The following is a 57,671-nucleotide window of genomic DNA, read 5'->3' as shown; positions in this document are numbered from 1 at the left end:
TGGCCGGGGGCCGCGTCGGAATGAGGACGGGCTGCCGGGAGCCGAGGATGGGCAAGACCCCTATACGTCTGGTGTTTCGCCTGACGGCACTGGTCGTATCCCTGGCCGCTGGGGTACAGAACGCCGCTCCGACGGCGCGGCCCGTAAAGGACGGCCGGATTTCGGTGTTTGAACGGATCGGGCGGCGGCCGGAGCTAACTCACCTGTCGCGCCTGGGAGTTAACCCATTCGTAGGGACCATCCGTGGACGCCGGGGAGCCGCGGAATCACAACGTAAGTCCTGCCCATCGTTCGAAGCTGTGCTACATCGATATCCGGTCGTCGTTGCCACTCGCGCTGACAGCACTGTCGCCGCTCTTCTAGATTCCCTGTCGTGAAAAATCATTTTCAGAGTCCTGTCGGGCGTCGTGGTTTCATTGGCGCTGCCGCCGCGTTGACCGCTGGGGCCGCGGCCTCGGGGACCTTGCTGGGGACCGCACCGGACGCCCGGGCGGCTGACCGGGTGAGCGATGCCAGCCACGACCTCGCCCGCGAACTCCTGCTGGTGGGCGACGGGGGCGAGGACTTGAAACTCCGTTACCTGAACGTCCTCATCGACCACGGGCTCCCCAGGACAGCCACACCCCGCGACATCCTCGTGGTGGGTGCCGGAATCGCCGGTATGGTCACCGCACTCCTTCTGAAGGAAGCCGGACACCGCGTCACCATCCTGGAAGCCAACGCCAACCGGGCCGGAGGCCGCATCAAGACCTTCCGTGGAGTGTTCTCCGACAAAAGTCTCCACGCGGAGGCGGGGGCCATGCGGCTGCCGGACTTCCACCCACTGGTACTGGCGCTCGCCGACAAACTCGGCATCAAACGCCACCTGTTCTACAACGCGGACGTGGCCCCCGGCGCGCGCGGCACCGGGACCGTTCCACCCGTGGTCCACACGTCCTTCACCGGCCAGCAGTGGACCAACGGCGCGCCCACCAGGTTCACCGCGCCTGCAGCAACGCAGCGCAGCCTCATCCGGGTCAATGGAGTCCAAGTGACCCGCGGCGAGTACGCCAGGTCACCGCAGCAAGTCAACGGCTCCTTCGGAACGTCGGTGCCCACCACCATGTCGCAGACGCTGGACAAGGCATTCGCCCCGGTGACGGTCGCGCAACACGGCACGATCGATGAGCAGGTCGCCGCGTGGGCAAAGGTCATCCACGATTTCGACGACTATTCCGTCCACCGATATCTGGCGGAGTACGCGGGCTGGGACCTGGCCCGGATCGAGGCGGCAGGCACCCTGGAGAACCAGACGTCGCGCCTCCACTACTCCCTGATGAACGCGCTGTTCGACCGGGCCATCATCAACCCGTCGTCCCGCTACTGGGAATTGGAAGGCGGTACGGCCTCACTCACCGACTCTCTCGCCGCCCGCCTGAAAGGAACCATCCGGTACAACCGCCGGATGACCAAGCTGACGCAGACGACGCGGGGAGTGCGGATCGAAACGACGGCCGAGTCCGGTACCGAGGATTCGTGCGACGGCGCTCCCCAGTCGCCCCAGCAGGTGTTCGAAGGCGACTACGCCATCATCACCGCGCCGTTCTCGGCAGTCCGGTTCTGTGAGTTCGAGCCCGCCTTGTCGTACCCGAAGCGCCGGGCCGTCATCGAGCTCCACTACGACTCGGCGACGAAGGTGCTGCTGGAGTTCAAGAATCGGTTCTGGGAGCGAGGCCCGCAGGGCTTCACCGGCGGCGGATGCGTTTCCGACAGCCCGAACCGGTTCACCTACTTTCCTTCTCTGGTGGAGGGATCCAGGGGAGGAGTGGTCCTCGCCTCGTACACGTGGTCTGATGACGCCATGCGGTGGGACTCCCTCACCGAAGGTGAACGGTATGCCTTCGCGCTCGACAACATGGCGAAGATGTTCGGGCCGCAGGTCTACCGGGAATTCACCGGTGTGGGCGCCACGCAGTCATGGGCCAGGGCCCGTTATGCGCTGGGGGAGGCGGTCATCTTCACGCCCGGACAGCTTCACGAGCACCATGCGAGCACCCGCACCGTCGAAGGCCGGGTCCACTTTGCCGGCGAGCACACCAGCCTCAAACCGGCCTGGATCGAAGGAGCGTTGGAGAGCGCCCTACGCGCAAGCCTCGAAGTCCATGGCCGTCGGTGACTTGGCCTGTGGGGTTTTCCCCTGTCCCGCTTCCAGCCGGAAGATCATCACGATCGCCCGCCGTAGACAGCCTGCGGGGCTCGTAAAGTCATCGCTGCAGGTGGGAGTCCGCGCCGCGCGCAAGGCCCCTCCGTGGTGGCTGGGATGCTGCATCGGTGATCATTTCGATGCTGTACCGGGCCACTCGGGCGTTGCTGTCTGTGCCTGCGGTGCTGTTGCGCCGGGACATGACCAAGGGTGTCGAACACGCCGGGGACGCTCCTGGCCTGGCACCGCAGGCTGATGGCCAAGAAGTGGGACTACTCCGACCAACGCCGAGGCACCGGGCGCCCACCCACCGCCGCCGCGCTCAAGAAGCCGGTGCTGCGCCTGGCAGAGGAGAACCCGCAGTGGGGCCACCGGCGGATCCAGGGTGAACTCGCCCGGCTGGGGCACCTGATCGCGCCGTTCACCGTCTGGGAGATCCTGCACGCGGCCGGCATCGGCCCGGCCCCGCGCCGCACGGGCCCGAGCCGGCGCGAATTCCTCACCGCCCAGGCCGAGAGGATCATCGCGGCCGACTTCTTCCACATCGACACGGTCACCGGCAGACGGCTGTACGCGCTGGCGTTCCTCGAACATGGCACCCGCCGTCTCCACATCACCGAAGTCACTGCCCACCCCACCGCACAGTGGGCCACCCAGCAAGCCCGCAAACTCATCGGCGACCTCGGCACTCGCGTCGAGTCGCTCCGCTTCGCTCTCCGCGACCGCGACAGCAAGTACACCGACTGCTTCGACGCCGTCTTCGAAGCCGAGGACATCGAGACGCTGCTCAGTGCTCCCCACGCGCCGCGCATGAATGCCTACTGCGAGCGAGTGATCGGCACGATCCGGCGTGAGGTCCTCGACCACGTCCTGATCATGAATGGAGCCCACGCCCACCAGGTCCTCGCCGAGTATCAGAGCACTACAACCGCCACCGGCCACACCGGTCACGAGACCAACGACCACCCGAAGCCCAGGAACAGCCAGCGGTGTTGCACGACCGCGTGCGCCGCAGGCTCCTGCGTACCCGCGGCCTCGCTTCGAGCCCCACAGGGTGCGAGGCTGGAGCAGGCCGCGGTTGAGCCCGGTCAGCGTTTCTCATCGCTCGCCATCTCGGCCACGGCTGCATTGAGTGGTGGGTTGTATGTGCTCCACGGCTTCTGTAATGGCTCTATAGTGGTGCTATGGCAACGACGACGATTCAGGTTCCGCGGGAGACTCGTGACCATCTGGCCGAGCTGGCACGGGAGCGGGGTGTGAGTCTGGGGCAGCTGGTCGAAGCGCTGGCTGCTGAGCAGCCGACGGCTGCCCAGCGTGCGGAGCGTCTGGCCGCGGACCGCGAGACGGTCCGCGGGATGCTGGGCGTGGAGCTCAGCGATGAGGACTTCGACCAAGCTCCGAACGTGCTGGGCAACATCTACAGGCTGGCGGCCGAGAAGGCCCGCAACACGGGGAACGCCGGGAGCAGCGCGGCGTGATCATCCTCGACACCAGTGCTGTGAAGGCCCTGGCCGCCGGCCACAAGGCCCTGAGTCTGCTGGCCGGGAACATGGCCCGCACCCCCGGGGACCGGCTCAACGTCCCGGCTCTGTGCCTGATGCAGGCCGAAGCCGAAGAAGAGCAGCTCTCCCGCCGGATCCTGGCCCTGTCCTCCGTCGTCGTGGACACCCTCGACACCATCGCCTCGGGGAGCGTCGGAACCATGATCCGCGACGGCTACGGCGGCCCCGACACCTGCCACGCCCTGTACTGCGCACTGCCCAGGGCGGAGTTCACCGGCATGTCGATCCTGCTGACCGATAACGAGGACGCCTACCCGCCCGGCGTCGTCACCGTCGATATTGACTCACCCGGCATGCTCGGCTTCCACTGACACCGGCCCGTGGTGTGCCAGCTGATCACGACGTGATCGATCGGGCCCGCATCGGGCCTTCCCGTTCCAGGTAACACCCCCGCGTCGCGGGTCTCCACCGCGAGCGGCAGTCCGGCCAGCCGCAGCGCCTGGCAGATCCGGTCCACCAGGTACGCGGGCAGCAGCTGCTCCTCGGGGGGCCTGCGCTCCGGGTCGTACTCGTCCGCCTCGATCGGAGGCGTGCTCGTGTCGTCGGCCATGCCGCTCAGCGTGCCCTCAAATCGCCTCTGACAAAGAGGTGTTGCCGCAATCGGGGCAATCGCCCGCTCGTCGGGACGCGTAGACCTTCCTCGGTCTCCGCACCCCGACCTGCGGCGTCTTCACACGGGAGCGCCGGCCTTAGCCAGGGCAGCGAGCGGAGAGCGCCAGCCTTTCTCCACGGCGCGCTGCTCCCTGCGGCGGGTGCGTGCATCCCGAATCTGCCGGATCCCACCCGCGCGGGGCACGGCGCGTGCCGCGCGGCGGCCACAAGCACGCGGCTGTCGGCGCTGCCGTCCATTTCGCGACTGTCTTCGACGAGACGGCGACTGGGTGATCCGGGTGGCGGTCGTCCGCATGCCGGGCCCACTGCGCTCGGTACCGCTTCCAAGTGGCTGGCCTACAGAGTCCGGAACTCCCACTCCGGGACTGCCGGACTTCTGGCTTTCCCGAAAGGCTGGCGTGTGCCTGTGCCCGGCAGGTGCGGCCACCGTGAGCGGGGTTCGGTCCGCGACCGTCTCGCCCGGGGCCGCCGGGGGAGCGACTGTGGCGACTGTGGGGTGGGGGCCCTGGCCGGGCGGGAGGCCGTTGGGGTCGGGGTCTCCGGTGGTGGGGCAGGGTCTGGGGGTGGGTTGATCCTGTCTGCGTCGTCCGGCTCAACCTGCTGGTCGGACAGGGGGAGGCACGGCCTGGCTGCCTGTCCTGCCTGCATGGTGGAACCACGGCCTGGCCCGGATGTTCGGAGCGGCCTGGCGCGGGGCTGTGGCTGGCCGAGGATGGGCGGTATGAAGTGGAACTGTCCCGGGTGCCGGGCCCTGCGCGAGGAAGCGGCCCGGCCGCACGCCGACTTGGTGGATCTCCTTGAGCAGACCGCGCTGCACGAAGCGTCCCCGGAGTGCGGGGAGAAGAAGCCGGCTGCGAGATGGCCGGACCGGTAACTGGCCTGTCTGTACGCAGGTTTGTCGGTACCGCCGTACCAACGAACCTGCGTAGAGACAACCGGCTGGTTGCCGACGTGTCCGGGACGCGCGTTCCGTCGCTGACCATGCTGGTCAGCCACCCGCTCCGGACTCGGTCACTCTAACGGCTTGTATCCCTGTCCATCCCGACAGGTTCGGTGTGGTCCCGTATGGCCCTGTGCAACCGGGTCGGGGGCGTGGAGGGGGCCGGTGGCGTGGTAGGCAGGTGGTGCGCCCGCGGTGTGGGCTGCGGGCGCCCATTGCGCTGTGCCGCCCGATATGCCACCCGGGCGGCACAGTGAATTCCGTCCGGCCGATGCTCTAACGCGCAGGGGCCCGGGGCTGTGTCGTCAGACCCCGGGACCCTTCGTGCGTTTCTCCGCCAGGTCAACGACTCTCCGCAGCTCAGGTCACCCGGTTTCCTACGTCCGGTCCAGCCCGGGCCCGGCGCGCTGAGCGAGCGGGAACCACATCACCGGCTACACCCTCGCGGGCGCCTGACAGCACCCCGGGAGCCACACCATCACCCCGTGCACACCCCAACCACCCACCCAACACCACAAGTTGACAGCGCCCGCCAAGCTCCTGGCGGAAGCGGGCGATCTTGGTCGAGAATGCATCTACCAGGAGCTTCGTCGTTCACGCAGCAGTGTCCAACTGGCGGTCGGCGTCGCTAGGTTGGAAAGCGCTCACTTGCGGAGCAGCAGCAGGAAGAAGCGGATCTTCTCGCGAATCAGCGCACGAACGCGCGGCAGGGCCGCACCCATCTGCCCGGCGAACTCGGGCCCGAACCGTTCGCCCATCTCCTCGCTCCGGTCGTGGAAGACAAGCTCCATCACGTCCATGCTCAAGGCGAGGTTGGCTGTCAGGTCCTTGAGTTCAAGGGTGTGGAAGCCCGCGTCCTCGACCAGACCGAAGAACTCCGGCATGCGCAGAGGGAGATTGCTGGCGAGGACCTGATCGTAGAGGGCGGTATCGGCCTCTGTCGGCTCGGCGGTGAGCACGGCCTCCAAGACCAGGAACTCACCGCCGGGCCGGAGCACGCGCCATGCCTCTTTCAGGGCCTTGGCCCGGTCCATGTGCCCGATACTCTCCACGGCCCAGGCGCCATCGAACGACTCGTCGTCGTAGGGGAGCCGAGTGGCATCGGCGACCTCGAAGGCGAGCCGTTCGGAGCCGGCCGCCAGACGGTTGGCACGGTCGATCTGCTCCTTGCTCACGGAAATACCCGTGACGTATGTCCCGGTCAGCTCTGCCAGCCGGGCGGCCGGGCGGCCCGGACCGCAGCCGATGTCCAGGAAGCGCTGTCCGGGCCGGAGGTGGAGGACGCTGATCAGGTAGTCCGTGTACCGGTCCTGCGCCTCGGAGGACAGGGTGACCAGATCCAAGCTGGCAGGGGGCGGCGCGTCCGGGGGCACCCAGAGGCCGCAGTGCAGGCTGTCGCCGATGGTCTGGTGATAGACGTCACCGAACTGGTCGTACCAGGCGCCGACTTGTTCGGGGGCGATCGGACCGGCCTGCTGGGCAATGGGGCCGGGGCTCTCTTGCGACACATGTCCTCCTGACGGGGAAACGGCACGGCGGCACAGCAGTGAATGTTGTGCCTGGGGAGACCTGCGGGACGGCGTGCGGCGGTGCGGAAACCTCTCGGTCACGCCTGGTGGCCGGCCGGGGTGTGGCGCCCTGCCGGTCACCGCCGTCAGGCCGGGCGGTACGTGCCCGGGGCGAGGTAGACGGCGAAGCGCGGGGCCGAACCGCCGCGGTAGGAGAGGAAGTTCTGGGTCCCCGACTCCGTCAGCGGACCGTCCGTCAGGGCATGGAGAGCGGCCGTGTAGGACGCCGGGTCCACGTTCTCCTCGCGCATGAAGGCCGCCACGCGGTCGTGTGCGGTCGCGTCGTCGCTGTGACCGGGGATGAGCGGCACATAGAGCGTGGCGCTCGGCGCGTTCTGAGCAGAGCTGAAGCCCCAGCAGGTGACGGGGGGCTTCTGCCATCCGGGCTCGCGGTGTCCGGTGACGAGTTTGAGAGCACGGGCGAAGGAACCAGGTATGTGATCGCGGGCGACGGCCGACTGGGCGTCGATGTCGTCGGCTGTCACACCTGTGTGTGCGAGGTAGACCTTGCAGCGGGCCTCTTGGGTGTCGGACAGGTCCAGGGCCAGTGCGGCAGGCTCGTGCGCGATGCCGTGGACGCCGCCCAGGTGGTCGGCGAGGGCGCGCCATGGGCGTTCCATGCCCAGCCGGATCATGGCCTCCTCCGTGCGAGCGACAGCGTACTCGCGGCCGGCGACGGCGGGGTTGAGATAGAGCTTGTAGAGCGGGTGTCCGCCCCGCCGCCAGGCGACCCCGTGGGAGAGCGAGAAGTATCCGCGCGGGTCCCGGTCGATGAAGAGGTCCTCGACGGCGAGATACCGCTCGATCGAGACCCCCGGACGGCCGGCCAGGCTGCGGGTGAAAGCCCTGCCGTCTTCCTGACGGGCCAGAGAAGTACCCGGGTGACTCGGGCTTTCGAACGAAAGGCGCAGCTCGCTCTGGCCATCGGCCCAGGCCAACGAGACTTCGAAAGGCATGCCGTCGATGGCGACCCAGCATGCGCGCTCGGGCGGTTTCCCTGCGGGGAGTTCACCCCAGGCACCGAACAGCTCGCGGACCAGGGCAAGTCGCGACCGCCGTTCGCTCTCGCTCGCACCCAGCACCTCGCTCCCGCGCCGGATCTTGTCGCAAGCGATGTCGGCGTAGCTGTCTGTAGGTTGGTACCTCCGAGACTCGAAGCGCACGGGCCGTCCCACCATCTCGGCGGCAACTCCCGTGTCCGGTGTGAGAGCAGCAGCTTCCATTGACTCTCCCTGCACAACTGGGCACACGCAGCGGGCACAAACGAACGGATCTTCTCACCCGGTGGCCGCGGACATCCGGTACCCGGAGAGATTCATTCGGCTATTGGATATGAAGTACGCGCATTTCAGCCAATGTTCTGAGTGATCCGAAAGCTCCTGGTGCAGGACGAGCGGTGGGCAGCGAACGACCACACTCTGTCGCCAGTGGCGAACACACGGTCGCACCTGCGCTTACCTAGGGTCGTACCGGTCGGCGCGAGGTCGGGCCGAGAACGGCCTGAAGATCCACCTGAGAAGTTTGCGCGGCGGTGTTCCATGAGGAGCTGTTGGGGGGTGACTGCGCCGCAGCGCCCGCGCTGGCAAGCCCGGCACATGCAGACACCTTCGGGCGTTGTGCCGACCGGGAGTTCACTCCAGGGGCGGTCAACTCCCACAGGGGCGCGAGGGTCGAGGAGCGGGTCTCGCCGATGAGGCCGAGGCTCTCGTAGGCACGCCACGCCACACCGGGGCGCAGACAAGCTCCGCATAGCTGCCGGTAGGCGGATACCGCAGGGAGTCGAAGCACATCGGGCGTGAACAGATCTACTGGACGCGGCTGTTGAGGATGGAACCGAGGAACTCTCTTCACACACACCCATCCAGGGTCGCGACTGCAGCAGCGCCGGTGCGCAGAGGCCGGCACACGGCAGGGCGGACGAGCGGGGCGAGCGGCCAGGAAGCCGGACGACCGCAGGCGGGCAGCGGCAGGCCGGCGCGACCGCGAGTGAACAACCGCGGCTGGGCGGCCGCAAAGAGAACTGTCGGGCCAACGGCCGCCGCGGCGGCAAGACAGCTCTTCCGCGAGTGCGGCCACCCCCTCGCCAGTCACCCGCTATCGCGCCGGTCCCAAGGCGACGGCCAGCGCGTACCCGATGCCCCGTTTCGCGGCGAATTGCTCCACGATGGCCCTTGCGTGCCGGAGTGCCTCGCTCGCCGCGTCGGTCTCCGCGACCTCGGGGACCACGGCGTCGGAGAGCCCGGCGAGGACGCACTCGAGAGTCCTGCGGACGCTGTGTTCGGAGACGTCGAGGAGCTCGTGCAGTACGAGCCCGCTGTGGGTGACCAGGCCGGGATAATCGTCCAGCGGGGCGATCGAGGCGATGCCGGTCATCTGAAGGTACGCCGCGAGGCCGGCCTCCTCGGCCTTGGTGAGTCGGGCTCGCTGCACCAGGTTCGCGATGACGAGGCGGCCGCCGGGGCGCAGGATTGTGGCGAGTTGCTTCAGTACGTGCTGCGGATCGGGCATGTGCAACAGCGACTCGAACAGCCACACCGCGTCGAAGGACTCGGGGGCGAAGCGAAGGTCAGCCGCGTCGCCGTGTTCGAACATCACCTGCCTGTCCAGGCCTTCGGCCGCGGCCGCCAGGTTCGCCAGCCGGACCTGTTCACGGCCGATGGTGACGCCGACGACTTCCGCGCCCGTGGAACGGGCAAGTTGGAGGGCCGGGCGGCCGGTGCCGCAGCCGACGTCCAGCACCCGTCGGCCCCTGCGCACCGTGAGCCTGTCGATCATGAAGTCGGTCATTCGCCGGGATGCCTCGGCCATGGAACCGGTGTCGGCGGAGCCATCCCAGTATCCGTAGTGCAGGCTCCCTCCCATGAGGGCGCTCAATAACTCGGTTCCCTCATCGTAGAGTTCTCCGACCACTTCAGCTGTGACTCCGCGCCTGTCGGCAGTCATGGTCCCAGGCCTCCCCTGCAGTGGATCGCCGGTACGTATCTGCATGGTCATCGCGGGCACGGGAGGTGACGCAAGTGCTCATAGGGGCGCGCGAGGAGCACGGAGAGAGTACAGCCGTTGAGCCCCAAGCTCCCGCCCACGCGTACTGACGACGGTGCCCCGCCTGGGGCTTGCGGCCTCCCTGTGCCGCATTGCCGATAGCGAGCGCGATCTTCCCAGCACAGCGCGGAGCACGCCGGAGCTTCGTCAGACATTTCCTACCAACCGCCTCTCGGAGCTGCATTCCGGCCAATCTCCGGGCCTCATATCTGAAGGATGACCTCACGGCTGCGCCCTGCGGTCCGGTGGCGCGGCCGGGGCTCGCGCCCCGGCGGGACCGCCTCCAGAAGCGACCGCACCTGCGGATTGACCACAAGGCCCAACACGACCGATCAGTCAGCTACAAGAACGGCCGAATTGGCCACCGCACCGACCCGCGTCGCAACGTTCTGCGACATGATCGCTACGCATCGTTCGATTACGCATTCACCAGACGACTGAGTGTGCCCTTCCCCTGTGCGGCCGGCCGGCATGCCGGCACCGCCGTGCTCCGGGAAGCCCGCGCAGAGGAGTTGACGCGTGTCCGCACAGCACCACTCCCTCCCACCCCGGCCCTCGGCCGATGCTCCGCGCTCCGACGTCCCCCTCGGACGTCCCGGCCCGTCCGACGCCACCGCGTCGCCCGCGACGCTCCCGGAAGCCTTCGTGCGACAGGCTGAGCTGTCTCCCGATGCGACCGCACTGATCTGCGGCGCCGAGGAGGACACGGCCATGACGTACCGGGAACTCGACGCCCGTTCCGACCGCCTGGCCCGGCGCCTTGCGACGGAGGGGGTGGGTCCGGGTTCCACGGTGGCGGTCCTGATGGAACGCTCGGCCGAGCTCGTGGTGTCTCTGCTCGCCATCGTCAAGTCCGGCGGCTGCTATGTGCCGTTGGACTCACGGCAACCCGCATCGCGGCTGCAGTGGATGGTCGAGCAGACCGGATCCCGGTTGATCCTGACGGACAGCCCCCGTCCCCAGGCGGAGTTCGGCGCCGGGCCACGGGTCCTGCCGCTGCCTCTCGGCACATCGGACGGTGACGAGGGCCCGGCATCCCCTGGCATCCCTGCCGAACCGCGGCAGCTCGCCTACCTGATGTTCACCTCCGGCTCCACCGGTATGCCCAAGGGCGTGGCGGTGACCCATGAGAACGTCGTGGGTCTGGCCCGGGACCAGGCCTGGCGCGGCGGTGCCCACGAGCGGGTCCTGCTGCACTCGCCACACGCCTTCGACGCGTCCACCTACGAACTGTGGGTGCCGCTGCTGTGCGGCGGGACGGTCGTGATCGCGCCTCCGGGCGAACTGGACGCCCGGGGCATCGCCTCGGCGGTCTCGGACGCGGGGATCACCGGGTTGTGGGTGACCGCCGGGCTGTTCTCCGTACTGGCGGAGGAGGACCCGCAGTGCTTCCGCGGCGCGCGCGAGGTGTGGACCGGCGGCGACGCCGTCTCACCCGCAGCCGTCCGGCGGGTCCTGCGGGCCTGTCCGGGCACGGCGGTCGTCAACGGCTACGGGCCGACCGAGACGACGACGTTTGCCACCTGCCACCGGGTAGCCGACGCCGGTGCCCCGGGCACCGTGGTTCCCATCGGAGCCGCCATGTCGGGCATGCGCACCGAGGTCCTCGACCGGCAGTTGCGCCCGGTGCCGCCGAGTGAGGTCGGCGAACTGTACGTCGGCGGCTCGGGCCTGGCCCGTGGTTACTGGAATCGCCCGGCTCTGACCGCCGAGCGGTTCGTCGCCGACCCGCTGGGACAGCCCGGCGCCCGGCTCTTCCGCACCGGTGACCTGGTGCGCCGCGGGACGGACGGTCTGCTGGAGTTCGTGGGCCGCAGCGACGACCAGGTGAAGATCCGCGGTTTCCGTGTCGAGCCCGGCGAGGCGGAAGCCGTCCTCTCGGAGCACCCGGGGGTCGCCCAGGCCGCGGTCGTGACCAGGGAGGACCGGCCCGGACACAAACGGCTCGTCGGCTATGTCGTCCCCGCTGATGAGACCGGGCCCGAGCAGGGCACCGCGCACGCGGACGCGGTGAGCGAGTGGCGGGCTATCTACGACTCGCTCTACAGCGATGTCGCGCGGACGCCCTTCGGCGAGGACTTCTCCGGCTGGCACAGCAGCTATGACGGGCAGCCCATCCCGCCGGAGCAGATGCGGGAGTGGCGCGACGCGACCGTGGAGCGGATCCGCGAACTGAACCCACGTCGAGTCCTGGAGATCGGAGTGGGCACCGGCCTTCTGATGTCCCAGCTGGCTCAGCGGTGCGAGACCTACTGGGGAACGGACCTGTCAGGTCAAGCCATCGAGGCACTGACCCAACTGGTGCGCCGAGATGCCTCGCTCGCGGACCGGGTCGAACTGAGCACCCGAGCGGCCGACGACATCAGCGGCCTGCCCGTCGGCTTCTTCGACACTGTCGTCATCAACTCCGTCACCCAGTACTTCCCCGACGCCCACTACCTCATGGACGTCCTGGCCAAGGCCGTCGAGCTGCTCGTCCCCGGTGGGTCCGTCTTCGTCGGGGACGTACGCAACCTGCGCCTCCTTCGCACCTTTCACACCGATGTCCAGCTGCGCCGCCCGGACCTGCCGTCGAGCCCTGGCGCGCTCCGCGCGGCCGTCGATCACGGCATGGTCCGGGAGAAGGAGCTCCTGGTCGACCCGGCATTCTTCACCGAACTGGCGGCTGCTGTCCCCGGCATCGGCGGCAGCGAGGTTCGGGTGAAGCGGGGACGGTACGTCAACGAGCTGACCCGCTATCGCTACGATGCCGTCCTGCGTAAGGCCGCGGGCGGAGCCGATCCCGTTCTTCCCGTGGAAGAGCTGCGGTGGGGCCGGGACGTCTCGGACCTGGAATCGCTGGCCGACCGCCTCGATGCCGGACGGCCTGCCGACATCCGGGTGACAGGGATGCCCGACAGCCGGATCGCACCCGTCACCGCGGCGTTGCGGGCACTGGACGGTGAGGGCGGCACGGGCCGGATCCGCTCCCTGGGCGGTCAGGACGACGCCGAGACCCTCGTCCTTGAGCACGTGCACGAGCTTGCCGCCGGGTTGGGGCTTCGGGCCTCCGTCATCTGGTCCGCCACTGCTGATGACACCCTGGACGTCGTGGTGACCCGCCGCCCGCCCGGCGCACCCGGCGGCGGTGCCCCAACACCGGCCGGTACGGCGCCGGCCTCGCTGGTCAACGCCCCCGCGACCGTCCGCGACACCGGTGCCCTGGTCTCTTCGGTCCGCGCCTTCCTGCGTGAGCGGTTGCCCGAGTACCTGGTCCCGGCCGCCACGGTGGTCCTTGAGGCCCTGCCACTGACGCCGCACGGCAAGGTGGACCGGCGCCGCCTTCCTGAGCCCGACATCCGCTCCGCCGAGGACGGACGGCAGCCCCGCGACCCTCTCGAAGAGCTGCTGTGCGGGCTGTTCGCCGACATCCTGGGCGTGTCCAGGGTCACCATCGACGACAGCTTCTTCGCGCTAGGGGGGCACTCCCTGTCGGCCACCCGCCTCAGCTCCCGGCTGCGGTCGGCGCTCGGCCTGGAGCTGCCGGTGCGCAGCGTCTTCGAAGCTCCGACCGTCGCCGGTCTGGCCGAGGCCGTGCGTCAGGCATCGGCGGGGGACCGGCCCCCGCTCCTGCCCAGGGAGCGCCCCGATGAGATACCGCTGTCCTTCGCGCAGCGCCGCCTGTGGTTCCTCGACCGGCTCCAGGGGCGGGGCGCCACGTACAACGTCCCGCTCGTCCTTGAGTTGGAGGGCGAGGTGGACCGGGCAGCTCTCGAAGCCGCCCTTGCCGATGTGACGGAGCGCCACGAGAGCCTGCGGACGGTCTTTCCCGAAACAGCCGGCGTGCCCCGGCAGCTCGTCCTGGACGGCGCGGCCGCACGGCCGCCGCTGGACAGCAGCATGGTGGCGCCTGCGGAACTCGACGCGGCGGTGGCCGCGGCGGTGCGCCGCCCGTTCGACCTGGGGAACGAAATCCCCGTCCGGGCTCATCTGTTCACCACGGCCCCGGGCCGCCACGTCCTGGCGCTGACCGTCCACCACATCGCCTGTGACGGATGGTCGCTGGCACCATTGTGGCAGGACCTCGCCACCGCCTACGCCGCGCGCCGTTCCGGTGAAGTCCCCGACGCGGAGTCCCTGCCGGTCCAGTACACGGACTACACCCTGTGGCAGCGGCAGCTCCTGGGCAACGAGGACGACCCCGGCAGTCCGGCCGCCCGCCAGATCGCCTACTGGACCGGTGCCCTGACCGGGCTGCCCGAGCGCACTGAACTCCCCCTGGACCGGCCCCGGCCGCAGACCGCCTCCCACCGCGGCGACACCCTGCACTTCACCGTGGACGCCGATCTGCACCGGCGGATCGTGAACGTGGCAGGGCGGTGCGGGGCGAGCCCGTTCATGGTGGTGCACGCCACGCTCGCCACCTTGCTGACCAAACTGGGCGGGGGCCACGACATCGCGATCGGTACCCCGGTCGCGGGCCGCACGGACCATGCCCTGGACGGTCTTGTGGGGTTCTTCGTCAACACCCTGGTGCTGCGCACCGACACCTCGGGGAATCCCGCCTTCCGAGATCTCCTTGCCCGGGTACGGGAGACCGACCTGGCCGCGTACGCCCATCAGGACATCCCGTTCGAGCGACTGGTGGACGCCCTCGCCCCGGCGCGCGGGATGGCCCACCACCCCCTGTTCCAGGTGATGCTCGCCCTCCAGAACGCTCCACAGGGTGTGCCGGAGCTGCCGGGCCTGACCGTCGGGGAGCGCGCGGTGAGCACCGGTGCCTGCCGGTTCGACCTCTCGCTGAGCCTGCGGGAGCGCCAGGGCGCCGACCAGCGCCCGCAGGGCATGGACGGGGTGGCTGAGTACAGCACCGACCTGTTCGACCGGGACAGCGTCGAGCGGCTCATCCACCGGTTCCTGCGTTTCCTCGACGCGGTCACCACCGACCCCGGGCAGCGGATCGGCACGCTGGACGTGGTCCTCCCCGACGAGCGGGAAAGACTCCTTGCGCAGAGCCGCGACAGTCTGCGGGACATACCGCGACTGCCCCTGCCCGATCTGTTCGAGGCGCAGGTCAAGCGGACGCCCGAGGCAACGGCGCTGCTCTTCGACGACGGCGTGGGACCCGCGCGGAAGATGACCTACCGTCAGCTGAACACCCGGGCGAACCGGCTCGCCCGGTATCTCGTCGGCTGCGGCATCGGCCCCGAGCGGTACGTGGCCATAGCACTGCCCCGTACGGCCGACTCGGTCATCGCCACCCTCGCCGTACTGAAGGCGGGAGGCGCGTATCTGCCGCTGGACGCGAACTACCCCGCGGCACGGCTCCGGTTCATGCTCGGGGACGTCCGTCCGGCGCTGCTGCTTACCGACTCCGGCACCTCGCTACCCCTGACGGATGTTCCCAGCACCCCTGGCACGCGCCGCGTTGTCCTGGACCGGACCGAGACCCGGCACGCCATCGGCCTGTGCCGGGAGACGGACGTCACCGACGGCGAGCGGGTGCGCCCGCTGACGGACACGAGCCCCGCGTACGCCATCTACACCTCCGGGTCCACCGGCCACCCCAAGGGCGTCGTGGTGACCCACTCCGGCTTCTCCGGGGTCGTCGAGGCGCAGCTGCGGCGGTTCGGGGTAACGGCGTCGAGCCGGATCCTCCAGTTCGCCTCCCACAGCTTCGACGGGGCCGTGTGGGAACTGTGCGGCGGACTGCTGACCGGGGCCACGCTGGTGATGGCACCGGCGGAACTCACCGCGCCCGGGCCCAATCTGGCCGCCCTGGTCGAGCGGCACGCCGTCACCCACGCGACGCTGCCCCCGGCCGCGCTGACCGTGATGGAGCCCGCTCAGCTGGCCTCCCTGTCCTCACTGATCGTCTCGGGCGAGGCGTCGTCCGGTGACACGGTCCGGCGCTGGTCGGCCGGACGCCGTTTCATCAACGGCTACGGACCGACCGAGACAACCGTGTGTGCCACGCTCAGCTCCCCTCTCTCCGGCGGCGGTACGCCTCCGATCGGCACCCCCACCGTGGGCGCCAGCACCTACGTCCTCGACCGCGACCTGCGTCTGGTGCCGCCCGGGATCCCCGGCGAGTTGCACGTCTCCGGGGCCGGTCTTGCCCGCGGCTATCTGCACCGGCCGGGGCTGACGGCTGACCGGTTCGTGGCCGATCCCTTTGGCGCCCCCGGCTCCCGGATGTACCGCACCGGCGACATCGTTCGCTGGAACAACGACCGGGAACTGGAGTACATAGGCCGCGCCGACGGTCAGGTCAAGATACGGGGGTTCCGGATCGAGCCGGGCGAGGTCGAGGCCGTCCTGAGCGCCCACCCGGACGTGGCGCAGGCCGTGGTCGTCCCCCGCAAGGACAGCCGCGGCGCCGTCTGCCTCGCCGGATACGCCGTGCCCGCCGGACACTCGGCGGACCTGAACGGGCTTGAGCTGCGGTCCCATCTGGCCCGTCTGTTGCCCGACTACATGCTCCCTGCCTCGGTGACGGTCCTTGACGCGCTGCCGGTCGCCGCAACGGGCAAGGTGGACCGGGCCGCGCTCCCGGCGCCGGACCTCGGGACGCTGTCGACGGGCCGGGCGCCGCGCAATCCGCGCGAGCGCATCCTGTGCGAGCTGTACGCCGAGGTTCTGGACGTCCCGCAGGTCACCATCGACGACAGTTTCTTCGCCCTGGGCGGGCACTCCCTGCTCGTGACCCGGGTGATCAGCGGGATCCGCCGCCGCCTCGGGGTGGAACTACCCGTCCGTACCCTCTTCGAACGGCAGTCAGTGGCCACGCTGTTGGAGGCCGTCGACGGGGTGAACACGTCGGCGGACCCGGATGTGGCAGACACTTCCGCACACGGTCCGGTCCCGGCCGACCTCGTGGCTGAGGCTGTGCTCGACCCGCGGATCACCGTCGAGCCCCGACGGGACCGGCCGTCCGGCGACGTGACGGACCACGAGAACATCCTGCTGACGGGCGCGACGGGCTTCCTCGGTTCCTTCCTCCTGAACGAACTCCTCGACCGTACGAGTGCCGACATCCACTGTCTGGTCCGCGCGGACGACACCGAGCAGGCAGCCGCGCGCATCCGGCGGAGTTTGGTGGAGTACGGGCTGTGGAACGAGTTCACCCGTGGCCGGATCGTGCCCGTGCCCGGCGATCTTGAAAAGCCCTTGCTCGGCCTCTCCCCGGAGCGATTCGACGCCCTGGCCGCCCTGACCGACGTCGTCTATCACAATGGCGCGCGGGTCAACGCGGTTGAACCGTATGCCCGGTTGAGGGCGGCCAATGTGTCCGGCACCCAGGAGGTGCTGCGCCTCGCGGCCCGCTCGGTTCCGGCCCCGGTCCACTACATCTCGACGGCCGCGGTGTCCGTGAGCACCGACGAGGACTTCGAGAGCCTCGGCCCCGTGCCCGAGTCCCACCGGGTACGGCCGGAGTCCGTCATGCCCAACGGCTACACGGCCAGCAAGTGGGTGGCGGAGCAGCTCGTGTGGGAGGCGGCCGAGCGGGGGCTCCCAGTGAGTGTGTACCGGTTCGGCCGGGTGAGCGGACACACCGCCAGCGGGGCCGGTTCCAGCAGGGACGTGCTCTGGCAGCTCGTACGGGCCATGCTCGTCATCGGGGCCGCGCCGCGCCCGGCCGGTCAGGACGACCCGCCGCCCGTGGTCGACCTGATTCCCGTGGACCACGCCGCGGCCGCCCTCGTCCAGCTCTCCCGTCGCCCGGGCAGCCTCGGTCTGGCGCACCACCTCACGTGCCCCGAACCCGTCCCCTTCGACACGGTCCTCAGCCATCTGCGGGCGTACGGCTACCACTTGGACACCATGGACCTCGACGACTGGACCCGGGCCCTGCGCCGGCAGGCGGACGCCGAGGCAGACCGGGCGAGAGGCGCGGGACTCCTCGACGCGGCCGTGCTGCTTACCGACACCCTGCCCGCGCTCTCCCGCCTGGGGCAGATCCGTCTCGACCGGACCAACACCCTGACCGGCCTCGCGGACTCGGGACCCGCGTTCCCGGCCCTGGACGGCGCGCTCATCCGTACGTACGCCGATTACTTCGTCGCATCCGGCTTCTTCCCGCCGCCCGCTCGCTGAGCACACCGTCACGCGGCCGGGGCCTGGCCTGGGCACAGCCACGCCATCACCTCATCCACTCAACCAATCACCCACGGAAAGGCACACATCATGAGCAACCCCTGGGACGACACCGAGGGCATCTTCTCGGTGCTGGTCAACGACGAGGGACAGCACTCCTTATGGCCGTCCTTCACCACTGCGCCCGCGGGGTGGACCGCGGTCCACGGCCCCGCCTCCCACCAGGAGTGCCTCACGTACGTCGAGGAGAACTGGACCGACATGCGGCCCAAGAGCCTCGTCGAACACTACAACCGGTTCTCGGAGGTGCAGTCCGCATGAGCGAGCAGCAGTCACCCCGCAGTTACCCCTTCAGTGAAGCGGTCGCCCTGGACATCGATCCGCTGTACGGAAAACTGCGCCAGGAAGAACCCGTCCCCCGGGTCGGCTGCCCTTTCGGTGAAGACGCCTGGCTGGTCACCAAGCACGCAGACATGAAAACGATCCTCGGGGATCCCCGGTTCAGCCGTGCGATGGCAGCGGAGCACGACGAGTCCCGCCTCACCCCGCTGCCCATCCACACCAGCATCCTGGGCATGGACTCGCCCGACCACACCCGGCTGCGCCGGCTCCTGGCCAAGGTCTTCACCATGCGCCGTGTCGAGCTGCTGCGTCCCCGGATCGAAGGGGAGGCACACCGGCTGATCGACGGACTCGTGGCCCAGGGGCCACCAGGCGATCTCATGGAAGGGTTCGCGGTGCCCTTCGCCGGCACGGTCGTCTGCGACCTGCTCGGCGTCCCGTTCGAGGACCGCGAGCAGTTCCGCGGCTGGCTGGACGCCTTCTCCGCCACGACCGTGATGACGGAGGAGGAGATCGAGGCGGACACCGAGCGGCTGCACGGATACATCGCGCAGCTGATGGTCAGCCGCCGTGCGCAGCCGCAGGACGACCTGATCAGTGCCATGGTCAAGGCCAGCGACGAGGAGGACAAACTCTCCGAGAAGGAACTGGTGGAGCTGGCGAGCGTCCTGCTGATCGCTGGGCACGAGACAGTCTCGTCGCAGCTCATCGACTCGCTCTACGTCCTGTTCACCCACCCCGAGCAGCTGGATCTGCTCAAGCGTCGGCCCGAGCTGATGCCGAGGGCGATCGAGGAGCTGCTGCGTTATGTGCCCCTCATCTCCCATGTCACCTTCGCGCGCTACGCCACCGAGGACGTCGAACTGAGCGGAACGCTGGTCCGTGCGGGCGAGTCCGTGCTTCCTGCCATTCCCTCGGCCAACCGCGATGAATCGGTGTTCGAGAACGCGGACCTTTTCGACCCCACCCGGGAGCACAATCCCCATCTGGGATTCGGGTACGGAATCCACCGCTGCCTGGGTGCGCCGCTGGCCCGTCTTGAAATGCAGGTGGCGCTGGAGGCGCTGTTGACGCGGCTGCCCGACATGGGGTGCGCCGTTCCCTTGGATTCACTGGAATGGAAGGACGGCATGCAGGTACGGAGCCTGCTGAGGTTGCCGATCGCCTGGTGAATTCCCGGTAGATCCACAGGACTTGGTGAAGGGCCTCCCCGCGGACGTGTCGTACGTCCGCGGGGAGGCCCTTTGTCCGGACCGTCAGGCGAGCCGCCAGCCGGGGGACGGGGGACTCATCGCGACCGTGGCCACGGGGTCGCGATGGGCCACTGGGCCGAGCACGGTATCGATCCGGGCCATGACCTCGTCGTCCAGTCTGATTCCGGCCGCCTTGACGTTGTCGGTGATCTGCTCCGGCCGGGACGCGCCGAGCACGGCGGCACAGACATTGGGGTTTTGGAGCACCCAGGCGAGCGAGAGTTGAGCGACCGTCAGGCCGCCGTCGGCGGCGATCGGCCAGAGCTGCTGCACACGACTGAGGACATCGTCCTTCAACCAGGCGGCCAGTTCAGCCGAGCCGTCGTTCGAGTCCGTCGCCCGGGAGCCCTCCGGCCACTTCCCGCCCGGCAGGTACTTGCCGGTCAGCACGCCTTGGGCCAGTGGCGACCACACGATCTGTCCGACACCGAGCTCATCGCAGGCCGGGATCACCTCGGCCTCGGGCACCCGCCACAGGGCCGAATACTGCGGCTGGTTGGACACCAGGGGGACCTTGAGCTCCCGGGCGAGAGCGTGCCCGCGCCTGATCTGGTCCGCGGTCCACTCGGAGACACCGATGTAGTGCGCCTTGCCGGAGTGCACCACGTCGGCCAGCGCTTCCATGGTCTCCTCGAGCGGGGTCGAGAGGTCGAACCGGTGGGCCTGGTAGACATCCACGTGGTCCGTGCCGAGGCGGCGCAGGGAATGGCCGATCGAATCCTGAATGTGCTTGCGCGAGAGCCCCATGTCGTTGCGGCTGGGCCCTACAGGCGCGAAGACCTTGGTGAGAATCTCCAGGCTCTCCCGGCGCTCACCCTTCAGTGCCCGGCCGAGGGATTCCTCCGCGTGACCGTCCGCATAGACGTCCGCGGTGTCAAAGGTGGTGACTCCGGCGTCAAGTGCGGCCCGCACACAGGCGAGCTCCGTCTCTTCACTTCTCGATGAACTCCGGGTCAGCCAGTTGCCGTACGCAATCTGACTGACAATTAAACCACTGCGTCCCAGATGACGAAAGTCCATGACCCCAAATTATCAACGGACTCGGGATCTATCTGGCGAATGCGCAATTGGCTACGGGTGAGATCGTCGGGACGCCGGAACCGGTGCATATTCCGCAGCCCGACGGGGAGCCCCTCAGCGCCGAGGCGAACCGGCTGGAAACACTCACATCACTCTGTCCCGCATCGCCTCACCCCCGTAAGGCGCCAGCTGGCCCGTGGTCACCGACCACCACCCCGGAGACGTTGCCAACTTGGCAGGGTCGGAGTGTAGTTGGGCTGGTTAAGGCCGTGATCGGTCCTGGGGCGTGCCCTGTTCAGACGGTCTGGGGCAAGACGGTGATACCGGGGGCGCGGTGAGCAGGTGGCGGCGGGGTCTGAAGGAGGGGAGATGCTGCTGAAGGCGGCCAGGATCTCTGCGCTGAGCCGACGGACCGGAAGCCTTTGGGTGTAGCTCTCCTTGAGTGAGATCACCTTGGTGGGTTGTTGCTGCCGGGGATTGTTTGCCGGATCGTCGTGTCCAGGGTTCGGGGCTCGGAGGCGGCGATGGTGTCGTGGTTGGAGGAACTGGAGCGGCGGGAGGCTGCCTCGCGGGATCGGATCGCTGAACTGCTTGGACAGAGCGAGGAGTTGACGGTGCGGGGCTCGTAAAGTCATCGCTGCAGGGGGGAGCCCGCGCCGCGGAGTCGCCGTCGACCATGGCTTCGGCATCCGTCTCGTCGATACCGGCCTGGCGTAGGAACTCGGTAAAGCGGTCGGAGTGCGCGAGGCCGATGTCGTGGCCGTGGACGGTGCCGTGCCGGCCGCCGGTTTTACGGGGCTGGTGCACGGTGATCGTCGCTTCGGTCATGTTCCCAGCGTGATCCGGGTGCCGGTGGTCCGCATGCCGGGCCCACTGTGCTCGGTATCGCTCCCGGGTGGCTGGCCTGCAGAGTCCGGAACTCCCGGACTCCGGTACTTGCAGACTCCGGGACTGCCGGGCTTTCGGCTTTCCCGGAAAGCCAGGGTGTGCCGGTGCCTGGCAGGTGCGGCCACCGTGAGCGGGGTTCGGTCCGCGACTGCTGCGGGCGCGTGTGGGGCGAGGTGGTCGGGGAGCGACTGTGGGGTGGGGTCCCTGGCCGGGCGGGAGGCCGTTGGGGTCGGGGTCCCCGGTGGCGGGGCAGGGTCTGGGGGTGGGCAGGTCCTGCCTGCGTCGTCGGGATCAACCCGGTGGTCGGACACGGGGACACGGCCGGGCTGCCTGTCCTACCTGCATGGTGGAACCGTGGCCTGGCCCGGATGGTCGTAGCGGCCCGGCCCGGCGCGGGGGTGCGGCTGGCCGAGGACGGGCGGTATGAAGAAGAACTGTCCGGGGTGTCAGGCTCTGCGCGAGGAAGCGGCCCGGCCGCACGCCGACTTGGTGGATCTCCTTGAGCAGACCGCGCTGCCTGAGGTGTCCCCGGAGTGTGGGGAGAGGAAGCCGGCTGCGAGACGGCCGGAGCGGTGACTGGCCTGTCTGTACGCAGGTTTGTTGGTATCGCCGTGCCAACGGACCTGCGTAGAGACGACCGGCCGGTTGCCGAGGTGTCCGGGACGCGCGTTCCGTCGCTGACCATGCTGGTCAGCCATCCGCTCCGGACTCGGTCACTTTAACGGCTTAGATCCCTGTCGATCCCGACAGGTTCGGTGTGGTCCCGTATGGCGCTGTACGGACGGGTTCGGGCGGTGGGTGGGGGTGGTGGCGTGGTAGGCAGGGTGGGTGTGCTCGTGGCTTGCTGATACGCAGGGCTGGGTGCGCTACCCGCCCGCCCTGCAGTGCCGCACCGTGAGCGGGGCGGGCGCCCGCCCCGCCCGGTGTGCCGACTGGGCGGGCCGCGCGGCGCATTCCGTCCGGCCGGTGCCCGGATGTGCACGGGTCCCGGGGCTGTGTCGTCAGGCCCCGGGGCCCTTCGTGCGTTTCTCCGCCAGGTCAACGACAGTCCGCAGCCCAGGTCACCCGGCTTCCTACGTCCGGTCCAGCCCGGGCTCGGCGCGCTGCGCGCGCAGCGCGCGCTGCTCACCGCTCAACCGGTCGCGGCGGCTCTTCTGGTTGGTGACCCGCACCCCGGGCCGTACGTCGTGGTCGTGTCCGTCGGTGGTGGTCTGTTTGGTGCGGATGCGGGACGGCGGTTGGGACGTGGATGGGCCCGGAGGGTTCTCGCGACCGCCGTGACAGCGACTGCGATCGAGTCGGGTCGCTGTTCCCTCCGGGCCCGCCCTCATGCTGCCCGGGGTCTCCCGAGCCGCGCGGGCTGGTAGGGGAGTTCACCCCGCCGGGTGAGGCTTGATGCCGCGCGGGCCGGGCAGCGGTTTCCGTCCGGCTGGTCCTCGGACTTGCAAGGGTCCCGGGGCGTCGGCCTGCTCCGGGACCCTGTCACTTCACCTGATCGTCTGGTCAACGACCGCCCGTCATTCTGGTCGCCATGCCCAGTTATGTCCAGTACATCCCGAGTTCGGCGAGTTGCGCGAGCTGCTCCCCGCTCAGCTTGTCGCGGCGGGTTTCTGGTGGGAGACCCGTACCCCCAGGCGTACGTCGTGGTCCTGGCCGTCGATGACGGTCTGTTGGGTGTGCCGGCGCGGGACGACGGTGTGTTGCTCGCGCCGGACGCTACGTGCTGTACAGGGGGGCGGTCGATGGGATGTCAGAGGAGCTTCTGCGGGGCCTGGTACTGGTTGACGGGTGCGACGTTGCAGGCGGTCTTGGGGCTGCCGAGGGCGTGTCCGCCGATGCCTTCGCCTTCGGGCAGCGGTACCGCGCAGCGGAGGTCGACGTTCACGAGTGAGGCGCCGTAGGTGTTGAGGATGCCGCCCGCCTCGCCGCCGATGACGGTGTTGCCGTTGCTGGTGGCGAAGTCTGTGGCCCCGCTGCCGCTGCTGGCACCGCCAGCGCCGGTGCTGGTGCCCGTGCCGGTGAGGTCGCCGACGGTGGTGCCAGTGAGGTTGCCGACGGTGCCAACGGTGCTGGTGGCGTTGCCGGTGAGGCTGCTCACGGCGTTGGTGGGGTTGCCGCTGCTGCCAGTGAGGCTGCCGACGGTGCTGTTGGCGGTGCCGCAGCTGCAGCCGGTGCCGGTGCCGCTGGTGGTGGGGCCCTTGGCCTGTGTGGTGGTGAGGATGTTCTGGAGTGTGTTGGCGGGGGTTTTGGCGGCGGCGGGGGGTGCGGTGTTGGCCGAGGCGGGTGCGGCGATGGCCATGGTTGCGGCGGTGGCGAAGGCCGCTCCGGCGAGGATCTGCTTGATCACGGTTGTGCTCCCGTTCGGTGGATTGGTAAGGGGTGGCAGGCCTGCTCTGGGGAAGCCTGCTGCCTCTTTGGAACGAGGAACGTGCACATTACGTCACCTATCGCCCTCATTTGGGCCAGTATTCACCTCGCTGGCCTGCTGATGGCCGGCCACCCGCCACAGCCGCCCGCCCAGGACTTTTCCCGAGGGCTCGGAGCCTGGTGTGGAAGGCGTCTGCACGCAGCCGTTGACAGCCATCGGTGGTTGTTGCTCTGGCCATGGGCAACCGTCCGGTGATCCAGTTTCCGGTTGACGGGAGGAGGCGCGGCCAGCCGCTGGCGGGTCCGGGCTGCGCCTCCTTGCGGCACCTGGGTCTGTCTGGCAGATACGGAGCCGGGGGGCCGGGCAGCAGCCGGAAGCCGGCGTGCCCTGCAGCGTCTCTGCGTGCCGGGGCCGGGCGGGAGGCCGGGCTGTGGGTGGTGGGGGCTGGTGTGCCCGCTGTCCGCCGTGGGCCTCCGGGCCGCCGGTGGACCTGCAGAAGCGGACGTTGTGACCGTCGAGGCCGGCGGCATGGATGCGCATGTCCGGTGCCCGGGCCCGGCTGGCGGGGTGTTGAGTGTGCCAGGTCCCGCGGCTGGTTAGGCCTCGGGACCCTCGGGCACTCTCCATCGTGATCAAGCCCCGGGTTCAACGACGCTCCGCAGCCCCGGTCACCTCGCTTCCCCCGCCCAGCCCATTCCGATTGGGGTGCAGCTCGTTCTGGGGGAGGGCCGGGATCGGTACTCCCCGTTTCATGCGCTCAGGCCAGGGGTTCAGCGACGAGCTGGATGACCTCTGCGGGCCCCGCTCGGAACGCCGGGCTGGCTGCGTCGGCTTCGATCATGTGCGGGGAGGCGTCGTGTGCGGCAAGCGCCTCCTTCGACGCCCAGCGCTCGATGAGAACGAAGCGGTCCGAAGTGCCGCTTACCTGGTGCATGTCGTACTGCAGGCATCCCGGTTCGGCTCGCACGATCGGTGCGAGACGCTCGAATGCGGTGATCTGCTCCTGGCCGCGGGCCGGAAGAGTGGTGATCAGGAAGACGAGTTGTATCGGATGCGACATGCGCCAGAGCCTACTTACTGCCGTGGCCAGGCACGTCCGCTGGGTAGGCGGTCACTCAGAACGAGCCACACCCAAACTCGATCCTGCCGGACAGGCCTGTCAGCGAAACGCGCAGGTCACCGTACATGCCGAATTAATGGAACCCCACAGGTCCAAACACGCGCCCACCCTCGTCATCCCGCATTGCTCCACGAGCAATCCCGACCGCAAACCCGCAGGCAGTACGGCCGTCGGGCACGGTCTGCACTGGCGAGGGGTGATCCGTACCCGGCGGGCCGTCATCACCACGTCGCTCGCCGTCGGCGGCCTCGTCGTCTCGCTCAACTTCGGCGGACTGCTGGGCAACCCGGACAGTCACCAGTCCATGACCTCCCGGGTGATCGCCGGTATCAGCGCCGGGGTCTTCCTGGTGGGCGCGCTCATCGCGGTGCGCGGGGCCACGGACGATCTGGTGAAGCTGCTGACCGGCCGGATCAGCGACAACCGGTCTGCCGCACTGCGGGTGATATGCCTGCGGTCCGGCTACGCACTGGTGATCCTGGGCGCGCTCAGCCTGGTCCGGGTCCCGTGGGAAGAGCTGCTGGTCGGTGGGGCGCTGACCGGGGCGGTCCTGGGGATCGCCGCCCAGCCGGTCCTCGGAAACATCTTCGCTGGCCTGGTGCTGCTGGTCTCGCACCCCTTCACGATCGGCGAGAAGGTCAGCGTCCAGTCGGGACCGCTCGGCGGCCGCATCGAGGGCGAGGTCACCGACATGACTCTGCTGTTCGTCGAACTCCACACGAAGGACGGCAAGATGCTCCTCCCCAACAACGCGGTCCTCGGCGCAGCGATCGGTCCACCCGCCCGCGAGACGCCCCTGACTTGAGCGGGCAATGCGGTTTTCGTCTTGCGCAAATCAGCAACTATCATGCGGAGCGAAGGTGTTCCTCCTTGCGGGTGGTGCTTGGGCCGCTGGTGCCGCGCGACCCGGGAACGCGACCGATCCAAGAGGGGTTCCATGCGTTACCTGGTCCGCGACCGCATGCTCGCATTCCACGAGGAAGCCTGGATCGAGACCGAACATCGGCAGAAGCTGTACAGGGTCAACAGGAAACTGCTGCGCCTGCGCACCACGTTCGACTTCGTGGACACTCAGGGCAATCAGGTGGCCAGCATCGTCAAGAAGGCCCTCACCCTGCACCACACCATCCTCGTCCGACAGGACGGTGAGGTGGTGGGCAAGATCAGCAAGCGGACGTTCCGGATCTTCGGGGACCGGTTCAAGGTCAGCCTGCGAGACAGTCGGCGACTGCGGATAGCGGGCAACTTCTGGGACCGAGAGTTCGACATCCAGCACGCGGGCACCACCCTGGCGCACATCTCCCGACGCTGGTTCAGCATCCGTGACGCGTACGCGATTGACGTGCTGAGCGAGCAGGACGCCACACTGCTCATCGTCCTGGCCGTGTGCGTTGACCACATCCTGGAAGACCGCAAGGGAGAAAAGCTCACCAATCTCTAGGACCGGCCGCCTCGGCCCTGTCACGTCGTCGGCCCACCAGGTGATGTGCGGCAGCCGAGAGCGACCGGAGCGGAACCGGTACACCCGGGCGGCGCGCAGCGAAAGCGCCCGCCTGACTTCAACAGCGCGTCACTCCAGTGGCGTTGATCCGGGGGAGAACGAACACTGCGCCTGCCGGAAATTCATCCGTGCAGGCCGTAGCCCTCCTGCTCTCGCGTTGCGTCGCCGGGGGCGCTGGCCCGTCCGCGACGAACGCACCGATCTGCGGCATGGTGATCGCCCGTGCTGCTGTGCCTGGCCTGCCTCACCGTCATCCACGCCTTCGCCGCGCTGTGACTGCTCCCGATGAGCCTCCGCGACAAGGACGTGGAGATCCTGGCGCTGCGGCACCGGATCACTGTTCTTGAGTTACAACTCGGGCCGGACAAAACGAGGTTCGGGCTGGTGGACCGGGCGTTCCTCGCCGCGCTCCTGGTGCCGCTGCCCCGCGAGGTGCTGCGCCGTCTTTGGCTGCTGGGGCGCCCGGACACCGTGCTGCGCTGGCACCGCGACCTGATCAAGCAGCGCCACGCGAACACCTGCCGCCCGAAACGACCCGGACGACCGCGCACCGTGCTCTCCATCCGCGTCCTGATCCTGCGTTCCGTGCGCGAGCACCCCGCGTGGGCTACCGCCGCATCCACGGCGAACCCGCCGCCCTCGGCGTCAAGGTCGCAGCCTCCACCGTCTGGCAGATCCTCAAGGACGAAGGCATCGACCCCGCCCCCGAACATTCGACCACGAGCTGGGCCGACTTCCTGCGCTCCCGGGCCGACGCCCTCTTGGCCTGCGACTTCATCGAGACCGTCACCCTGACCGGCCGGCGCCAGTACATCCTCGCCGCCATCGAGCACGCACGTCGCCGCATCCGCATCCCGGGCACCACCGCTCACCTCACCGCGGACTGGGTCACCCAAACCGAGAGGAACCTCGTCATGGACCTCGAGGACGCCGGCGAAAAGGTCAACTGCCTCATCCGCGACCGCGACACGAAGTTCCCCGCGCTCTTCGACGCCGTCCTCGCCGACGCAGGTATCGAAGTGGTGCTCTCCGGCGTACAGACCGAGAATGAACTCAATCATGGAGCGCTCGGTGCAGACCTGCCGCCACGAACCTCGACCGCACCCTGCTCTGGAACCAGCGCCACCTGCTCCACGCCCTCCGCCAGTTCGAACAACACCACAACTCGCACCGGCCCCACCAGGCCATACAGCAGGACACCCCGCTACACCCAGCCCCCCGAACCGATCACCGACCCCGACCAGATCGCCCACCTCGACATCCGCCGACATGACCGACTCGGCGGCGTCATCCACGAATACCGACACACCGCTTGAGCTGCCCAGATGGGGATTTCGGCAGGCGCAGGGTCAGCCAGAGGACCACGGCGGCGGGCGCCGTGGACTGCGAGGCGGTCTCGATCACCCACCGCCTAATGGCGCTGACGGCCGTGGGTCCCCGGCCGGATGGTCAGGTGGTAGCGCAGACGGCCTCGACGAAGTGGCCCACCTGTTCTTCCGGGAGGCGACGTGCGAGGTCCGCCTCGCTGATCATGCCGACCAGGCGGTGGTTGTCGGTGACCGGCAGCCGCCGGATCCTGTGCTCTTCCATGGCCAGCAGGACTTGGTCCATGTCGGCCTTGGCGTCAATCGTGATCGGCTTGCCCTGCGCGAGCTGGCCCGCAGTCATGGTCTTGGGGTCTTCGCCCTTGGCGAGACACTTCACCACGATGTCACGGTCGGTAATGATCCCGTGGAGCCGGTCGTCGGGCCCGCAGATCGGCAGAGCGCCGACATCCAGCTCACTCATCCGGCGCGCCGCGTCCTCCAGTGTCTCGCTCTCCTGGATGCAGGTGGTACCGACGTGCATGATCTCCCGTGCAGTGGTCATGGCCGTCTCCTTCGAGCCTCGCGATCTGGGCCAGGTGAGCTCGTAGAGTCCGACCCGCCCCGACTGGTACCCCCTCAAAGCCAGTGTGGAGTCTTCGCATCCCATACGCATGCCAGGGAAGAGGCCAGGCAGTGCTCTGCCCCATTCCTCCTGACCGGGTCTGGTCCGGACGGTAGAAGGGCCCGTCGGGTGACCCTCACTGTGCCGGCGCCGTCGGCGGGAAGACCGGCGGCCAGGTCACCGCTGCGGCGCTCGCTCGCCCATGACCTGGAGCGAGGGTTCCCGGGCTTTCGATGGGCCCGTGAGCGGAAGTGGCTCCGTGCCCAGCAGGGCTCGCAAGGGAGGCAGATAGACAGCGGCTGCCTGGAGGCTCAGTGTCGCGCCCACGGCGACCAACAGGAACGGGTTGGCCGGACTTCCCGGGCGAGCCAGGGAACCGGGCGCCACGCCGAGCTGCGCCATGCCGCCAGGAACATCATGGACTGCCCTGGGCGACCGGTCTGGGGGCCGGAGCGGCGGCGCTACGCGCAGTGAGGCAAGGAATGGGAGCTGCTGTAGCCTCGGTGCGCTGCCGGCTGAGCCGAGAGCGACACTTGTGGTGGATGGCCGGGGCTTGCCGGTCGGCGGGAGAGAGCGATGAACGGCTCGGTCGGAATCGGACGCGTCTTCGGCATTCCGCTGCGGATGCACTGGAGCGTGCCGGGGCCCCACCGGCTGGCCGGCACTCCCTTCCCTCCGGCATTTCGTACGCTGCCCAACTCAATTTCTGATCCAGCTGTTTGACGGAAGATCAGCCAGGGCGGCGGCTCAGCCGGCTGCGGTAGCCTCCCGGGGCTGCTGCGGTGTACGCCTTCCGGGGGAACACGTCTGCGCAGAGGGGGGTGTGCGGGTGGCTGTTGCCGGGATGCGGCGGGGTGTTCCGCGTGGTCCATTGGGCCCATGGACGCGGACCACGACTCTGGGCGGCACCATCATCGGGCCCGGGACCTGCGCGCGACGGTTGATGCGTTGATGGGCGGGCTGCGGGCGGACCTGGAGAGGCTGGCCCGCATCCCCTCGGTCGCGTTCCCCGGCATCCCTCCCGAGCCGGTGCGTGAGGCGCACGATCTGGCGGTGGAGCTGTTGCGGGATGCAGGTGTCGAGCGGATTGAGCGGCTCGATCTGCCCGGCACGGCCCCTGTCATCTATGCCGAGATTCCCCCGCCCGTCCAGGATGCCCCGACGGTGCTGCTCCACGGCCACTACGACGTTCAGCCGCCCGGCGACGCGTCGCTGTGGCGCTCGCCGCCGTTCGAGCCGGCCCCGGTCGAGGGCGGGCTGCGGGCGCGCGGCATCGCGGACGACAAGTCCAACATCATCGTCCACCTGGGCGTGCTGCGGGCGTACGGCGGCCGTCCGCCGACCGGGATCAAGATCGTGATCGAGGGGCAGGAGGAGTACGGCAGCGCCTTCGACGACTACCCGCCCACCGACCTCGGGCGGTTCGCCTGCGACGCGATGGTCATCGCCGACATGGGCAACATCCGCCCCGGCTCACCCACCCTCACCATCGGCCTGCGCGGCGCGAGTGAGGTGATTGTCGAGGTGCGCACGCTGGCCGAGGCGCGGCACAGCGGAGGGTTCGGCGGCGCCGCGCCCGACGCCCTGCTCGTCCTGCTGCACGCGCTGGCCACGCTCCACGACGCGCGCGGAAATGTGGCGGTCACCGGGCTGCGTCGCGAGGCGTGGTCCGGCACTTCGTACACCGACGAGGAGTTCCGCGATCTCGCGGCCGTGCGGGAGGGGGTGCCGCTCATCGGCAGCGGCAGCCTGGGGGAGCGCCTGTGGGGCGGGCCCGCCGTCACCGTCATCGGCATCGACGCCCCGAGCGTCGACCACGCCGCGTCCGCGGTCGTCCCGTACGCCCGCGCCAAGCCGAACCTCCGCTTCCACCCGCAGCAGGACCCGAAGGAGGCGCAGGGCGCCCTGGTCGCCCATGTGGAGGCACTGCGGCCCTTCGGCATCCCGCTCACCGTCACCCCGGGCGACACCGGCCCCGGCTTCGAGCCCGCGACGGGCGGCCCCGCCTACCGCGCCGCACTCACCGCGCTGCGCGAGGGCTGGGGCGCGGAGCCCGCCTTCGCGGCGAGCGGCGGCTCGATCCCGCTGGCCAACGGCCTCGCCAAGGCGGCGCCCGGCGCGGAGGTGCTGCACTTCGGCGCGCAGGACAGCATGTGCGCGCTGCATGCCCCGAACGAACGCGTCCTGTTCTGCGAACTGCGCGGCGCGGTGATCGCGGAGGCGGGGGAGTACGCGGCGGCGTTCGGGGGTGAGTCATGACGGCGCCGCCTCCCGCGGGGCCCGCGGGGACGGGTGCGGGACAGCCGCCCCAAGATCCGCCCCCGGAGCCGCCGTTCGAGGAACCTTCGCCGCACAAGAGCGGGGGATTCCGTTTCCCGAGCGCGCTGACGGTCCTGGCGGTCGTCACGGTCGCCGTGTGGATCCTGGCGTTCGTCATCCCGTCGGGCGCGTACGACCGCAACGCCGCCGGAGCGCCCGTGGAGGGCACGTACCACCGGGTCGCCAGCGGGCAGAGCTTCACCGACCGCCTGAACGACCTGTTCCTCTCGCCGGTCAACGGCCTGTACGGCATCCGGGACGCCAAGACCGGCCGGGTCGGCCCCACGCTGGCCGGTGAACTGTACGGCAGCGCCGGGGTGTTCCTCTTCGTGCTGGCCATCGGCGCGTTCATCACGGTGGTCTTCGCGACCGGCGCCCTCGACCGCGGAATCGGCCTCCTGGCACACCGTCTGCGCGAGCGCGGCGCCCTGCTCATCGCGGGCGTGATGACGGTCTTCTCCGTCCTTGGCACGGTCGAGGGCTTCGCCGAGGAGACCCTCGGCTTCTACGGCCTGATCGTGCCGCTGATGCTGGCGCTGGGCTACGACCGCCTGGTCGCGACCGGCACCATCATCGTGGGCGCGGGCATCGGCGTCCTGTGCTCGACGGTCAACCCCTTCGCGACGGGCGTCGCCTCGTCGGCCGCCGGGATCTCCCTGGGCGACGGCATCGTGCTGCGCTTCGTGATGTGGGCGGTCCTGACGGCGGTGTCGATCCTGTACGTGGTCCGCTACGGCAGGCGCGTCCAGAGGGACCCGTCGACTTCCCTGACGGGCTTCCTGCCGGGCGACGTGGAGCGCCGCGCGGCGGGGGCGCCTGCAAAGGACGGGGCGGGTGCGGCGGACGGCGCGTCGAATCCGAGCAGCTCGATGGAGGACGGGGCATCCGAGCCGAGCGGGGCGACGCCGGACGAACCCCCGGAGCTGACCCGCACCCACAAACTCGTCCTGACCCTCCTCACCCTCGTCTTCGCCTTCATGATCTTCTCGGTGGTGCCGTGGTCGAGCGCCCTGACGGGCAAAGCCGACGCCACCCCGTACGGCTGGGAACTGGGCTGGTCCTTCCCGCAGTTGGCGGCCCTGTTCCTGGTGGCCGCGGTCCTGGTGGGCGTCGCGGCGAGGCTGGGCGAGGCCGAACTGAGCTCGACGATCATCCAGGGCGCCGCCGACTTCATCTCCCCGGCGCTGGTCATCGTCCTGGCCAGGGGCGTCACGGTCATCATGAACAACTCACAGATCACCGACACGGTGCTGCATTCGATCGAGGGCGTCGTCAAGGGCGCGCCGTCCACCCTGTTCGCCGTGATCGTCTTCGTGGTCAACCTCCCCCTGGCCTTCCTGATCCCCTCGAGCTCGGGCCACGCCACCCTCGCGATGCCGATCCTGGCCCCGCTGGCCGACTTCGCGGGCGTCCCACGAGCGGTGGTGGTCACGGCCTGGCAGGCAGCGAGCGGCTGGATGAACCTGTGGGTCCCCACCACCGCCGTCACCATCGGCGGCGTAGCCCTGGCCAAGATCGGCTACAACAAGTACCTGCGCTTCGTGGCCCCGCTGCTCGGCATCCTGTTCGTATTGATCTGCGCGTTCGTGGCGGCCGGGGCGGCGTTCACCTGAGGCGGGCGGATGCCGACCCACTACCGGAGTGTTCACACCACGGCCACGGGAGGCACCTCACCACTTTCCGGCCCCAGGGTGGCTCGTGTGATTCTGTCTCGGTTTCTTTCACCTGGTTGTCCCGCCCGACAGGCCGTTCAGAGACCCAGCGGACATTTCTGCGCGAGCCAGCAAGGCTCACCCAAGTCTCCTCGGCTGCCCCCTGAGGCCAGTGGGCCGTGGGGAACCGAGGTACGACCGGAGGTGCGACCCGCCAACGCATCGACCACCTATTTTCCGGGGGCAGCCGGCGGAGACAAGCCGGTACCGGATTGCTCTTCAGCGGGGTCCTTTGTGGTGGAACGCGCTTGGTGGGCGGGTATAGCCAACTAGCTTGCTCGTGACGTGCCGGACACGGTCGTCGGCCTCACAGCGGTAGCAGCGCTGCTCATTTGGACGTGCGTCCGATGTGGGTGACGAGGATGCGGATGATGCGGTCGTCGATGAGGTACAGCGCCCGGTAGGAGCCGGCTCTCAGGCGCCGGTACCCGCTGCCGTATGGCGTGGAGTTGGCAGGCCGGGGATCTGCAGCGAGGGCGTCGACGGCTTCGTACAGGGCGGCCAGACCCTGCGGATCGTCCTTGAGGAACCGCACTGCGGCGCTGGTGGCCTCGGGCTCCCAGATGATGCTGTAGGTCACGTGCGCAGCCCCAGCATGCGGCCGACCTCTTCGTGGCTGACACCCTCGCCGAGCATGCCCTGCGCCTGGCGCCGCTCGCGTTCAGCGATCGCCAGGGAGTCCTCAAGATCCTCTATCACCTGGGGGGACACGAGGAGTGCCGCGACGTGGCCGTGGTCGGTGAGTGCGATGGTCTCGCGGCCGTGTGCGGCGCGCCGCACGAGGTCGCCCAGTTCGGAGCGGGCCTTGCTGATCGCGATCTCAGTCATGGCTACATGATGCCACAAGGTTAATCTAGTGGCACTTTGAGTCGAGTCTTGGTCAGGCCGGGGATTGCGAACCCTCGGGAGGCCGGGGCCGCGGAGCCTGACGACGTCGCCTGTCACGCTCGGTGGTGCGCTGCTATGACCTCCACGTGCCGACTCCTGCGTGGACCGGTGTGTCCGCAGATCAAGGGGAAGCTCCATCCCGGTTCCGCTGGTGCCTGTCCGGCGCCGCCTGCTGCGGCCCGAGGCCGGTCTTGCAGCCTCCTTGCGCCGGCTTTCTCCCGCCTCGTCTTGACGCGCCCGCGCCGGCCTCGCATCCGCGGTTGCAAAACGACCTCAGGCTCCAACGGCCAAAGCAACTCGGTGGTTACCTCCTGTTCGTTTTCCGGTTTGTTACTCGACGGTTTCTCGGTGTGCTGGCGGATATCCCGGCTCTGCCCGGAGTGGCGGTTTCGGCTAGGTGGCGGATGTTTCCGCCCCTCCCCGAAAGCGATGGTTGTTGCAGATCGAGGGAGTCCTCCGCAGCACACCGGGTGCTCGGTTCCCTCAATCCCTACCGGAGGCTCTGCCCCGCAAACCGGGGCTGGTTTTCGGGCCCGCACTACGTAAGAGAAAAGGAAAACACCATGCAGCACACCATTTCCGACCGCGCCGTGATCCTGGGAATTGAGGAGCTGGAGTCGCTGGACGCGCCGGATGCGTCCCCCTCGGCCTCCAACCTCCCGACCTTCGGGGGTGCCCTCCAGGACGCCAAGACGTTCGGCGAGGGCGTCAAGCAGGCCGGGGAGGCCATCTCGAACGCCGCTGAGAGTGGCCAGAAGTTCAACCAGGTGTGGACCGACTTCAGCAACGGCGCCCACAACATCTACACCTACTTCCACCCCGCCCACTGACGATCGGCTGGCCGGGGCGGGCGGTACGGCCCTCGGGCGCTCCGTTCGCCCCGGCGTGGGGCTGAGGTCTGCCAGGTGCCGGGCAGCCGTCCGGCACCTGGGCCGCAGGCGCCAGGTGTTACTGCGGCTGCTGCGGCCCCTCTGACCTCTTCCGCATCACCGGATGAGGAACCCAGCCACGCAGCGTAGACGCCGTCACCGGCCGCGCCGTGTTCATGCGTGGAGGAGCTGGAGGCGCCCTCCGCGGCCCCCTTGCATTCATCCTCCGGCTCCCTTGCTGATGGCCTGTCCGGCCCGCCCTGCCCCGGACGCGTCGACGCCTTTCTGAGCGCCGGCTGCGGGCGGCGGGCACGGTGTCCCCGAGGGGCGCTCTGCCCGCCCGGTCGCGTCCCGCTCCACCCGCACCCTTCAAGGACTGCCATGCCCGTGACAACACCCGCCCCTGCCTGCCCCACCACCTCACGTGCGGCGCCGGACATCCACGAGGGGGTCGGCTATCTGCCCGAGATGCCCGCCCTCCGCGAGGGGGTGGAGATCTTCCAGGCCGAGGGGGAGGACTATGCGGTGGTCAGCGTTGCCCCCGAGGGCCGCCATCTGCGGATGGGGCGCGATGCTGCGGTACTGCTGGCCGGTCTGGACGGCTCCAGCGAGCGCGAGGACGTCCTGGCACAGTGGTCGGCTGCGGTAGGGCAGCAGGGCGCGTCCGAACTGCTGGTGCAGCTGTGGGGCCTCGGGCTGCTTCATAACCCCCAGGGGCCGCCGCCTGCGCGCGAGCGAGCGTTCACTTACCGCAAGCCCTTGTCCTTTCAGTTCACGCTGGTGCGGCCGCGGCGCCTGACGGCCGTGCTGCGGATGCTCGGAGGTGTACTGGCCCGGCGGCCCTTCCCTCAGCTGTATCTGGCGCTGCTCGTCGCCGGAGTGGTGGCGATGGCCGTGGGCCATCAGGGCTTGGTCCATACGATCAGCGCGCCGGTCTCACGGGGCACCGTGTTCCACGTCTGGGCGGTCACGCTCGCGGTCGGTGCCCTGCACGAGTTGGGCCATGCAACCGCGCTGGCCCACTTCGGCGGCCGGCCCCGGCGTATGGGGGTGATGCTGTTCTACTTCTTCCCTGCCTTCTTCTGCGACGTCTCGGCGGGCTGGAAGCTGGGCGATCGCGGGCACCGGGTCCGGGTGGCGTTGTCCGGGGCAACGGTCAACGCTGCGGTGGCGGCCGGCGCGGCGATCATCGCGGCGCTGAGCAAAGGGGAGGCAGCCGAGTTCTGGTGGCTGCTGACCGTGTACAACCTGATCTCCACGGTCTTCAACCTGCTGCCCTTCGTCAAGCTCGACGGGTACCTGGCCCTGATGGGCCGCGTAGATGTGCCCTTTCTGCGGAACAAGGCGATCAGCGATGCCCGGGCGTTTCTGGGGCGGGTGCTGTACGGACACTCCCGCGCCGAAAAAAGCCTGGACCGGCCGTGGTCGGTGTGCTTCGGCCTGGCCGCGATGACCTTCCCCGTGGTCTGGATGGGATTCATGCTGACCCGGTTCCTTCCCTCCATGCTGTCCTGGGGGAAGGCCGGTGCAGTGGTGTGGCTGGTGCTCATCACACTGGCAGGAGGCCGCCTGCTGTACGGGATGGTGCGCATCGCCTTCCCCAGGCGCCGCGAGGGCGTCCGCACCGCAGGGTGGGGCCGCAGACTCGCGGGACTTGGTGCGGTGGGCGCCGCCGCTGGCTCGCTCCTGTGCGCGGTGCCGGTCAGCGCCACGGCCCCGGCCGGATACGTGGTGCAAGACGGCTGGCCCGCCTTGGTGATGCCCACCAACGGTGGCGCAGTTGAAGCTGTCCATCCGGGGGAGGAGGTTCAACTGCGCTCGGCGGGGTTGGTGGTCAGGCCGGTGGTGGCCACTGCCATAGTCGACGGCCCGGCCAGCGGCCCCGTGAGCGTACCGTCGGCTACCTTCAGCCCTGTCCGCGGCAGTTCCGCGCCCACCGAGATGGTCCGCTACCCCCTGCACGTACTCCGCGGACACCCCCTGCCCACCGGCGGGGCGGCCACGGTACGCACCGGCACCACCACCCTCGCCGGCCGCCTGGCGGGCATCTACCTGCTGCCACCGCTACGTCTGCTGACCGGACTGGGATAACCGGCCCGCAATCACTGCCTGAGCCACCGACCGCGGCATCACCGGCCGGCAGGTCCACGGTCGGTGAGCTGCCTGGCGTGTGTCCGCTGCCTTGACACAGCCTGCCGCCAACCGCCCGCACCAGCCGATGGGGCGGCCCCGCTGGCCGGGGGTAGGGGGCCGGTGTCAGTGCGTGCTGTGCGCGGTGACGTGGGCGGCGATTTCGACGCGGGAGGTCATGTCGAGTTTGGCGAGGATGTGGGAGACGTGGGTTTGCACGGTGCGGCGGGAGATGAACAGGCGTTCGCCGATGTGCGGGTTGGACAGCCCCTCGGCGACCAGGTCGGCCACCTTCCGCTCGGTGGCGGTCAGGGCATCCCAGCCATGGCTGGGCCGACGGCGCGGGCCCCGCACGCCGCGGCGGAACCCGAGTCCGCGCAGCGCTGCGTCGATCCGGGACAGGTCCCAAGCCGCGTCCAGGCCCTGGTAGCCGGCAGCGGCCAGATCCAGTTCATGACGGGCCTCATCACGGTGGCCGCGCTGGGCCATCAACGCGGCCGTGTCCTCGTGGCAACGTGCTGCGTGCCAGGGACGGTGGAGCCGATCGCATGCGTCGGCTGCGGCCAGCAGCGCGTCCGCGCGGCTGTCAAGAAGGCCTTGGCAGTGCAGCAGGCCGGGGTCGAGGACACCGGGTTCCGCGGACTCGGCCTGGTCGAGCAGGAAGGCATGCATCTGGCGTGCCCTGTCCGGGTGGCCGGTCTGTAGAGCGAGGCGAACCGCTTCGGGCGGCAGGACCGTTAGCCACACGGCGTGCAGGTCCCAGCTGTCATGACGGCACAGGTGCTCGAACAGCTCCAGAGCCTGCGCGGGGCGGCCGCAGTACTGCTCGTAGCAGGCATGCGCCCACCGCGGAAAGGATCCCGTGAACGCGTCGCCGGGTGTGTAGGGCGAGTGGACGGGAGCACGGGCCAGGTACTCCTCGGCAGCAGGCAGGTCGCCGCGATGTACAGCGATCAACGCCCCCAGCCCGCACAGCCCTCTGCGTGCGTCGCCGTACTCGGGAAGCTCCTGACCGGCCTCGATCTCGGCCATGGCGTCATCCCACAACCCACCCACGAACTGGACGTACGCGCTGTACAGGTGCTGCCACAGCATGTCCGCCACGGACTCGGCGCCGGCCCCGTACCCCGACGGATGCCGCAGGACCGCCACCGCCTCCTGGAGCCGGCCCAGATCCAGCAGCGCACTGGCCCGGAAGGTATCGAGGACCCGACGGTGCCCCGGCAGCTGCTTGAGCAGCTCCCACGCTCTGCCTGGCCGCTTGGCGCACTCTTCCACCAGGGCAAGTACCTCGAGCGCCTGGGATACCGCTGATACCGCTGTGGCATCGGCCAGGTCCGCGCCCGAGGTACGCACCTCCTGTGCGATCTGCCTTGCCCGCCCATATTCGCCGTTGTCGGCCAGGCGAAGCGCGCAGTGCGCCATGAACTGCAGGCGTTCGGCCGGGCTGGTGTCGGGATGGTCTGCGGCTTCCTGCGCGAGGCGGATTCCGGCCTGGGCGGCGCTGAGGGGATCGGTGCGATCTGCGGCGCGGGCGTGGTGCACCAGGATCCACCGCAACTGCGTGCGCAGGTGCGGATCTGGTGTCTGGGCCAGGGCCTGGGTCGCAACCCGCGCACACTCCTGTGCCCGGCCCTGGTTCAGCAGGGCATGGGCCCAGACCACCCACAACCGTTGCACCCGGGGGTCGGCCGGGTCGGCGGCGGGCAGGGCACGTTGGAGCAGTTCGACGGCGGTGTCCCGGTCCCTAGCCACCAGACGGTCGGCCGCGCCGGCCAGCCACTGAAGCCCGTCGTTGCCGAGCGCGGCCCCGGAGCGCCGCAACTGGTCGGCGACACGCTCGACCGGCTGCCCCACGGCGGCCAGCGCCAAGCCCAGCCGCTGGTGCATCGCCTGCCGGGCCGATACCGTCAGCGTCTCGACCAACGCCAAGCGGACCAGATCATGCTGGAAAGCGAGGTGTTCCCCCACCTCGATCACGACCCCGGCACGCTCGGCCACCTCCAAGCGCGGGAACACCTCCTGCGGCGAGCGGCCGGTGGCGGCGGCGAGCTCACCCACCGAGAAACGGCCGCCCAGCAACGCCGCAGCCCGCAGCAACTCGACCACCTCAGTCGGCAAGAACCCCAGCCGCCGCATGATCACTGAATGCAACGAGCCCAGGTCGGCCCCCTGCGCAGCCTCCGCCGTATCCCCGCGCACACGGATACGCTGCCCGGCGTTAAGGGCGTCGACAAGAGCAGTGATGTAGAAGGGGTTTCCGGCAGCGTCCGCAGCCACCTGCCGCAGGACCGGACCGGCAGCCGCACCGGTCAGCAGCGCGAGCAACTGGTCCACCTCCTCCTCGGGCAGCGGCCGCAAGGTGATGGTTGTCGAGCCGCGGGCGGACAGACTCTCCAAGAGCTGATCCAGCTGCGGCGTACTCTGCCCGGAATGGATCGCCAGCAGCACCAGCAGCGGCAGTTGCTCGACCAGGCGGCTGAGCCGCTGCAGACACAGCAGGCTCTGCGTGTCCGCCCACTGCGCATCGTCGAGCACGAGCGCGACCGGTCCTTGTTCGCACAGGTCCTCGACCAGCGCGATGACCAGTTGGACCAGCGCGAACTCGTGGCCAACAGCCGGGGTGCCCGATCCATCACCCGCCTCCCCCCGGAACTGCGCAACGACCTTCGCCCGTCGGCTGTCGCCAGAGCGCCGGTTGAGGTCCAAGCAGTCCCCGATCGCGCTGAACGGCAAGTGGGTCTCCAGCACGTCCGCGGCGCCGATACAGACCTGCAGGCCCGAACGGGCCAGTTCAGGGACCAGGGCACGCACCAGCGCGGTCTTGCCGATGCCGGCCTCACCTGCGACCAGCGCAACACTGCCGTGCCCCGTCGCGGCCCGGCGCGCGGCCTCCAGCACCGAGTGAACCTCACCATCGCGGCCCACCAGCGGACCGCCCGCGGCGCACAGCGGTATCCCCATACCGCAAGTCTCGCACCTGCCCCACCCCAGGGGCCACGCCGGCACGGCTCCCTGCCTGGCTGGCTGCTGGTTGCCCCCCTTGATGCGCTCACGCTGCGAGGGGCATGCGCGGGCGCGGGTCATCGGGCAGTAGCACCGCAGCCAGGCCGCTCCGGTTGATGTCGAGCTTGCGGCAGACGCTGGACACCGGCTCGCTTGGCTTCACTCACGTCCGCGCCCGGTCGCCGTCGTCAACCCTTCCGGCGGTCGTCGAGGACGGAGAAGGCGCCCGCGATGCCACAGACGCTCGCCGCCGAGAAGGCGAGCGGAGAAGCCGTGGGCCATGCCCTTGAGGTGTTCCGTTGTGCGTGTGGGCGACACGCCTGCGGTCGTCGCGGTCGGCGTACGTGGCGAAGTGCGACAGCCGGCCCGTGCCCGGCCCGCAGGGCGAGCTGGATCAGGTTGGTGGTGACCGGACTCCCAGCGAGGTGAGGACCGCGTCGTTGTCCAGCGAACACACGGCCACCATCGGTGAGTTGTGGCTGATCAGGGCGGCATGCCTGGGCGGTCTGTACCAGAAGGTCCAGGGTGGGCGCCATCACCAGGGTCCGGCCGCCTGCGGAGTACTCGGGTGTGCGTGTGCTGGCCGCGGCGTCCCGCCGGTCACGTCGTGCTCGGGCTGTGCTGGGTGAGGTGGGCGGCGACTTCGATGCGGGAGGTGACGTCGAGTTTGGACAGGATGCTGGAGACGTGGGTCTGTACGGTGCTGCGGGAGATGAACAGCTGGCCGGCGATGTGGGGGTTGGACAGGCCTTCGGCGACGAGGCCGGCGACTTTCAGTTCGGTGGTGGTCAGGCTGTCCCAGCCGTGGCTGGGGCGCCGGCGGGGGCCGCGTACGCCGCGCCGGTAGCCGAGGGCGCGCAAGGCAGCGTCGACACGGGCGAGGCCCCAGGCGGCGTCCAGACTCTGATAGCCGGCGGCGGCCAGGTCCAGTTCGTGGCGGGCGTCGGCCCGGTGGTCGCGCCGGGCCAGGAGTGCGGCGGTGTCTTCGTGGCAGCGTGCTTCGTGCCAGGGCCGGTGGAGGGCACGGCACTGGTCGGCGGCCGCGAGGAGTGCGTCCGTGCGGTCTTCGAGGAGTCCTTGGCAGTGCAGCAGGGCGGGTTGGAAGACGCCGGGTTCGGCGTGTTCGGCCTGGTCTGTCACGAAGGCGTACAGGTCGCGTGCCCGGTCGCTTTGGCCCATCTCCAGGGCGAGGCTGACGACCTCGGGTGCCAGGACGGCCAGCCATACGGCCTGCAGGTCCCGGCTGTCGTGGTAGCACAGGTGCTCGAACAGCTGGAGGGCTTGGGCGGGGCGGCCGCGGTACTGCTCGTAGCGGGCGTGGGCCCAGCGCGGGAAGGATCCGGTGAACGCGTCGCCGGGTGTGTAGGGCGACTGGATCGGCGCTTGGAGCAGGTAGGTCTCGGCGGCCGGCAGGTCACCGCGGTGCAGAGCGATCAGTGCTCCCAGTCCGTTCAGTCCTCTGCTGGTGTCGCCGTACTCGGCGAGTTCCTGACCGGCCTCGACCTCGGCCCGGGCGTCGTCCCAGGCCCCGCCGACGAACTGGACGTAGGCGCTGTACAGGTGCTGCCAGAGCATGTGTCCCGCAGCCTCGGGGGCGGTGCTTTCCCCGAACGGCTGCCGCAGGACTGCGACGGCCTCGGGGAAACGGCCCAGGTCCAGGAGCGCGCTGGCCCGGTAGTGGTTCGCGCGAAACCCGTGCCCAGGCGCGTGTTCGAGCAGCTCCCATGCCTTGCCTGGGTGGTGGGCGCACAGTTCCACCAAGGAGAGCACCGCAAGGGCTTGTGAGGCGGCGCCATCGGCCTGCTCGGTGTCTGCGGCAAGTACGCCCTCTGCGACGTGCCGTGCCTGGTCGTAGTCGCCGAGTTCAGTGAGGAGGAAGGCGTAGTAGGCGGTGAACTTCCGGCGCTCGGCCTCGCTGGTGTCCGGGTGGGCCCGGGCTTCCTGCGTGAGGCGGATCCCGGTATGAAGAGTGCGAAGGGCATCGGCGCAGACCTCGGCGCGTGCGTTGCACACCAGGATCCACCGCAGCTTGGTGCGCAGATCCGGATTGCGTACGGTGGCCAGGGCATCCGTGGCGACCTGACGGCACTCCTGCGCGCGGCTCTGGTGCAACAGGGCGCCGGCCCAGACCACCCGCAGGCGTTCGGCTCGGGGGTCGGCCGGGTCCGCCACGGACAGCGCACGCTGGAGCAGTTCGACGGCAGTGTCCGGGTCCCGGGCCGCCAGGCGGTCGGCAGCGGTGTCGAGCCAGGCCAGCCCCTCCTCGCCGAGGGTGGACCCGGAGCGCCGTAGCTGGTCGGCGACGCGCTCGACCCGGTGCCCGGCGGCCGCCAGCGCCAGCCCCAGCTGTTGGTGCATGGCCTGCCGGGCCGAGAGGGGCAGCCTCTCCTCCAGGGCCCGGCGGACCAGGTCGTGCTGGAAGCAGAGGTCTTCTCCCTCCTCGATGAGGACACCGGCGCGCTCGGCCACTTCCAGGCGCGGGAACAACTCCTGCGGCGGTACTGCGGTGGCGGCGGCCAGTTCACTCACGGAGAATCGGCTGCCCAGCAACGCGGCGGCCTGCAGCAGCGCCGCCACCTCGGGTGGCAGGAATCCCAGCCGCTGCATGATCACCTCGTGAAGCGAGCCCAGGTCCGCTCCCGCGAAGGCGCCCTTCGTATCCGCGGTGGCACTGTGGCGCCGCGTGGCATCGAGGGTGGCGACCAGAGCGGTGAGATAGAAGGGGTTGCCCGCCGCCTCACCAGACCTCCGGCTCAGCTCCGGGGCGGGAGCCCCACCGGTGAGCTGGTCCAGCAGCCGGGCCGTCTCGGACTCGGACAGCGGCCGCAGGGGGACGGTGACCGCACCCTGCGCGACCAGGCTGTCGGTGAGAGTGTCCAGTTCCGGTGTGCTCTGTCCCGAACGCGTTGCCAGCAGCACCAGCAGCGGGAGCTGCCCGGCCACCCGGCTGATCCGCTGCAGGCACAGCAGACTCTGGCTGTCCGCCCACTGAGCGTCATCGAGTACGAGCGCGAGCGGGCCCTGCTCGCACAGGTCCTCCACCAGTGCGACGACTTGCTGAGCCAGCCCCATCTCGTGGCCCATCGCCGGCGGCTGCCATTCACCGCCCGGATCCCCCTGGATCCGGGCCGCCACGGCCGCCCGTCCGCGGTGCTCCGAGCGCGGGGTGAGATCCAGACAGTCTCCGATGGCGCTGAACGGCAGCCGTGTCTCCAGCACTCCCGCCGCCCCGCGGCACACCTGCAGCCCTGCCCTGGCCAGTTCCGGGGCCAGGGCATCCATCAGGGTCGTCTTCCCGATGCCGGGCTCACCTGTGACCAGTACGACGATGCCGTGCCCCGCCGAGGCCCGGCGGGCGGCCTCGACCACCGTGTGCATCTCGTCCTCGCGTCCCACCGGTGCCGAGCCCGGAGCGCCTCCGCCGTCGGGCGGTTTTCCCATATCGACCTGCCTCGCACCGGGCCGCCCCACAGAGAACGGCACCATAAGTGACATAAATATACATACGGTAGCCGAATTTGTCGGGCGGCGCCCAGGTGTAGCGGCTGCCTCGCACCGCCCCGAGGGCAACCACGCCTTGTTGCCTGTGGGCTTCTCTGTGAGTGGCGGACATGCGGATGTCGGCGGGTCGGCCGGACCGGCTGCAGCCCAGGCCTGCTCAGGGAGTTCGGCGGCAGTGCCGCGGTTTCGGGCCATCAGGTGGCCGGCCGCGGTGGCCGGCCAGTCCCTCCGCCTCGCCGGGCGCGGCCCCGGAGCGGCGCAGCCGACCGGGGCTCCCGGTCGGCTGATGCGCTTCGGCAAGCGCCGGGCTCATCCGCTGGGCATCGCCCGCCTCGCCGGGGCGCTCGGCGCTTCCTCCGCCACCACGCCGCCCCGCCCAGCCGCGGCCCCGGCGCGCGGCCTCCAGCGCCGCGTGCACCTGGCCGTCGCCCACCGGCGCCGGCTCTGCCCGGGCCCGGCGGGCCGTCGGTGTGTGGGGGGTGCGGATGGCGGTGACGGCGCCGCCATGACAGTGCCCGGGGACTCCAACTCCGTGCGTTACCGGCGGGTTTCTGGGTGAGGTGACCGATGTTCTGCCCATGGGTGGCGGGTGATGGTGATGACGGATCAAAGCCGTGGCAGGCGAACCGCCACCTCTGTGCCGGGCCGCCCGGCAGTACCGCCCCCGCATCCGGGGTCACCAGCCGATCACCAGCCAAGGAATTGCCATGTCCCAGTGGACCGTCACCATGCCCACCTTCCGCTCGCTGACCCGGGGCCTCGCCGCCGGTGTGGGCGGCGCCGTGCTCGTCATTCCGGTGATCGGTGCGGCCACGGCCGCTGCCGCACCGGCAGCGGTCCACACCGGCACGGCCGTCAAGGTTGCAGCGCCCGCCCTCGCGGCCGCCAGGCCGACCGCCGCGGCAACCCCCGCCGACCAGGCGAGCACCTCCCAGGACGCCGCGTCCGGCCGGGCCGACCGCTCCGCACCGTCGGCCAGCCTCCCCACCCAGAACACCGCCGCCGTGACGAACGTGTCGCCGTACGCCAATAACCTCGACGGCTGGATCAAACAGTCCCTCGCCATCATGGCCCAGCACGGCATCCCGGGCACCTATGACGGCATCTACCGCAACGTCATGCGCGAGTCGTCGGGCAACCCGCTGGCCACCAACAACTCGGACTCCAACGCGGCGGCTGGAACGCCCTCCGAAGGACTCCTCCAGGTCATCCAGCCCACCTTCGCCGCCTTCCACGTGCCGGGTACGTCCACGGACCTCTACGACCCGGTCGCCAACATCACCGCCGCGTGCAACTACGCCGCCAAGACCTACGGGTCCATCGACAACGTTCACGGGGCCTACTGACCGACGTTCTCCGTCGCCACCAGACCCGGCGCGCCAGCAATCTGGCGCGCCGGGTCTCCGCCTTGTCGGCGTCGTGGGTCCGTCCCGGCAGGCCGAGCAGGTGCTTGCCGAGGACTTGCCGGTCATCGAGCTGTGGTACCAAAGCGGCACCGCGGGCTACTCCAGCGAAGGGTCCGACGTCGCGCTCGACGCGTTCAACATCCCGGTGTTCACCGACATCAAGGTGTCGGGATGACAATGCGGCGGCAGCCGCGGACGCCGCCGGCCCCGGCACCGTCTCGCACCCCCTGGCCGACGGCCGCGCCGGCTTCGCCCTCAGAGGGCAAGGTGGCCGGGCCGGGCTCGCGTGCACCCCGTCCGCTCACCGGCCTGGTGGCCACGCCTTCAGCCCCGACCGGGCACACCGGGTGTCGGCAACACCGTCGGCAGCCGCCCCGGTGCGGCGGTCCGGTGACCGTGTCCTGGAATGGTCCTGGAATGCTTTCGGCGGCTGTACGGGCATCTGCCCGGCGACGTCTTGAAGACAGGCTCGCGCCCTGGGGCGCGCCGTCGCCGGGCCTGCGGGCCCGGCAGGGTATCGGTGGGTGCGGGGTGCGGGGTGCGGGGTGCGGGGTGCGGATTGCGGTGATGGCACCGCCCTGACGGTGTCTGGGCGAGACCGCCCCGTGTACTACTGGCCGGTTTCTGGGTGAGGTGACCGATGTCTCCCCCCTCGGTGGCGGGTCATCGTGAAGGCAGATCAAAGCCGCGGCAGGCGAACCGCCACCCCCGTACCGGGCCGCCCGGCAGCACCACCCCCGCACTCGGGATCACCAGCCAGTCACCAGCCAAGGAGATGCCATGTACCAGTGGACCGTCACCATCCCCACCATCCGCACGGTCGGCGCCGAGCCGGTGCGCGGCACGCAGACCTGGATCGTGTCTGCCGACCTCCCGCAGCAGGCCCGCGAAGTGGCCCTGGCCGCCTCCGCCACCGACGACGCCATGCGCCACCGGCGTGGAGCGGCGCTGGACACCACAGCCGTCGACGTGACTCCCCGGGAGCAGGACGGCTTCCCGTGGCCGCCCCGCTGACAACTCCGCTGTAACGGGTGATGACACAGCAACCACCGCGCGCCTCTGACCGGGGGCGGTACACGGGAGAAGGTTTCCCAATCCAGCGGCAGACCTGAAACGGTTCACCCCCCTTTTCGACCCGTTACCCAGACCAGTAGCAGAGGCGAGCCGTCACGGGCTACTTCGATCGGATCACCGGCAGATCGCGGTAGCGACGCCGCCAGGCGTCTTTGTGGAGCCGGTGTGGCCCGCACACTCCGAGAGCGGGCGGCCCACCTCGGACACCGTCGTCATCCCGTGGTTCCTCCAGGGACGAAGGCGCTGGAGTAGTTCCGGTATTTCCCGTATTCCTCAGTGAATGGGTTCGATACGTTGAATCGCCACGTGGAACGAGAACTTCCTCCCTTCATCGGGCGGAGCGCCGAACTGGGCGCACTGCAGGAGTCGTTGTCAGTGGCCGTCGACGGCCACGCATCGGTCGTCCTTCTCACCGGTGAGGCCGGCATCGGGAAATCCTCGCTGCTCGATGAGGTGGTGGCCGCGGCCGGTGAGCGCGGCATCACCGTGGGACGCGCCCGTGGTGCTCCGCTGGAGCGCGAGTTCGCCTTCGGTGTCGCCCGCCAGCTTTTCGGGGGACTGCTCGCGGAGATCGACGACCCGCAGCGCGAGGCGCTGGTGGACGCGGCGGGGCTCCCTGCGGCGGCCGTGCTGCGCGACCGCGGCTTCGACGCGCTGCCCAGCGCCCAGGCGAGCTTCACGACCCACCATGCGCTGTACCGGCTGCTGGGCTCACTCGCCGACCAAACCCCGCTGCTCCTGGCCGTGGACGACGCCCACCTCGCTGACGCCCCCTCCCTGCGCTTCTTGTCGTACGCGGTGCACCGCTTCGCGGCGCTGCCCATCGTGCTGGTCCTGTGCACGACGGAAGGCGAGCAGCCGCACGCCGAAGAACCGCTCCAGGACCTGACCGCAGCGGCACGGCCGATCCCGCTGGCGGCCCTGGAGCCCGCCGAGGTCGGGCACCTGGTGCGGTGGGCAGTGGGCGACAGTGCCGATGAGGATCTCGCCCTGGCATGCTGCGAGGTCACCGGGGGGAATCCGTTCCTGCTGGCCGAGCTGCTGCGCACGCTGGAGCAACGCGGAGACCACCGCGCCCAGATCACCGCGCAGCAGGTCCGCGGGCTGGGCTCACCGGTGGTGGCGGAGCGCCTGCGGTCGCGGTTCAGGTCCTGCCCCGGTGCCGCCGCACTGGCCCACGCCGTCGCCATTCTCGGCGACCGGGCCGAATTCGGCCTCGCCTCAAGCCTGGCCGGACTCGACCTGGGCACCGCGGCTCACGCCCTGGACACCCTGGCCGGGATGAAGGTGCTGCAGAACACCTACCCGCTGGCCTTCATCCACTCCTTCGTCCGCAACGCCGTACTGGAAAGCGCCCCCGCCGGCGCCCGGATCGCCACGCACGCCAAGGCCGCGCAGCTGCTGCGCGAGGCTCAAGCACCGGCCGAGCAGATCGCCGCCCACCTCCTGCATGCGGGCAGCGTGGTACTGCCCTGGGCGGTCGACGCACTGCGCCGGGCCGCGCAACTGGCCGAGGCGCGGGGCGCGCCCGACGCAGCCGCGACGTATCTGCAGCACGCCCTGCATCAGCCCCTGGCAGCACAGCAGCACGCCGCTGTGCTGTGCGAGCTGGGCAGCGCCGAGCTCGCCTTCAACCCCACCACGGGCATCGCCCGGCTGCGATCAGCGCTGGACGGGGCGGCCGACGCACACGAGGCCGCGCGGGCGGCGCTCAGCCTCGTCCCCGCGCTGTCCATGGTCTCCGCTCACGAGGAGGCCGTGGCCGTGGCCGACGCCGTGCTCGCCGGACTCGACCCGGACGACCGTGACCTCACCTGGGCGCTGGGCTCGATGGCGATGGCGTCGCAGTTCCTGCGGATGGAGACGGTGGCCGACGCCCATACGCGGATCGAGCGGCTGGCGACGGGAGTGCCCGACAGACCCGACCTGCAGAGGTCCCGGCTGGCCTTCTTGGCCGCGGTCAAGGGCTGGCACGGCGAGTCACGCGAAGAAGTCGTGCAGTTCACCCGCCAGGCGCTGGCCGGAGCGGATGCGCTCTTCTTCCGCCCGCCCGGCTACCACTCGCTGTCCGCACTGGCCCGCACCGACGATTCCGGGGCAATCGAGGAGTGCTACGCGGTGGGCGACCGCATCGCCCGGGAGTGCGGCTCGCCGCGGGCCGGCGCCGTCATGGCGGTGGCTCACGGGCTGCAGTCGTTCGCCTCCGGCAACCTGGCGGAAGCCGCCGGCCGTTTCTCGGACGCCCTGAGGACCTTCGAGGCCTGCGGAACTGCCCTTGAGACGGACACCGACGCGATGCCGTGCGTCGCCTGGCTTGTCGACGTCCTCGTGGCGGCCGGGCGGGTTGATGAGGCGGGGGAGTTGCTGTCCCGGTGCGGCCTGCTGACGAGCAGGCTCCCCGAACTCCTCCACCACAACTTCGTCCTGTGCGCCAGGGGCGGACTGCGGATCGCCGAGGGCGATCTGCACGGCGCCATCGAGGACTTGGAGGAGTGCGGCCGCCGAGCCGCGGTGTGGCAGCTGTGCAACCCCGCCGCGCTCCCCTGGAGGTCGCGGGCCGCCGCGGCCTACACCGCACTCGGCCGCCACGAGCGCGCCCGGGAGCTGGCCGAGGACGAGCTGCGTGACGCCCGGCGGTGGGGGACACCCCGCGCCATCGGCGTCGCCCTGCACGCACTGGGCACGGCGGTCGGCGGCGACGAGGGGGCCGAACTGCTCGCCGAGGCCGTGACGGCTCTGGAAGACTCGCCCTCCCGGCTCGCTCTGGCCGCAGCCCTGCTGGACTGCGGCGCTCTCGCCCAGGCACAAGGCCGCCCGGAGGCCGCCCGCACCGCGCTGCGGCGGTCGGCCGAACTGGCCCGTGAGTGCGGGGCCGAGCCGGTCGTGGCACGGGCCGAGGAGCACCTTGCCCAACTCGCCCCGGACCCGCGCGAGATGCGCGGGCCGGCCCCGCACGGCCTGACCCGTCAGGAGCACCGGGTGGCCCTGATGGCCAAGCACGGCCTGACGAACCGGCAGATCGCCGAGCAGCTGTGCGTCACGCTGCGGGCGGTGGAGTTCCACCTGTCCGGCGCCTACCGCAAGCTCGGCGTCAAGCGGGACGGCCTGGCCGCCATGCTGCTGTCAGACAGCCACAGCCACAGCCGCCCCAGCCTCAGCGCCGCCTGACGCGCCGGGCCCGGGAACGCGCAGCCCCCGAGGGGGCGTTGCGCCTGTGGCCGGTCCCGGATGATCCGCCCGGCCGGCACCCGCGCGCGTCACCTGATTCTTCCAGGAGACCCCGGACTTCAGCTCGGGGAGGAACGGATCCTTGGAGCGGAGCCGCTAAGCGGCGGAGTTCTCCCCGCACCTGTTATGACCTCAACCTGCGTCCTCTGAACGGTAGTTACTGATCCCTTCGGCGGGATGCCGGGCAGTGGCGGTGGGTGATCCCTGTGGTAGGCCAGTGGTGTTTCCATCGGGGTGAACGGGTTCAGGCACGGATTTCGTGAAGTGGATCGTGCTGCCGTACAAACATCGCCCGGCTCCACGGTGAGCTCCAGGAACGCGGGGCCCGGTGCGGCTGCAGCACCCTGCGCGACTATCCGCCCGCTGCGTCCCGGACGGCGGCCCGCCTCGGGTCGGCCGCCGATGTCCGGCTACCTTCGCCCCGCGAGGCCACCCGCTGGATCATGAGCCACCCCGACCACCTGCGCGCGGATGACCAACTGCTGCTCAAGGTGCTGCTGGCCCGTTCGCCCGAACTCACAGCTGCTACCGGCCACGTCCGGACGCGCGACCATCATGAGCAACCACGAAGGCGACCCGCTGCACGGGTGGATCGCCGACGTCTGTGCCGACGAGCACTGCGGCCTGGGCTCCTTCGCCCGGGTTGATCACCGACCTCGACGGCGTCGTTTTCGGTCGGAGCACCGACTGGTCCTCCGGCCCCGTCGAGGGCCGCGTCAACGGCCTCAAGGCACTCAAGGCGGCCCTATTTGGGCGGGCCGGGTTCCCGCTCCTGCGTAGGAAGCTCCTGCTGACCGCTGCCAGCCGCCGAACCAGCGCCATCGAGGGGCCTTCAGTCCCGTTCTCGAGTTTCCCCAAAAAAAGTCATACCGAGTTTGATTCTGAACCCAGTCTGAATATGATCGGTGCGTGGCAGGGCTTCGTGAGCGCAAGAAGGAACAAACCAGGCAGCGGATCGCCGCCGTGGCGTTGAGGCTGTTCGCCGAGCGCGGCTTCGATGCAGTGACGGTCAACGAGATCGCCGAAGCCGCCGAAGTGGCCAAGGCGACGCTGTTCACGTACTTCCCCACCAAGGAGTCCCTCGCACTCCAGGGGGTGGGCGAGGACGATCCGGCCGGGATCGTCGCCCGGCGGCAACCGGGCGAGTCCCCCCTCGTGGCGCTGCGGGCCCACTACCGCGCATTCGTCGTCGGGCAGACGGCGCCGGTGAACCACGAGGCGCTGATCGCCCAGATGCGTGTGATCCACGACAGCCCCGTGCTCAGCAGTGCCGTCAACGGCCTGCTCTACCAGCAGCGTCAGGCGCTGGCCCGGGTCTTGGCCGAAGAGCACGGCGAGACAGCGGCCACGCTCATGGCGGCTCAGATCGCCGCGTCCCTGCTCACGCTCCAGGAGTCCTACTTCCACCGCCTGCTCGGCGGCGCATCGCCAAAGGAAGCGGGCCGTGCCCTGGCCGAGGACGTCGAGCTCGCCTTCGACCTGCTGGAACACGGACTCACCTACAAGATGGGGCAGTGACATGCGCGCACGCGGCATCAACTACGACACCGGATTCCTCCCCGGCGACGCACTCTCCCGCAAGACCTTCACCCCCGAGACGGTCCGCCAAGACATGGCGGTGATCGCCGGTGAGCTGCACTGTGACGCCGTGCGCATCTCCGGGCGCGACCCGGAACGGCTGAGCATCGCCGCACAGCACGCCGCCGGTGCCGGCCTCGAAGTCTGGTTGGCTCCCTTCCCCGTGGACCTTCCCCCCGAGCAGGTGCTCGCGCTCTTCGCCGACTGCGCGCAGCGGGCCGAGGCCGTGCGGCAGAGCGGCGCCGAGGTGGTGTTCGTCACTGGGTGCGAGATCAGCGTCTTCTGCAACGGCTTCCTCCCCGGGCCCACCTACATCGACCGCCTACACGCCATGGCGACCGCCGACTTGGAATGGTGGGCCTCCCTCGGACCGGTACCCGAGCGCGTCAATGCCTTCCTCGCCGAAGCCGCCGCAACAGTGCGAGCCCACTTCGGCGGACGGGTCACCTACGCCTCCGGCCCCTGGGAATCCGTCGACTGGCACCCCTTCGATCTGGTCGGCATCGATACATACCGGGACGCCCACAACGCCGACACCTTCCGCTCCGACCTACGCGCGCACTTCAGCCACGGCAAGCCCGTCGCCATCACCGAGTTCGGTACCTGCGCCTACCAAGGGGCGGGTGAACTCGGTGGCATGGCCTGGCAGCCGCCCCACGGAGCGATCCCGGACGAGGACGAACAGGTGCGCTACCTCGCCGAACTCACGGACATCTTCGAGGCCGAAGGAGTGGACACCGCACTCTGGTTCTCCTTCGCCAACTACGACAAGCCCGGACCGCGCGACATCGCCTCCTACGGTGTCGTCCGCATGCTCGACGACACCCGATGGGAGCCGAAAAACGTATTCCACGCGATGGCGACCACATACGAACGGCGCTGATACGCCAACCGCCACAGCCCCCTGGGCGACGCAACATCACCGACGCCGCGAGCGCCACGATCGACCTCACGAAACGCGTGCCTGAACCCGTTCACCCCGATAAAAACAGCCAGTGGTCGGTACGCGCAGAGTGGAGGGCTGACCGCGGAACGGCAGCAGTTCCGTGAGCGGACCCGCCGGGAGGCCGGCAGACGGTTCGGGCGAGAAGACCGCGGTGATCGCGAAGGATCTGCGGGGGAGTGAACGGTCGGCGGAACGTCGGCGGCACGAGTGAGGGGAGGGCGGGATGCGGGCGCTTGCGTCCAAGGGCCCTCCCCAAGTGCCCAGACTGTCCGATGCGCAGTTCGCCGAGCTGGAAGGGGAGTTGGCCCGGGGCCCGGCCGCGCAGGGCCGGGAGGGCCAGCGGCGGACACCCTTGCGGATCACAACGGTGAGCGCACGGAAGTTCCGGGTCACCTGCTCGGTGGCCGGAGTGTGGCGGCTGATGCGCCGCCACGGCTGGTCCTTCCAGCGCCCGGCCCGGCGGGCACTGGAACGCGACGCGCGCGTGATGGAGTTGTGGAAGAAGGACGTGTGGCAGCAGGTGGAAACACCGCGGCGGCGCTCGGGGCCTACAACGTCTTCGAGGACGAGCCGGGTTCGCGATGACGCCACCCCGAGCCCGCACCTGGGGACGGTACGGGCACACCCCCGTGGTGCGGGTCCGCGGCCGATCCCGGCGCCGGATCCCGATCGCGGCCCTGTGCTGCTACAAGCACGGCGAAACGTCCCGGCCGATCTGCCGGCCACGCTTCCACCTGCCCTTCAAAGGCACCCGCAATAGCAATGCCTGGACCGACTCCCGCGACCTGGTGGTCTGCGCCCACCTCCAGCCCGGCGCTCCCACCGTCCTCATCCGGGACCATCTCAACACCCCCCGCCCCGCTGGCATGCGACAGTACGCCGAAGGCCACGCCTGGCTCACTCTCGCACAACTCCCTTCCTGCAGCCCTGACTTGGATCCGGCGGAGATGGGTCGTCGCACAGCGGGCTGCGCAGGGCCGCTCGTTCATGGTCGGGCATGCTCCTTGCCCGTCTTCGTTCCCGGTGCTCAGGGTTGGTACGCCGTCGGCCCATGGGCGCCGCTTGCGAAGCCCGTCCGGGATGCTGCGCAGGGCACGGAGACGCCCGGCCTTCGCAGCGCCGACGGTGATGATCCAGCGGCGGGGCGGGCGTTCGTCCTGCCGCCCGGGCGATCCAGCCGCACCGCCGCCAGCCGAAGAGTGGGGCGGCGGGCATGCCGATCTCCCGGGCGAGGGAGGCCAGCAACCATCCGTGCTCGCTCAACTCGCCGTGGGCGGTGCGCCGGTCGTCCTCGAGTCCGGGACAGCTGCCCCAGTGCCGCCTCCACAGGCACGTAGCACGCAGGCGTCCCGCCGCAGCCACCGGCAGGAACGACGTGCCATCAAGGCTCTGGAACCAGGTCAACAGGCTTGGCCCCTTCAGGGCCGAGCCTGTGGCGCAGTTGTCCGTGCCGCCCGATAGCGGCCCTGACCTGGCCTGATCGTTCCCGCACCGGGAGACGGCACGAGGCGGGCAGGGGCGGGAGGCGGACCGCCGGGGGATCCGGTGGATCTCTCCCGGCCCCTGGAACGGCCCACTCACTGCGGTCGGTACCGAAGGGCGACGGTGAGCGGGTCGCTCAATTCCCTGTGGTGCGCACCGTAGGGACACACGAACCGGGGCCAGGCAGGCTTCAAACATGAGTCGACAAAGCGACTCCTGATCCACCGCCTACGGGCAGGAAGCAGCACCCCTGCACTAGGCAATCCACACCACAGACATAGGGAGAACACCATGCAGAACATCATCACCATCACCGACCGCGCCGTGTTCCTTGGCGTTGACGAGCTGGAGTCGCTGGACGCACCGGACGGGTCGCCCGCACCGGCCAGCGGCGGGCTCTGGGATGCCGCGGACAAGTTCGCTGACGCCAACACCGAAGGGCACCTTGCTCAGCAGCAGATTGGGTCGTCGGATTCGGCGACGAACGCTGCGGGCTGGCAGCACGCAGAGAAGGCCGCCCACGATGTCTGGGACGGCAGTGTCGACGTCTGGAACCACTTCGCCGGCACCAGCTGACGGGCCGGCTGGCCGGGGAGGGTGGGGCGCTCTCTGCGTCCTGCCCGCCTCGGCGCCGCCAGCCGTCACCGTCGGGCGCCGTAGGCATCAGCACAGGCTGCCCGGTGCCCTTGCGCAGGCTTGCCCCGCAGCGCGGGGACCGCCTTGGGTGCCTGCACCACGCAATTCACACCACAGACGTAGGGAGAACACCATGCAGAACACCACCACCACCACCATCACCGACCGCGCCGTGTTCCTGGGCGTTGACGAGCTGGAGTCGCTGGACGCACCGGACGCGTCGGACTTCGAGACGCCCGCACCGGCCGCGTCGGACGCGTCGGCCGCGCCGTCCGGCCCCGGGCTCTGGGATGCCGCGGACAAGTTCGCTGACGCCAACACCGAAGGGCACCTTGCTCAGCAGCAGATTGGGTCGTCGGATTCGGCGACGAACGCTGCGGGCTGGCAGCACGCAGAGAAGGCCGGCCATGACATCTGGACCGGCGTTGTCGACGTCTGCCAGCACTTCGGCCACTGCCAGGGCTCGTGACGGTCGGCTGGCCGGGGAGGGTGGGGCGCTCGTGCGTCCTGCCCGCCCCGGCGCCGCCAGCCGTCACCGTCGGGCGCCGTAGGCATCAGCACAGGCTGCCCGGTGCCCTTGCGCCCTACCCGCAGGCTCTGCCCCGCAGCGCGGGGACCTGTTCCGGGCCTGCACCACGCAATTCACACCACAGACATAGGTAGAACACCATGCAGAACACCACCACCATCATCACCGACCGTGCCGTGTTCCTGGGGATCGACGAGCTGGAGTCGCTGGACGCGCCAACTGCCGTAGGCCGCCCGCTGCCCGCAGACTCGCAGTGGTTCACCACCGACCCCAACCCGGGCTTCTGCGGGCCGTTCGACACTGAGCAGCCCGGTGATTTCATCCAGATCTGCCACCCGGGCGCCGACTTCGCCCACTTCTTCAACGCTCTGCCGCCCGGCACCGTCGTCAACTGACGGTTGGGCCTGGTGGCCGGGTAGGTGGAGCGCCCTTGGCGGCGCTTCACCCGCCCGGCCCGGTCTGTTGTGCTCGCCCTGCTGCCTCTTCCGTTAAGGACTGCCATGCCCGCGACCGCCTCCTCCCCTCTCATCCCCACCCCCACGCCCGCTGCTCCTGCCCCCACGCCCGTGTGCCTTCCTCCCGCGGCCCCCGCACCCGCGCCCTCGCGGTCGGCTGTTCCGGACCGGGTCGAGCGTGTGCTGGCGATGCCTGCGCGGCGTGAGGGCATGGAGATTGCGCAGACGGACGGGCAGGACCATGCGGTGGTGAGTCTGCCCGGGGGCCGCTATCTGCGGCTGGGGCGCGATGCCGCGCTGCTGCTGGCAGATCTCGACGGCACACGGTGCCGTGAGGAGGTCCTGGCCCAGTGGTCCACCGAGGTGGGCGAGGACAGCGCCGTGCGACTGCTGGAGAAGCTGGGCGCGCTCGGGCTGCTTGAGGACCCTGACGGGCCGCCTCCCGCGCGCGAGCGTGCCTTTGCCTACCGCAAGCCTTTGACGTTCCAGTTCACGCTGGTGCGCCCGCGGCGCCTGACGGCCGTGCTGCGGTTGGTGGGCGGTGTGCTGGCCCGGCGCCCGTTCCCCCAGTTGTATCTGGCACTGCTGGCCGCCGGGGCGGTGGCGGTGGCCGTCGGCCACCGCGGCCTGGCCCACGCGGTCAGCACGCCGGTCTCGATGGGCGCCGTGTTCCATGTCTGGGCGGCCATGCTCGTGGTCGGTGCGGTGCACGAGTTGGGGCATGCCACGGCGCTGACCCATTTCGGCGGCCGGCCCCGGCGTATCGGGGTGATGCTGTTCTACCTCGTCCCTGCCTTCTTCTGTGATGTCTCGGCGGGGTGGAAACTGGCTGATCGCGGGCAGCGGGTGCGGGTGGCACTGTCCGGTGTCGTGGTGAACGCCGGCGTGGCGGCCGGCGCGGCGATTGCCGCGGCGCTGAGCGAGGGGGAGACGGCCTCGTTCTGGTGGCTGCTGACCTGTTACAACATGATCAGTACGGTGTTCAACCTGCTGCCGTTCGTCAAGCTCGACGGGTATCTGGCCCTGATGGGCCGGGTGGATGTGCCGTTCCTGCGCGACAAGGCGATGGGCGATGCGCGCGGGTGGCTGGGCCGGGTGCTGTACGGGCATCCGCGTGACGAAAAGCGTCTGGACCGGCCGTGGTCGGTGCCGTTCGGGCTGGCCGCGATGGCCTTCCCTGTGGCCTGGATGGGGTTCCTGCTCACCCGGATCCTGCCCTCGATCCTGTTGTGGGGGGTCGCCGGGGCGGTGCTGTGGCTGCTGCTGGTGACGCTGGTAGCCGGCCGCCTGCTTCACGGCATCGCGCGTATCGCGTTCCCGCGCCGTGGCCAGGGCCGGCGCGGGAGCCGGGGCCGCAGGCTGCTGGGGCTGGGCGTGGTGGCGGCCGCGGGCGCGCTGCTGTGCGCGGTTCCGGTCGGTGGCACGGCCATGGCGGGATATGTGGTCCTCGACGGCCGGCCCGTTCTGGTGATGCCCACCGCCGGCGGAGCGGTCGACGCCGTCCACCTCGGCGAGACGGTGCAGCTGCGTTCGGTGGGGATGATAGCCAGGCCGGTGGTGGCCACCGCCGTGGTCGATAGCCCGCCCAGCGCACCGGTGCAGGTGCCCTCGGCTGTCTTCCGCGCCGTCAAGAGCGGCTCCAGGCGCACCGAGGCCGTGCTCTACCGGCTGCGCGAGGTCCACGGTCACCCCTTGCCCGGGGGCGGCAGGGCCACCGTGGACACCGACACCACCACCCTCGCCGGCCGCCTGGCCGACACCTACCTGCTGCCGCCGCTGCGCCTGCTGACCGGACTGGGATAGACCGGGCCCGCCGGGCGGCCCGGCGGGCCGCAGCGAAGTGCAGACGGCCCGGGTCACCGTCGGCGGCCACCAAACGCCAGCACGTCTGAGGGCTTGGGCCGGTGACGCGTCAGCCGGTGCGTCACCGGCCACAAGCCGACTGGCACGCCGGGTGCCGACACCCGAGGGCACGCCCGGCGCCCTGCGGCCGGGCCGGGCCCATGCGGGCGTCCTGGCGATGTGCGCTCACAGCAGTTACCTGCCGGTTTCTGGGTGAGGTGACCGATGTCTTGGCCCTCGGCGACGGGTCACCGTGAGGACAGGTCGAAGCCGTGACAGGTGGCCAACACCCCAGTGTCGAATCGACCGGCAGCAACCGCCCCCGCCCCAGGAACACACAAGCCTTAAGGAATTGCCGTGTACCAGTGGACCGTCACCATCCGCACGGACGGCGTCGAGCAGACGCGCGGCACCCAGACCTGGATCGTGCGCGCCTGTCTGCCGCACGAGGCCCGCGAAGTGGCCCTGGCCGCCTCCGCCACCGAGGCCGCCGTGCGCCACCGGCGTGGTGCGGTGCTGGACACCAAGGCTGTCGACGTGGCCCGTTGGGAGCGGGACGACGTCCGGTAGTGAGCCCGCTGACAGCACTGCCAGTGCGGGTCTTCCAGCTGCGTGCCCCGACCGGACGTCCTGTGTAGCGCCCAGCAGACCAGGCAGCCGAAGCGCAGGCTTCATCAGATGGACGGGGCTTTGGGTCACACCGCGCTGGCGGGCGGCAGGCGAACCGGTGCACGCGCTCAGCTGGCGGTTCCACTACGCCCGGCGACATGCCCTCGAGGCCTGTGCATCCCAGCCCCGCGACTCGCGCTTCGCCAACACCGGCCGACCACACCTCGGCATCCGCCGAGATCGATGAAAGACATCCCCACCATGCCCACTCAGGTACAGCAGACCGCCCGGCATCGACTGCCCAAGATATGCAGGATTCCGGTACCCAGGATACGTAGGATTCCGTTGGCCAGGGCCGGGAGCACAGCGATGACTTCCGGCGTGCTGGTCCTGGCGGCGACAGGCTTTGCTCAGGCGGCATCCCCGGATGTGGCGCAGTCCGCGGCGTCGGCGGTCGCCTTCATGAAGGCCCAGCACGACTCCGGCTCGAGGGACTGGAGCCACCAATGCCTGGGTGCCGTATCGCAGGCGTGGGGCGATATCGATGATCACGGCACGGCCGCGGCGGCAGCCGAAGCGACAACGTCACGGCACCACACGACCCCGCCTGCCGGCGCTCCGGTCTGGTGGCCCGGTGTCGGTTCTGTCGGCCATGTGGCACTGTCCGACGGCAACGGCTACGTCTGGTCCAACGACATCGTCACCGACGGGTCCATCGACCGTGTCAGTATCGCCGACCTCGACGCACAGTGGGGCGACGGCAGCGGCGACGACTGGTTCTGGAGCGATGAGCTGGGCGGCCGGACACTCCCTCTGGACACATCTGCATCCAGTCAGGAAGCAACAAGTACCAACGGCTGATGCGCAGCACAGCGCAGGCACGTTGACACACCCGCCGGTGGCTGCGCCGCCCACTTGGATGTTGACTCGGGTGCGTACCACCTCGGAAATGCCAGAGTGTGTCTAAGAGGTCCTAACAAAGGCGTTGGACGTGTCGGTGTGTGATGAGGCAGGTGGCAAGTCCGAGGAACGCTTCGTGGATGTCATCTCGTCGTTCC

At 69.7% G+C, this 57,671-nt stretch carries 39 protein-coding genes and 1 pseudogene; 28 read left to right on the top strand and 12 right to left on the bottom strand.

Going from position 1 to position 57,671, the window contains the following annotated elements; translation table 11 throughout:
• Positions 1–373 precede the first annotated feature (373 nt).
• The 4 genes and pseudogenes from ACIQ8J_RS31250 (at position 374) to ACIQ8J_RS31235 (ending at position 4,055) form a co-directional block, all read left to right on the top strand.
• Entirely contained in the window at positions 374–2,155 is a 1,782-nt protein-coding gene (locus ACIQ8J_RS31250; protein WP_403608019.1) for a flavin monoamine oxidase family protein, read from the top strand.
• A 155-nt stretch (positions 2,156–2,310) separates the two neighbouring features.
• Positions 2,311–3,264 (top strand): annotated as a pseudogene (locus tag ACIQ8J_RS31245) (integrase core domain-containing protein); the annotation flags it as partial.
• Between the two features lie 174 nt (positions 3,265–3,438).
• A complete protein-coding gene (locus ACIQ8J_RS31240) occupies positions 3,439–3,660 on the top strand; it encodes a hypothetical protein (RefSeq protein ID WP_403276217.1) in 222 nt (73 codons plus the stop codon).
• Positions 3,657–4,055, top strand: a complete 399-nt coding sequence (locus ACIQ8J_RS31235; RefSeq protein WP_403276215.1) for a hypothetical protein — start codon at positions 3,657–3,659, stop codon at positions 4,053–4,055. Before ACIQ8J_RS31240 ends, ACIQ8J_RS31235 begins: the two co-directional genes overlap by 4 nt.
• On the opposite strand, the gene ACIQ8J_RS31230 is transcribed toward ACIQ8J_RS31235, so the two are convergent.
• Positions 3,995–4,294: a hypothetical protein gene (locus tag ACIQ8J_RS31230; RefSeq protein ID WP_403276214.1), complete on the bottom strand. Its 300-nt coding sequence runs from the start codon at positions 4,292–4,294 to the stop codon at positions 3,995–3,997. The two genes, ACIQ8J_RS31235 and ACIQ8J_RS31230, sit on opposite strands and share 61 nt — an antisense overlap.
• Before the next feature lie 783 nt (positions 4,295–5,077).
• Between ACIQ8J_RS31230 and ACIQ8J_RS31225 the strand changes: the two genes are divergently transcribed.
• The gene (locus ACIQ8J_RS31225; RefSeq protein WP_403276212.1) at positions 5,078–5,230 is read left to right on the top strand and encodes a hypothetical protein; all 153 of its coding nucleotides are present in this window, start codon (positions 5,078–5,080) and stop codon (positions 5,228–5,230) included.
• A gap of 710 nt (positions 5,231–5,940) precedes the next feature.
• Here the strand turns inward: ACIQ8J_RS31225 and ACIQ8J_RS31220 are convergent.
• The 3 genes from ACIQ8J_RS31220 to ACIQ8J_RS31210 form a co-directional block, all read right to left on the bottom strand.
• Positions 5,941–6,804, bottom strand: a complete 864-nt coding sequence (locus ACIQ8J_RS31220) for an SAM-dependent methyltransferase (RefSeq protein ID WP_403276210.1) — start codon at positions 6,802–6,804, stop codon at positions 5,941–5,943.
• Positions 6,805–6,950: 146 nt separating this feature from the next.
• The gene (locus ACIQ8J_RS31215) at positions 6,951–8,042 is read right to left on the bottom strand and encodes a tryptophan dimethylallyltransferase family protein (RefSeq protein ID WP_403608021.1); all 1,092 of its coding nucleotides are present in this window, start codon (positions 8,040–8,042) and stop codon (positions 6,951–6,953) included.
• A gap of 916 nt (positions 8,043–8,958) precedes the next feature.
• Positions 8,959–9,807 (bottom strand): SAM-dependent methyltransferase, encoded by an 849-nt coding sequence (locus ACIQ8J_RS31210; protein ID WP_403276207.1) that lies wholly within the window; start codon positions 9,805–9,807, stop codon positions 8,959–8,961.
• A gap of 618 nt (positions 9,808–10,425) precedes the next feature.
• Here ACIQ8J_RS31210 and ACIQ8J_RS31205 point away from each other — a divergent pair.
• The 3 genes from ACIQ8J_RS31205 to ACIQ8J_RS31195 all read left to right on the top strand — a co-directional run bounded on the left by ACIQ8J_RS31205 (position 10,426) and on the right by ACIQ8J_RS31195 (position 19,496).
• Entirely contained in the window at positions 10,426–17,982 is a 7,557-nt protein-coding gene (locus ACIQ8J_RS31205; protein WP_403276205.1) for an amino acid adenylation domain-containing protein, read from the top strand.
• A gap of 90 nt (positions 17,983–18,072) precedes the next feature.
• Positions 18,073–18,303, top strand: a complete 231-nt coding sequence (locus ACIQ8J_RS31200; protein ID WP_403276204.1) for an MbtH family protein — start codon at positions 18,073–18,075, stop codon at positions 18,301–18,303.
• Positions 18,300–19,496, top strand: a complete 1,197-nt coding sequence (locus ACIQ8J_RS31195) for a cytochrome P450 (protein WP_403276203.1) — start codon at positions 18,300–18,302, stop codon at positions 19,494–19,496. Before ACIQ8J_RS31200 ends, ACIQ8J_RS31195 begins: the two co-directional genes overlap by 4 nt.
• Before the next feature lie 84 nt (positions 19,497–19,580).
• Here ACIQ8J_RS31195 and ACIQ8J_RS31190 read toward each other — a convergent pair whose 3' ends face one another.
• The 3 genes from ACIQ8J_RS31190 to ACIQ8J_RS31180 form a co-directional block, all read right to left on the bottom strand.
• Positions 19,581–20,597 carry an aldo/keto reductase family protein gene (locus tag ACIQ8J_RS31190; RefSeq protein WP_403276201.1) on the bottom strand — a complete coding sequence of 339 codons (1,017 nt, stop codon included), beginning with the start codon at positions 20,595–20,597 and terminating at the stop codon, positions 19,581–19,583.
• A gap of 2,638 nt (positions 20,598–23,235) precedes the next feature.
• The gene (locus ACIQ8J_RS31185; protein WP_403276200.1) at positions 23,236–23,832 is read right to left on the bottom strand and encodes a hypothetical protein; all 597 of its coding nucleotides are present in this window, start codon (positions 23,830–23,832) and stop codon (positions 23,236–23,238) included.
• A 778-nt stretch (positions 23,833–24,610) separates the two neighbouring features.
• Positions 24,611–24,913 carry a putative quinol monooxygenase gene (locus ACIQ8J_RS31180; protein ID WP_403276199.1) on the bottom strand — a complete coding sequence of 101 codons (303 nt, stop codon included), beginning with the start codon at positions 24,911–24,913 and terminating at the stop codon, positions 24,611–24,613.
• 136 nt (positions 24,914–25,049) lie between these two features.
• On the opposite strand from ACIQ8J_RS31180, the gene ACIQ8J_RS31175 reads away from it, so the two are divergent.
• From ACIQ8J_RS31175 to ACIQ8J_RS31165, 3 genes are all read left to right on the top strand, one after another.
• The gene (locus tag ACIQ8J_RS31175; RefSeq protein WP_403276198.1) at positions 25,050–25,778 is read left to right on the top strand and encodes a mechanosensitive ion channel family protein; all 729 of its coding nucleotides are present in this window, start codon (positions 25,050–25,052) and stop codon (positions 25,776–25,778) included.
• 132 nt (positions 25,779–25,910) lie between these two features.
• On the top strand, positions 25,911–26,414 hold the full coding sequence (locus ACIQ8J_RS31170; RefSeq protein ID WP_403276197.1) for an LURP-one-related/scramblase family protein: 504 nt from the start codon (positions 25,911–25,913) through the stop codon (positions 26,412–26,414).
• A 662-nt stretch (positions 26,415–27,076) separates the two neighbouring features.
• Positions 27,077–27,790: an IS481 family transposase gene (locus tag ACIQ8J_RS31165; RefSeq protein ID WP_403276196.1), complete on the top strand. Its 714-nt coding sequence runs from the start codon at positions 27,077–27,079 to the stop codon at positions 27,788–27,790.
• Positions 27,791–27,923: 133 nt separating this feature from the next.
• Here the strand turns inward: ACIQ8J_RS31165 and ACIQ8J_RS31160 are convergent, their stop codons facing one another.
• The gene (locus ACIQ8J_RS31160) at positions 27,924–28,343 is read right to left on the bottom strand and encodes a CBS domain-containing protein (protein ID WP_403276195.1); all 420 of its coding nucleotides are present in this window, start codon (positions 28,341–28,343) and stop codon (positions 27,924–27,926) included.
• A gap of 939 nt (positions 28,344–29,282) precedes the next feature.
• Between ACIQ8J_RS31160 and ACIQ8J_RS31155 the strand changes: the two genes are divergently transcribed.
• Complete coding sequence (locus tag ACIQ8J_RS31155) at positions 29,283–30,662, top strand: M20/M25/M40 family metallo-hydrolase (protein WP_403276194.1); 1,380 nt, start codon at positions 29,283–29,285, stop codon at positions 30,660–30,662.
• Positions 30,659–32,335, top strand: coding sequence for a YfcC family protein (locus ACIQ8J_RS31150; protein WP_403276192.1), 1,677 nt, complete (start codon positions 30,659–30,661; stop codon positions 32,333–32,335). Before ACIQ8J_RS31155 ends, ACIQ8J_RS31150 begins: the two co-directional genes overlap by 4 nt.
• Before the next feature lie 427 nt (positions 32,336–32,762).
• On the opposite strand, the gene ACIQ8J_RS31145 is transcribed toward ACIQ8J_RS31150, so the two are convergent.
• Together ACIQ8J_RS31145 and ACIQ8J_RS31140 are read right to left on the bottom strand one after the other, a co-directional pair.
• Positions 32,763–33,014, bottom strand: coding sequence for a type II toxin-antitoxin system RelE/ParE family toxin (locus ACIQ8J_RS31145; RefSeq protein WP_403276189.1), 252 nt, complete (start codon positions 33,012–33,014; stop codon positions 32,763–32,765).
• Positions 33,011–33,262: a type II toxin-antitoxin system Phd/YefM family antitoxin gene (locus ACIQ8J_RS31140; RefSeq protein WP_121800042.1), complete on the bottom strand. Its 252-nt coding sequence runs from the start codon at positions 33,260–33,262 to the stop codon at positions 33,011–33,013. The genes ACIQ8J_RS31145 and ACIQ8J_RS31140 overlap by 4 nt, the downstream gene beginning before the upstream one ends.
• A gap of 623 nt (positions 33,263–33,885) precedes the next feature.
• On the opposite strand from ACIQ8J_RS31140, the gene ACIQ8J_RS31135 reads away from it, so the two are divergent.
• Both ACIQ8J_RS31135 and mpaP (ACIQ8J_RS31130) read left to right on the top strand, forming a co-directional pair.
• The gene (locus ACIQ8J_RS31135) at positions 33,886–34,152 is read left to right on the top strand and encodes a hypothetical protein (protein WP_403276187.1); all 267 of its coding nucleotides are present in this window, start codon (positions 33,886–33,888) and stop codon (positions 34,150–34,152) included.
• A gap of 426 nt (positions 34,153–34,578) precedes the next feature.
• The gene (mpaP, locus tag ACIQ8J_RS31130; protein ID WP_403276186.1) at positions 34,579–36,282 is read left to right on the top strand and encodes a daptide biosynthesis intramembrane metalloprotease; all 1,704 of its coding nucleotides are present in this window, start codon (positions 34,579–34,581) and stop codon (positions 36,280–36,282) included.
• A gap of 165 nt (positions 36,283–36,447) precedes the next feature.
• Here mpaP (ACIQ8J_RS31130) and ACIQ8J_RS31125 read toward each other — a convergent pair whose 3' ends face one another.
• Both ACIQ8J_RS31125 and ACIQ8J_RS31120 read right to left on the bottom strand, forming a co-directional pair.
• On the bottom strand, positions 36,448–39,285 hold the full coding sequence (locus ACIQ8J_RS31125; protein WP_403276185.1) for an AAA family ATPase: 2,838 nt from the start codon (positions 39,283–39,285) through the stop codon (positions 36,448–36,450).
• Between the two features lie 642 nt (positions 39,286–39,927).
• Positions 39,928–42,768: an AAA family ATPase gene (locus ACIQ8J_RS31120; RefSeq protein WP_403276183.1), complete on the bottom strand. Its 2,841-nt coding sequence runs from the start codon at positions 42,766–42,768 to the stop codon at positions 39,928–39,930.
• 767 nt (positions 42,769–43,535) lie between these two features.
• Here ACIQ8J_RS31120 and ACIQ8J_RS31115 point away from each other — a divergent pair.
• The 13 genes from ACIQ8J_RS31115 (at position 43,536) to ACIQ8J_RS31055 (ending at position 57,474) form a co-directional block, all read left to right on the top strand.
• The gene (locus tag ACIQ8J_RS31115) at positions 43,536–44,174 is read left to right on the top strand and encodes a transglycosylase SLT domain-containing protein (protein WP_403276182.1); all 639 of its coding nucleotides are present in this window, start codon (positions 43,536–43,538) and stop codon (positions 44,172–44,174) included.
• Positions 44,175–44,274: 100 nt separating this feature from the next.
• Positions 44,275–44,409, top strand: a complete 135-nt coding sequence (locus tag ACIQ8J_RS31110) for a hypothetical protein (RefSeq protein WP_403608018.1) — start codon at positions 44,275–44,277, stop codon at positions 44,407–44,409.
• A 605-nt stretch (positions 44,410–45,014) separates the two neighbouring features.
• Positions 45,015–45,248: a hypothetical protein gene (locus ACIQ8J_RS31105; RefSeq protein ID WP_403276179.1), complete on the top strand. Its 234-nt coding sequence runs from the start codon at positions 45,015–45,017 to the stop codon at positions 45,246–45,248.
• 366 nt (positions 45,249–45,614) lie between these two features.
• Positions 45,615–48,476 carry a helix-turn-helix transcriptional regulator gene (locus ACIQ8J_RS31100; RefSeq protein ID WP_403276177.1) on the top strand — a complete coding sequence of 954 codons (2,862 nt, stop codon included), beginning with the start codon at positions 45,615–45,617 and terminating at the stop codon, positions 48,474–48,476.
• Positions 48,477–49,445: 969 nt separating this feature from the next.
• Positions 49,446–50,054 carry a TetR family transcriptional regulator gene (locus ACIQ8J_RS31095; protein ID WP_403276176.1) on the top strand — a complete coding sequence of 203 codons (609 nt, stop codon included), beginning with the start codon at positions 49,446–49,448 and terminating at the stop codon, positions 50,052–50,054.
• A gap of 1 nt (position 50,055) precedes the next feature.
• Complete coding sequence (locus ACIQ8J_RS31090) at positions 50,056–50,997, top strand: hypothetical protein (RefSeq protein ID WP_403276175.1); 942 nt, start codon at positions 50,056–50,058, stop codon at positions 50,995–50,997.
• Positions 50,998–51,283: 286 nt separating this feature from the next.
• Entirely contained in the window at positions 51,284–51,820 is a 537-nt protein-coding gene (locus ACIQ8J_RS31085) for a winged helix-turn-helix domain-containing protein (RefSeq protein WP_403276173.1), read from the top strand.
• A 1,013-nt stretch (positions 51,821–52,833) separates the two neighbouring features.
• Entirely contained in the window at positions 52,834–53,118 is a 285-nt protein-coding gene (locus ACIQ8J_RS31080) for a hypothetical protein (protein WP_403276171.1), read from the top strand.
• Between the two features lie 193 nt (positions 53,119–53,311).
• On the top strand, positions 53,312–53,647 hold the full coding sequence (locus ACIQ8J_RS31075) for a hypothetical protein (protein ID WP_403276168.1): 336 nt from the start codon (positions 53,312–53,314) through the stop codon (positions 53,645–53,647).
• A gap of 200 nt (positions 53,648–53,847) precedes the next feature.
• On the top strand, positions 53,848–54,102 hold the full coding sequence (locus ACIQ8J_RS31070; RefSeq protein ID WP_403276166.1) for a hypothetical protein: 255 nt from the start codon (positions 53,848–53,850) through the stop codon (positions 54,100–54,102).
• A 270-nt stretch (positions 54,103–54,372) separates the two neighbouring features.
• Positions 54,373–55,965, top strand: a complete 1,593-nt coding sequence (gene mpaP / locus ACIQ8J_RS31065; protein ID WP_403276164.1) for a daptide biosynthesis intramembrane metalloprotease — start codon at positions 54,373–54,375, stop codon at positions 55,963–55,965.
• Positions 55,966–56,361: 396 nt separating this feature from the next.
• Positions 56,362–56,574 (top strand): hypothetical protein, encoded by a 213-nt coding sequence (locus ACIQ8J_RS31060; protein WP_403276161.1) that lies wholly within the window; start codon positions 56,362–56,364, stop codon positions 56,572–56,574.
• A 408-nt stretch (positions 56,575–56,982) separates the two neighbouring features.
• Entirely contained in the window at positions 56,983–57,474 is a 492-nt protein-coding gene (locus tag ACIQ8J_RS31055; RefSeq protein ID WP_403276158.1) for a hypothetical protein, read from the top strand.
• Positions 57,475–57,671: the final 197 nt, after the last annotated feature.

Origin of the sequence: Streptomyces sp. NPDC094147 (assembly GCF_044764265.1) — a bacterium.
Classification (GTDB): Bacteria; Actinomycetota; Actinomycetes; order Streptomycetales; family Streptomycetaceae; genus Streptomyces.
Note: the sequence above shows the minus strand (reverse complement) of the source record. Positions and strands in the feature narration are given on the sequence as shown.

Bases quoted from the DNA above. Each gene is read 5' to 3' on its own strand.
- ACIQ8J_RS31230 (WP_403276214.1), bottom strand. From the start codon at position 4,294: ATGGCCGACGACACGAGCACGCCTCCGATCGAGGCGGACGAGTACGAC.
- ACIQ8J_RS31225 (WP_403276212.1), top strand. From the start codon at position 5,078: ATGAAGTGGAACTGTCCCGGGTGCCGGGCCCTGCGCGAGGAAGCGGCC.
- ACIQ8J_RS31215 (WP_403608021.1), bottom strand. From the start codon at position 8,042: ATGGTGGGACGGCCCGTGCGCTTCGAGTCTCGGAGGTACCAACCTACA.
- ACIQ8J_RS31210 (WP_403276207.1), bottom strand. From the start codon at position 9,807: ATGACTGCCGACAGGCGCGGAGTCACAGCTGAAGTGGTCGGAGAACTC.
- ACIQ8J_RS31200 (WP_403276204.1), top strand. From the start codon at position 18,073: ATGAGCAACCCCTGGGACGACACCGAGGGCATCTTCTCGGTGCTGGTC.
- ACIQ8J_RS31195 (WP_403276203.1), top strand. From the start codon at position 18,300: ATGAGCGAGCAGCAGTCACCCCGCAGTTACCCCTTCAGTGAAGCGGTC.
- ACIQ8J_RS31190 (WP_403276201.1), bottom strand. From the start codon at position 20,597: ATGGACTTTCGTCATCTGGGACGCAGTGGTTTAATTGTCAGTCAGATT.
- ACIQ8J_RS31180 (WP_403276199.1), bottom strand. From the start codon at position 24,913: ATGTCGCATCCGATACAACTCGTCTTCCTGATCACCACTCTTCCGGCC.
- ACIQ8J_RS31175 (WP_403276198.1), top strand. From the start codon at position 25,050: ATGGAACCCCACAGGTCCAAACACGCGCCCACCCTCGTCATCCCGCAT.
- ACIQ8J_RS31170 (WP_403276197.1), top strand. From the start codon at position 25,911: ATGCGTTACCTGGTCCGCGACCGCATGCTCGCATTCCACGAGGAAGCC.
- ACIQ8J_RS31160 (WP_403276195.1), bottom strand. From the start codon at position 28,343: ATGACCACTGCACGGGAGATCATGCACGTCGGTACCACCTGCATCCAG.
- ACIQ8J_RS31155 (WP_403276194.1), top strand. From the start codon at position 29,283: ATGGACGCGGACCACGACTCTGGGCGGCACCATCATCGGGCCCGGGAC.
- ACIQ8J_RS31150 (WP_403276192.1), top strand. From the start codon at position 30,659: ATGACGGCGCCGCCTCCCGCGGGGCCCGCGGGGACGGGTGCGGGACAG.
- ACIQ8J_RS31140 (WP_121800042.1), bottom strand. From the start codon at position 33,262: ATGACTGAGATCGCGATCAGCAAGGCCCGCTCCGAACTGGGCGACCTC.
- ACIQ8J_RS31135 (WP_403276187.1), top strand. From the start codon at position 33,886: ATGCAGCACACCATTTCCGACCGCGCCGTGATCCTGGGAATTGAGGAG.
- ACIQ8J_RS31125 (WP_403276185.1), bottom strand. From the start codon at position 39,285: ATGGGGATACCGCTGTGCGCCGCGGGCGGTCCGCTGGTGGGCCGCGAT.
- ACIQ8J_RS31120 (WP_403276183.1), bottom strand. From the start codon at position 42,768: ATGGGAAAACCGCCCGACGGCGGAGGCGCTCCGGGCTCGGCACCGGTG.
- ACIQ8J_RS31115 (WP_403276182.1), top strand. From the start codon at position 43,536: ATGTCCCAGTGGACCGTCACCATGCCCACCTTCCGCTCGCTGACCCGG.
- ACIQ8J_RS31105 (WP_403276179.1), top strand. From the start codon at position 45,015: ATGTACCAGTGGACCGTCACCATCCCCACCATCCGCACGGTCGGCGCC.
- ACIQ8J_RS31090 (WP_403276175.1), top strand. From the start codon at position 50,056: ATGCGCGCACGCGGCATCAACTACGACACCGGATTCCTCCCCGGCGAC.
- ACIQ8J_RS31085 (WP_403276173.1), top strand. From the start codon at position 51,284: ATGCGGGCGCTTGCGTCCAAGGGCCCTCCCCAAGTGCCCAGACTGTCC.
- ACIQ8J_RS31080 (WP_403276171.1), top strand. From the start codon at position 52,834: ATGCAGAACATCATCACCATCACCGACCGCGCCGTGTTCCTTGGCGTT.
- ACIQ8J_RS31075 (WP_403276168.1), top strand. From the start codon at position 53,312: ATGCAGAACACCACCACCACCACCATCACCGACCGCGCCGTGTTCCTG.
- ACIQ8J_RS31070 (WP_403276166.1), top strand. From the start codon at position 53,848: ATGCAGAACACCACCACCATCATCACCGACCGTGCCGTGTTCCTGGGG.
- mpaP (WP_403276164.1), top strand. From the start codon at position 54,373: ATGGAGATTGCGCAGACGGACGGGCAGGACCATGCGGTGGTGAGTCTG.
- ACIQ8J_RS31055 (WP_403276158.1), top strand. From the start codon at position 56,983: ATGACTTCCGGCGTGCTGGTCCTGGCGGCGACAGGCTTTGCTCAGGCG.